This window comes from Lentzea terrae (genome assembly GCF_003265345.1).
Taxonomy (GTDB): domain Bacteria; phylum Actinomycetota; class Actinomycetes; order Mycobacteriales; family Pseudonocardiaceae; genus Lentzea; species Lentzea terrae.
In genome coordinates this window covers 1-56,805 of sequence record NZ_QFWW01000002.1, presented here as the reverse complement: position 1 = coordinate 56,805, position 56,805 = coordinate 1, and the positions used below count along the sequence as shown (strand labels likewise).

Here is a 56,805-nt window from a genome sequence, read left to right as displayed (position 1 = left end):
GGAAGTTGCTGGTGATGCCACCGTCGGAGAACCAGTGCACACGCCCGTCGCGGCACAGCGGCACGGCGGCGATCAGGCCGGGGAACGACAGCGACATCCGTACGGCCAGCACCACCGGCAGGTCGTCGCGGCCAGGCAGGTCCCGCAGCGGCATGTGTTCGTGCTGCGGGCATTTCGCCCCGGTCAGCGGCCCGTTCATCTGCTCGACCACCCGGCGCGGCAGCACGTACCCGAGGCACTCCTCGCAGTACTGCCAGTTCTCCTTGAACGGCAACCGGTACGGCCGTCCCTGGGACAGGTCGGTGGTCATCAGCACGAGGTTGATGTCGCCGAGATCGCCGAACGTCACCGCGTCCTCGGTCCCGGCGAGGTCGTCCAGCTGGTCGGCGATCCAGTCGGCCAGCGGCGGTACCCCGGTCGACTTCGGCACGCCCGCCAACCGGTCGAGCAACGAGGGCGTGAAGTCACCGGTACCCGGCACGAGTCCGAAGTGGATGGACCGCGCGTTGTTCTTCATGTACCGCTGCATGGCGTACCCGTACGTGACGATCAACGCGCTGACCGCCGCGAGCGTCAGGACCAGCCACACCAGCAACACCACCGCCGCGGTCGCGTAATGCCGCGAGAACGCCAGTCCGAGCACGAGCGGCACTGCCACGAACACCCAGGCGGGCCACGGCAAACTGCCCCGCAACGGCCACAGCGCCAGCACCACGCACGCCAGCGCGAGGATCACCACCAACGCGGCGAGCCACCCCGGATACGACTTCGGCGCGAGCCAGGCCGACCACAACACCGGCCCGCCCAGCCACAGCAACGCCATCAGCCCGAGCACGGCCTTCGCGCGCATCCCCACCGCGCCCAGCAACGCGAAGAACAGGCACGAGATCGCACTGCGCCCCGTCGTCTCGCGCTTCTGCATGGTCGCCACGACGATCCGGTACAGCGCCCGCGTCTTCTCGGTGGGCTGGAACAACTGCGCCATCCGCCAGCGGTCCGCACCGGACCCGGACGTGAACCAGTCGATCAGCTTGACCAGCTTCTCGAAACCACCACCAGCACGACCGCGTTCGGCAGCCGCCGTGAAACCCGCGGCGATCGCCCCCGCGGACGCGCCACCGATCTGCTTGAACTCGTAGTGGCGCGCCAGCGATGCGACAGCCAGCGGATAGACGACACCGCTGGTGGTGCCGCCGCGCATCGTCAGGTCGCAGTAGCGGTCGTACTCCATGTGCTCATGGTCGCGCGATCAACACGGTTCGTGGCGAAAGTTCACTCGGACGCCATCGAACCGATCTCCACTGGTCACCAGTCCCACGGTGGTTCTGGTGCGGTGCCGCCCTGTGCGCGGAAGTTCTCGGCGAAAGCGTCCAGCGCCTTGGTGATGTCCCCGTACCGCGCGACGTCATCGCGCCGGATGCTGCCGCAGTTCAGGTCGAAGACGACCGTGTGGTCCGAGCCGTCCGGGTACTCGAACCGCATCCGGTACCCCGGCCGCATCGCCGCGAAGCAGCCATCACCGCGCTTCGTGCTCGACAACGAGTTCAGCTCGCTGACGACCTCGGAAACGTCCTTGTCGATGACGGAGTTGACCGGCCAGTTGCGCCTGAAGGACCCGTCGACGGTCAGCTGCGCCCGCACCGCGCCGTCTGGCACGACAGGTTCGACCAGCTTGTCGCGCAGGATGAACGGCAACGACGCGGCGGCCAGCAAGGCCACCGCGCCCACCGCGAACCAGCGTCGTCTCACGCCACCCCCGCAACCTCCGCCAGCTCGGCCGGCGTCCCCGTCATGATCACCCGGACGTGCTCGGTGACCTTCTCCACCGGCCAGTCCCACCACGCGATCCGTTCCAGCACCTCGATTTCGGCGTCGCTGTACCGCTGCTTGAGCAACCGGGCCGGGTTGCCGCCGACCACGCCGTAGGCCGGCACGTCCGCGACGACGACCGACCCGGACGCGATGATCGCCCCGTTCCCGATCCGCACCCCCGGCATGATCAACGCTTGGTACCCGATCCACACGTCGTTGCCCACCACCGTGTCCCCACGAGACGGTGCCCCCAACGCGATGTCCAGCGTCCGCTCGCCCCAGAGTCCACCGAAGATCGTGAACGGAAACGTGGACACCCCGTCCGTCCGGTGGTTGCCACCGGACATGATGAACCGGACCCCGGAAGCCAGTGCGCAGTACCGCCCGATGACCAGCTTTTCCTGCCCGAAGTTGTAGAGCACGTTGCGTTGCTCGAACTGCAAAGCATGCTCTGGGTCGTCGTAGTAGGTGTACTCGCCGATCTCGATCTGCGGGTTCTTCACCAACGGCTTGAGCAGCACCGTGCGGGCGATGTCCGGCAACGGGTAGAGGTTGTCCGGGGACGGGTAGAGGTTGTCCGGGGACGGGATGACGCTCACGGCGCTCCGATCGGTTCCTCGCTGAACTGCGTGCGGTACAACTTGGCGTAGTGGCCTTCCAGGGCCAGCAACGACTCATGCGTACCACGTTCGACGATCTGCCCGCGGTCCACGACGAGGATCTGGTCCGCCGCCCGGATCGTCGACAGCCGGTGCGCGATCACCAGCGACGTGCGTCCGGCCAGTGCCTCGACCAGCGCTTCCTGCACCGCCGCCTCGGACCGCGAGTCCAGGTGCGCAGTCGCCTCGTCCAGGATCACCACGCGAGGCTTGGCCAGCAGCAGTCGTGCGATCGTCAGCCGTTGCCGCTCGCCGCCGGACAACCGGTAGCCGCGTTCACCCACCACGGTGTCCAGCTGGTCCGGCAACGACTCCACCAGGTCCGCCAGCCGGGCCCGCCGAAGCGCGTCCCACAGCTCCTCATCCGTTGCGGCAGGCGCGGCCAGCCGCAGGTTCGCCCCGATCGACTCGTGGAACAGGTGGCCGTCCTGCGTCACCATGCCCACGGTCTCGCGGATCGAGTCGAACGACAGCTCGCGAACGTCCACACCGGACAGTCGCACCGACCCGGAGTCCGCGTCGTACAACCGGGGCACCAAAGACGCGATCGTCGACTTGCCCGCACCGGACGCGCCGACCAACGCGATCATCGAACCCGGTGCCGCCTCGAAGGACACTCCGCCGAGGATCACCTCGCCGCCACGGGTGTCGAGCGACGCGACCTCCTCCAGCGAGGCCAGCGACACCTTGTCCGCAGACGGGTAGGCGAACTTCACGTCCGAGAACTCCACCGCGACCGGCCCGTCGGGGACAGCGACCGGAGAGTCCTTTTCCTTGATCAGCGGCGGCAGGTCCAGCACCTCGAAGACCCGCTCGAACGACACCAGCGCGGTCATCACGTCCACCCGTGCGCCGGCCAACGCGGTCAACGGCGCGTACAGCCGGGTCAGCAGCAGCGCGAGCGTCACGATCGTGCCCGGCGCCATCTGCCCGGCGAAGGCGAAGTACCCGCCCAGCCCGTAAACCAGCGCCAACGCCAACGACGACACCAGCGTCAGGGCCACCAGAAACAGCCACTGCGCCACCGCGGTCCGCACACCGATGTCGCGCACCCGCCGCGCCCGCGCACCGAACTCCGCGCTCTCCAGTGCGGGCCGGCCGAACAGCTTGATCAGCGTCGCGCCCGGCGCGGAGAACCGCTCGGTCATCTGGGTCGTCATGGCCGAGTCGAGGTTCGCCGCCTCGCGGTGCATGGACGCCAACCGCTTGCCCATCCGCCGCGCCGGGATCAGGAAGATCGGCAGCAGGGCCATCGCGAGCACCGTGACCTGCCACGACAGCGTCAGCATCACGGCCAGGGTCAGCACCAGCGCGATCACGTTCGTGACCACGCCGGAGATCGTCTCGGAGAACGCCCGCTGCGCCGCGATCACGTCGTTGTTGAGGCGCGACACCAGCGCGCCGGTGCGCGTGCGGGTGAAGAACGCGATCGGCATTCGTTGCACGTGGTCGAAGACGGCCTGCCGCAACCGCAGGATCAGGTCCTCGCCCACCCGCGACGACTGCCAGCGCTCGGCGAGCGAGAAGCCGGCCTCCAGCACCGCCACGCCCGCGATCGCGAGCGCCAGCCACACGACCAGCCCCAGGTCGCGCCCGCCAATGATGGTGTCGACCACCCGCCCGGCCAGCACCGGCGAGGCGACGGCCAGCACGGCGGCGACCGAACTGGTGGCCAGCAGCGCGTACACGGCCTTGCGCTGCGGGCGGGCGAACCGGGCGACACGCTTCAACGTCGCCCGGCTGACGCGCCGGCTTTTCTCGTCCTGCATCGCGCTTTCGAGCGCGTACCAGGCGTTGAAGTCGATGTTCATGACGCCCAGTCTCGAACTTCGACCTATGACGAGGTCAAGCTGTTTTCAAGAACTCGTCGACCTCCGCGAGCGCCGCCGCACGGACTGGCTCAGGCGACAGGAACAGGTCGTGCATGCCGGCCTCGATCTCCACGACCTTGACCGATGATCCGATCTTCGGACCCCACTTCCGCATGCCCTCGACGTCGAGCACCGCGTCCGCCTTCGACACGTCCTCGCTCCACGCCTTGGCGTTCAGCATGCTGCGGTTGGAGTGCATGACCAGCACGGGCACCCGCACGTCGAGACCTTTGTGGACCTTCTCCTGCGCGATGAGGATCGCCCGGATCCACCCGGCGAGCACCGGGAAGCCCGCGAGCGGCTTCCACTTCAGGTCGAAGTCCCACTCGCCGTTGCGCGAGCTGTGGATCGCCGCGCCGTACGCGTCACCGAGGTTCGCGCGGATCTTCACCTTCGGCGCGATCTGGCCGATCACCTTCACCAGCTGGCGCACGAACGGCGGTTCGACGACGTCGAGCCACGGGCTGTTCAGCACCAGCGCGCTGATCAACTCGGTGTCCCGCCGCTCGTGCGCCCACAACGACGTGGTCAGCCCGCCGGTCGAGTGGCCCATGAGGACGACGCGTGAATGCTCTTCACGAATGACGGCGATCGCGGCGTCGATCTCCTCGTAATACACCGCCATGTCGGTCGTGTAGTTCGGCACCTCGCCGTCACGCAACGACCGGCCGTATCCGCGCAGGTCAACGGCGTAGAAGTCGTAGCCTTGGGCCGTGTAGTGCTCGGCCACGTGCTCCTGGAAGAAGTAGTCCGCGAACCCGTGGACGTAGAGGATCGCGCCGCGGTCGTTGGCCGCGGCACGGCGGCGGACCAGGGTCGCGGACGCTCCGCCGCGCAGCGGCAGAACGGTGGTGTCGTCGTCGCTCACCGCGCCAGTTTGCAACGGTCCGGCGCCGATTCCGTGCACCCTTGTCCGGATCGTGTCTAACCTGGGTGGTGTGACGGGGGATATTGAGCAGTCATCGAGGGTGCGCTTCCCGGGCATCAGCCCGCGCGCCTATGAGCATCCTGCCGACCGAGGCGCCCTCGCGGTGCTGAGGGCGGTGCCCGCCGTGGCACCGATCCTCAAGGCGGTCGCCGGAGCCTTCTCCGAGCGGGGTGAGCGCCTGCTTCAGGTGGCGTCCTCCGTGCGGGTGGGCCCGAAGCAGTACCCGCAGCTCGACCGCATCCGCAACGAGGTGGCGGCGACGTTCGACCTCGACGAGGTGCCCGAGCTCTTCGTCGAGCGCAGCTCGCAGGCCTACGCTTACACCTACGGCATCGACAAGCCGTTCATCGTGTTCAGCACTGGTGTGGTCGACCTGCTCGACCACGAGTCGCTGCGGTTCCTCATCGGCCACGAGATGGGCCACGCGATGTCGGGCCACGCGCTCTACAACACGCTGCTGCGCCGGCTCATCGACCTGACCACGTCGTTCGCGTGGGTGCCCGCGGGCGCCATCGCCATGCGGGCGGTCATCGCGGCGCTGCGTGAGTGGCAGCGCAAGACCGAGCTGTCCTGTGACCGGGCCGGCCTGCTCGCCTGCCAGGATCCGCAGGCCGTGTTGCGCGCGCACCTCGCGATGGCGGGCGATCTCGGCGGCCAGGTCGACATCGCGTCGTTCCTCGCCCAGGCGAAGGAGTACGAGGAGGTCGAGGACATCCGCGACAGCCTCCTCAAGCTCCTGCACACCGAGCGCCGGTCGCACCCGCTGGTCGTGGTGCGGGCCGCCGAGCTGCAGCGCTGGTCGGCGACCGAGGAGTACCGCGAGATCCTCACCGGCACGTACCCGCGCCGCGACGACGACCGGCCGACGAACAACCTCACGGACGACGTGAAGTCCGCCGCCCGCTCGTACAAGGAGTCCATGAACAACTCCGCCGACCCGCTGATCAAGACGATCAACGACATCGGCGAGTCCGTCATGGGTGCGGCGAGCAGGGTTTGGAGCAAAGTTGCTCCGAACGGCGCAGCGGAGTAGCTACCATCTGGAGTCATGAGACGACTCCTGGTGTTGGTTCTCTCGGCAATGCTGGTCACGAGTGGCGTCGCCGTCGCCGGTGAGCAGGTCATCGGCGGCGAGCGCGCCTCGATCGAGGCCAACCCGTGGGTCGTCTACCTGACCGACGACCACGGCGTGCAGTTCTGCGGTGGCACCGTCGTCGCACCGACGAAGGTGCTCACCGCGGCGCACTGCGCGCTCGGCCGCGCGCCCGGTGACCTGCGCGTTGTCGCGGGTCGCGAGGACAAGCTGGATCGGGACTCGGGGATGTCGGTGGCGCTCGCGGACATCTGGATCCACAAGCAGTACGTCGCTGCCGACGAGGGCGAGGACCTGGCCGTCCTGACGCTGCGCAAGCCGCTGCCGTACACCCCGCTGCCCATCGCCGAACCGGCCGACCGGGCGCTCTACCAGCCCGGCACTCAGCTGCGGGCCCTCGGCTGGGGTCGCACCAGCGAGAACGGCAAGACCTCGCGCTACCTCATGCAGGCCGTGCTGCCGGTGCTGCCGGACACCTACTGCGCCGAGTCCTACCCGCAGTTCGTGAAGACGGACATGTTCTGCGCGGGCTACGAGACCGGCAAGATCGACACCTGCCAGGGCGACTCCGGCGGCCCGATCGTCGCGGACGGCAAGCTGGTCGGCGTCACGTCCTGGGGCGAGGGCTGTGCGCGCAGGGGCAAGCCCGGCGTGTACGTCCGGATCTCCCGGTACGCGAAGGATCTTCACCCGGTCGTGGATGCTTTGCCGACTGGAGTTGTCGAGCCCTAGACCCCTGGGTTCAGTGGGGTGCATGCGTCTGCCGGCAGCGGTTCTGGCCCTGATCGTGATCACGGTGACCCCTGCGCACGCGACGCCCAGGATTGTTGGCGGAGTCGTCGTCGACAACGCCGACGAGGCGCCGTGGATGGTCGCCCTGACGACGTCGTCCGGCTACCAGTTCTGCGGAGGAGCACTCGTCGGACCTGGTCTGGTGGCCACGGCGGCGCACTGCGTCTACGGCCGCACGCCCAGTTCGATCACCGTGGCGGGCGGCAAGCTCGATCTGCGCACCGACGGCGGCAGCACGTCGGTCGTCTCGAAGTACCAGATCGCGGAGGGCTACTCGACTCCCTCGCGCGGCAAGGACATCGCGTTGCTGACGCTCGCCCAGCCGATGCCGTACCGCGTGCTGCCGGTTGCCGACTCGACCGCGGTGTACGCGGCGCGCAACGTCGGTGTGGTGTACGGGTGGGGGCGCCAGGCGGAGCTCGACACGAACAAGAGCCCGTTGCTGCACAAGGCTTCCATCCCGATCATGGCGGACGCGCAGTGCGCCGGTGCCTATGCGCGGTACGACCCGGCGGCGATGTTCTGCGCGGGCTACCCGGAGGGCGGGGTCGACTCGTGCATCGACGACTCCGGCGGTCCGTTCGTGGTCGACGGACGGCTCGCGGGCATCGTGTCGTGGGGCATCGGGTGCGCACGCCCGAACACGCCCGGCGTCTACACGCGCGTCAAGACCTATCTCTCCTGATCAGGTCTGCCCGGTAGCGCAGCCCGGCGCTCTCGGCCCGTTCGATTGCCTTGTCGTACAACGCCTTGTCCTGCAGAAGTGCGGCTTTTCCGGCGAGTGCACGGACTTCGATGATGCGGAACTCGGCTTCGGTGGCACGGCGCAGAACCTCGTCGTACTCGGCGACCGAACGGTTCACCTCCGCGAGCACGAGGCAGGCGTCGACCTCGATGAACAGGTCGTCGTCGCCGGCGAGTTCGAGCGCGCGTTCGGCGTGTTCGCGGGCCTCTTCCCGGCGGTCCGTCGCGATGAGCAGTTCCGCGTACTCGACCCGCGCGGACATCTCGATCGGCCGCATTCCATGCCGTTGCGACATTTCCAGCGCTTCCCGGAAGACCGCATCGGCCTCGGTGTGCTTGTGCTGCGCGGCCAGCACGACAGCGAGGTTGTTGAGCCCGTTGGACGTGTGCTGCACGTCGTCGAGCTCTCGCGCGAGCCGCACGGATCGCCGGAGCACCTCTTCTGCGGAGTCGAGCCGCCCGAGCTCCAGCTCGACCAGGCCGAGGTTGCCGAGACCGCCGGTGAGCTGTGCGTGCATGCCGTTCGGCCCGTACAGCTCCAGTGCCGCGCTGAGGTGTTCGCTCGCGCGGTCCAGTTCGCCGATGTCGTGGTAGATCCCGGCGAGGATGTTGAGCGCGGTCGCCTCTTCCGCCTGCCGGCCGGCGGCGCGGAACTCGGCGATCGCCAGCTCGCAGTGGCGGATCGCGGCCCGGTGCGCGCCGAACCGCCAGTCGAGGTACGCGAGACACACGCGCATCGCCGCGGCCCGTTGTCCGGTCTCGCCGCTCTGCAGCGCGGCGTTCGCGATGGTGCGCAGCTCGCCGTAGTAGCCGGCCAGCAGCAGGTACCCGCGCATCGCCGCGACCAGCCCGGCGTCGGGGCGGTCCTGCGCGAGTGCGACGAGGTTGAGCCGTTCCGTCTCGAACCACGCCGTCGCGGTCTCCCGGTCCGCGAACGGGATCGGGTCGCTGGTGACCGGCAACAGGCGGGTGAAGCCGGCGTTCAGCTCGGCTTCGGCGCCGTCCGCGTGCCTGAGGTACCAGTCGAAGACGGTGCGCCGATCTGCCGGCGTCGCTCGTTCGTGGGCGTACAGGCGCAGGAGGTCGTGCAGCTGGTAGCGATCACCGTTGCGCTGCACCAGGTTCGCCGTGACCAGTTCGTCGACCGGTGCTCCGGCCAGGCCGCGCGGGATGTCCGGGCCGGGCACCGCGCCGAGGAAGTCGAACGTCCGCCGCGCCTGCGGGGAGAGCTTGCGGTAGGAGAGGTCGAACGTCGCCTGCACGGCCGTGTCGTCCTCCTCGATCTCCAACGCCCTGAGCCGGTGCTCGCGCAGCTCCTCGACGTAGTCCGGCAGGTGGCGTCCGGCGAGGTTCGCCCCGGCGATCCGCAGGGCCAGCGGCAACCGCCCGCAGAGCCTGATCAACTCGCTCGTGTCGCCCTCGACGCGCATGCCCTTGAGCAGCTCGTGCGCCTCCTGCTCGGCCAGCACACCGAGCTTGACCTGGGCGAACTGCGGCAGGTCCGAGCGGCTCGTGACCAGCGCGGCACAGCCGGGCGTGTCCGGCAGCAGCGGCGCGATCACCTCGGCGGTCGCGTTGTCGAGCACCACGAGCACCCGCCGGTTCCTGAGCAGCTCGCGGTAGTCGTCGTTCGGCCCGCCGCCCAGCGCCTTCACGAACCGGGCCAGCGCCTGCTCGACCGTCATCGACGGCCCGGTGGAGAAGCCGCGCAGGTTGACGTACAGCTGCCCGTCGGGGAACCGCTCGCGCAGCCGGTGGGCTTCCCGGATCGCGAGGACCGTCTTGCCGACGCCCGGCAGTCCGGTGATCGCAAGCACCGGCGCGTCGATGAGCTCCAGCCGGGCGATTTCCTCTTTCCTGCCAACGAAGTCGGGCAGGTCGGCCGGCAGCTGGCACGGTGCGGGCGGGCGTGGGACGAGCCGGTACCCGGCGGGTTCGGTGATCACCTGGTCGGTCGCGCGCAGTCTGCTGACCAGCGTGCGCAACGCCGCGCGCGGGTGTTTCGGCGGCTCGTCCGGCCACACCAGGCCCACCAGCGCGTCGAACGGCACCGGCTCGCCGGGACGTGCGGTCAGCGCAGCGCGCAGGGCCTGCAGTCGATCCGCCACCGTGGTTACGACCTGCCTTCACCCAGTCCGGCGAGCACGCGTTCCAGTCCGTACTCGAAAGTCTTGTCTCGCAACGCTTTCGACGTTACGCCACGAACGACGAGCTCGTCCTCGGACTGGCCACTGCGCGCCAGCAGCTGCACGTACGCCGCCTCGCTCACGGTCATGCCGACCACGTAGCCGAGCATCGTCTTCATCGCCAGATCGGCCTCGTCGTCGGGAAACCCGGCGCCGACGAACAACGCCAGCAGCCGCGCGGAGCGGTCCGACAGGTTCGGCCCCAGTTCCGCCAAGCCGACCTGGCCGAGCACCGAAGCCACCCACGGGTGCCGCAGCACCACGGCGCGCAGGCTGCGGGCCGCATCGGCGACAGACGTGCGCCACGGTCCCTCCGCAGGCACCTCCATCTCGCCGTACGCCTCGTCCACGACGAGCTCGATCAGCTCGTCCTTGTTCGCCACGTGCCGGTAGAGCGACGTGGCCTTCGTGTCCATCCGGGCGGCGAGCGTGCGCATCGACAACGCCTCCAGGCCGTCCGCGTCCAGCAGTTCCACGGCCGCCGCCACGATCCGGTCCTGGCTCAGGCCCGCGCGGGGCCGCTGCTCCCGCGTCCACACCGACGAGATCATGCGTTCACCGTACGCACTTGCGTACAGCTTCGCGATCTGCGTACAGTGTTCGCATGACGCGAACACTGTACGCACAGGACCTGCTCGACACCCTCCGCGCGGAGCACGACGTTCCCGGCGCGACGCTCGCCGTGCTGGTCGACGGTGAGATCCACGAGTTCGCCAGCGGTGTGCTGAACACCGCGACCGGCGTTGAAGCGACCACCGACTCGGTCTTCCAGCTCGGCTCGATCGCGAAGATCTACACCGCGACGCTGGTGATGTCGCTGGTCGAGGAGGGTCTGCTCGACCTCGACGCCCGAGTGGTGGACGTGCTGCCGGACTTCCGGGTCGCCGACCCCGAGGCGACGAGCAAGATCACCGTTCGGCAGCTGCTCAGCCACACCAGCGGACTGAGTGGCGACTTCCAGCCCGACACCGGCCGTGGCGACGACTGCATCGAGAGGTACGTGGCGGCGTGCGTGCGGCTCGGTCAGGACGTGCCGCCGGGCTCGACCGTCTCCTACAGCGGGGCCGGCTACGTCGTGCTCGGCCGGATCGTCGAGGTGCTCACCGGCACGACCTGGAACCAGGCGCTCGCCGACCGCGTGCTCACGCCCCTCGGACTGGCGCACACCATGACGCTGCCGGAGGACGTGCTGCGGTTCCGCGCTGCCGTCGGGCACTTCAACGGTGCGCCCACTCCGGTGTGGGACCTGATGCCCCGTGCCGCCGGTCCCGCGGCTGCCGTCTGCGCGAGTGCCGGTGACCTCGTCCGGCTGGTCCAGGCGCACCTCGACAGCACCGTGCTGAAGCCGGAAACCGTTGCCCTCATGCAGGAACGCCAGGTCGACGTGCCGGACAAGTGGACCGTCAGCGCGGACGGCTGGGGCCTCGGGTGGACGCTCTACGACTTCACCGGCACGCCCGGCATCGGCCACGACGGCGCCGCCACCGGTCAGTACGCCTACCTGCGCGTGATTCCGGAGACTGGTGTGGCCATTGCGTTGCTGACCAACGGCGGCGGTGCGCGGCCGTTGTCGTCGGCGATCCTTCGCTCGTTGCTCGGCCAGTTCGGCGTCGAGATGCCGCCGCCGTTCGCGCCGCCCGCCGAGCCCTTTGAGGTGGACATGGCTCCGTACGACGGGGTCTACAAGCGCGAGGGTGTGGTCATCACGATCGACGGTCGCAAGGCGCGGTACGAGTTCGTGGACGACATGGCGATCTACCCGTCCATGGACATGGAGCTGATCCCCGTGGCGCACAACGTCTTCGCGGCCACCGGCGCCGGGTCGTCGTTCCAGGACGACTTCATGCCGGTCGTCTTTTCCGGTGGCTACTGCTACATCGGAATGCGTGCGGCGCCGAAGGTCGGCTAGAGCACGAGGCCCACGGACATGGTGAGGAAGACGGCCGCGCACACCGCGTCGAGCGCGGTCGTCACGCCGGGCCGCTTGAGCCGGCCTGCCACGCGCGAGGCCGCCAGCACGATCATCAGCTCCCAGACCGCCGCGAGCCCGAGGAACAGCACGGCCAGCATCGCGAGCTGCGGTGCCGGTTCACCCGATCCGATGAACTGCGGCAGGAAAGCCAGCGAGAACAGCAGCATCTTCGGGTTCGTGATGTTGGTCAGGAAGCCCTGCCGGAACGGCCGGTCGCTCATGACCTCCTCCGGCTCGCCACCGGAGCGCTTGATGAGCCCGCGTGCGATGGAAACCGCCAGGTAGAGCAGGTAGCCGGCGCCGATCCAGCGCAGCGCCGTGAGCAACATCGGGTACTGCGCGAGCACCACGCCGAGGCCCGAGATCACCAGCGCCACCTGGACCGCCGCCGCCGAGTGGATGCCGGCCAGTGCGAGCAGTCCCGAGCGGGTGCCGGACCGCAGTGACGTGCGCAGCAGCAGGAACGCGTCAACGCCGGGGGTCACGATGACGACCGCGCACGCGATGAGAAAGGCCGGAACCTGGCCGAAGTCGAACAACACCGTACATACCCCCGTGAGCTACACCACTGACCGTAAAATCTTCGGTCCAACGGGACACTAACACGAGAATCTCCGGTTTTGACGCCGTCCTAGCGCGATCGCTACGGTTGGTGACCAATCGTCCACCTGGCGCAACGAGGAGTGGTCCGTGAGGGGTAAGCGGTTTGCCGTGCTCGCGGCGGTGATCGCGCTGGTCAGCGGTGCGTCGACGGCTGATGCGATCGTCGGGGGGACACCCGCGCGGGTGGCGGACACCCCGTGGGTTGTGGCGATCACCACCCCCGACGGCCAGCTGATCTGCGGTGGCGCGCTGGTCGCCCCGGACAAGGTCATGACGGCCGCGCACTGCGCGACGCTCAAGGGCGTGCTCGGCAAGAACCAGCGCCCGGCCGAGCAGCTGCGCGTGGTCGCCGGCCGCACCGACCTGCGGGGTCAGGAAGGCGTGGTCGCGCAGGTCGCGAACGTGTGGCGGCACCCGGACTACCGCGAGGTCACCAAGGGCGACGACGTGGCGGTGCTGACCCTGGCCCACGGGCTGCCGCACCGGACGATCGCACTCGGCGAGGCCGGCGACGAGGGCGTGGTGCTCGGCTGGGGCCGCACGGCGGAGGACACCCCGCCCGCGATGTCGCTGCGCAAGGTGACGGTGCCGATCCTGTCGGACCAGGAGTGCCTGCTGAAGGAACCGGATTTCCGGCCGGGCGCGATGTTGTGCGCCGGTCGTGGCGGCCGGGACGCGTGCACGGGCGACTCCGGCGGGCCGCTGGTGGTGCGGGGCAGGCTCGCGGGCGTCGTGTCGTTCGGGCGCGGCTGTGCGCGGGCAGATGAACCGGGCGTCTACACCCGGCTGGTTCACTACCGGTCGGTGCTGGGCTTCTGATATCCAAGGTGCGGTGCGAACCACACCGTTTCCCGCCACTTTGCGGCGGCAGTGGGGGCTCGACCTGAGCCCCGCCCAGCTCTACGCGATCCTGCGGCTGCGCCAGGACGTGTTCGTCGTCGAGCAGAACAGCATCTACTGCGACGTGGACGGCCGTGACCTCGAACAGGGCACGCGCCACTTCTGGCTGGAAGCTGACGGTTCCCCCGATCCGCTCGCGTACCTGCGCCTGCTCGAGGAGCCCGACGGCACGTTCCGCATCGGCCGCGTCGTCACCGCGCGCATGGCCCGCGGTCGTGGCTTCAGCCGCCGGCTGATGCAGGCGGCGTTGGTTGACGTGGGCAACGCGCCGTGCGTGCTCGACTCGCAGACCTACGTCGCGGACTTCTACGCGTCGTTCGGCTTCGTGGCCGAAGGGGCGGAGTTCATCGAGGACGGGATTCCACACCTGCGGATGCGGCGCACTCCCTGATCACGCGCACCGCGCGCTCGATGTCGGCCTCGGTCAGATCGGCGCGCGCGGTGAGCCGCAGCCTGCTGATCTGGTCCGGCACCGACGGCGGCCGGAAGCAGCCGACGACCACGCCGCTCGTGCGGCACGCCTCGGCCCACTTGAAGGCCTGTTCCGGCGACGGCGCCCGCACGCTCACGACGGCGGCCGTGGGCGTGCTGACCTGGAAACCGGCTTCCTTCAGGCGGTTGCTCAGGTCGTGCGCCACGGTCAGCGCGCGTTCGGGGCGGTCCGGCTCCTCGCGCAGGATCTTGATGGCGGCCAGTGCCGCCGCCGCGCTGCTCGGCGCGAGGCCCGTGTCGAAGATGAACGTGCGCGCGGTGTCGATCAGGTGCTTGATCACCCGGCTCGGGCCGAGCACCGCACCGCCCTGCGCGCCGAGCGACTTGCTCAGCGTCAGCGTGGTGATCACGTCCGGCGCCTTGATGATGCCCGCCTCGGCGACCGCGCCCCGTCCGCCGGGTCCGACGACGCCGAGCCCGTGCGCGTCGTCGACCACCAGTGCGGCACCGGTCGCGCGGCAGGCCTCGTGCAGTTCGTTGAGCGGCGCGATGTCGCCGTCGACGGAGAAGACCGAGTCGGTGACCACGATCGCGCGCCGCTTGCCGCGGGTCTGCAATGCGTGCCGGACCTTGCCGACGTCGCAGTGGTCCGCGACGACGACATCCGCCTTGGACAGCCGCGTGCCGTCGATCAGCGACGCGTGGATGTGCTGGTCGGCCACGATCGCCGTGCCGGGACCGGACAAGGCGGTGACCGCGCCGAGATTCGCCAGGTAGCCGCTGCTGAACACCAGCGCCGACTGGGCGCCGCAGAAGTTCGCGAGCTCGTACTCCAGCTCGGCGTGCAGCTCCGTGGAGCCCGTGACCAGGCGCGACCCCGTCGAACCCGCGCCCCACTTCAAAGTGGCGGCGGCCGCGGCACCCGCGACGCGCTTGTCCTTCGCGAGCCCGAGGTAGTCGTTGCTGGCGAGGTCGAGGTCCGTCGAGTCCGCCGTGCGCGGCCGGACGCGGCGGGTCAAGCCCGCCTTGGCACGCGCTTCAGAGCGGACGTCGATCCAGTCGAACGTCGACTCACCACCACTGAAAATCGCCTCAGTTGTGCTCACGGTCACCGCCTGAGTCTCCCATCCGCCGACTAGCGTGCCGCTCGTGGACCTGTTCACCTTCACGCGTGCCGAACTCACCTCGCCGGTGCAGTTCGTCGACGGCCGCTGGGTGGTGTCGGACTACGACGACGTGCGCGCCGTGCTGGCCGACCCGGTCACCTTCCTGCCCGACAACGCCCTGACCGCCGTCACGCCGGTCGCGCCGGCCGCGTTGCGCGCCCTGGTCAGGGCTCGCTTCTCGTTGCCGCCGACGCTCGCGAACAACGGGTCAGCGTCGCACGCGAGTTTGCGGCGCCTCGTCGCGTCGTTCTTCACGCCGGTCCGCGTTGCCGCTGCGGAGCCTCGCATCCGGTCGCTCGTTTTGGAACGGCTGGGTGGTGCGGGTCTCAGCCAAAATGATCTTGTCAGTTCGCTCGCGTGGGACCTGCCGGCGATCGTGCTGATGGAGCTGCTCGGCCTGGAGAACGTCGACATCCCGACGTTGAAGCGCTGGAGCTCGGGGTCGTTGGAGTTCTTCTGGGGCGACATCTCGCGTGAACGGCAGCTGGAGCTGGTCGACGACGTCGGCGACTTCCACCAGTGGCTGATCAAGCGCTACGACGCGCGGGATGGCGAGTTGTTCTGCGCTCTCGCCGACGCCGGTGTGTCCGCAGAGGACTCCGCCGGGCTTTGCTACTTCCTGCTGATCGCCGGTCAGGAGACGACCACTCAGTTGTTGTCCACGGCTTTGCGCCGTGCGTTGCAGGACCGCTCGTTGTGGGCGCGGTTGGTTGAGCGGAAGGTCGCCGAGTCGTTCGTGGAGGACGTGCTGCGGACGGACACGCCCGTGGTGACCTGGCGACGGCTGACTGCTCGTGAGGTCGTCTTGTCCGGTGTGCGCGTGCCTGCCGGTGCTGAGCTCGTGTTGTTGTTGAGCGGCAAGGAGAACGACCCTCGGCACCTGGCATTCGGTTATGGCCGCCACTTCTGTCTCGGTGCGGGGCTGGCTCGGCTGGAGGCTGCCGTGGTGCTGCAGACCGTTGCCGAGCACGAGCCGTCGTTGCACCTGACCGGGCCGTCGCCGGAGTGGCTCAACCTGCTGTCGTTCCGCGCGCCTCGGTCCGTCACGGTCGCGCGATGAGCTTGCCTCGCGTGGTGCGGGCTTCGAGTGCTTTGTGCGCTGAGGCGATCTCGTCGAGCCGGTAGACGTCGCCGAGCACGGGTTCGAGGTTCAGGCCGAGCACCTCCTCGGGCGTGGTGTTCTGGGGGAGACCCATGACCGCGACGCCCTTGCGGAAGATGTCGCTCGCCGTGACGTCCAACGGCTCGCCGCTCGCGTAACCGAACACGACCATCCGGCCCACGCCGTCCTTGAGCAGCTCGAACGCGTTCCTGCCGACCTGGCCGCCGATCGACTCGAACACGACGTCGACCGGTTCGAGGCCGTCCCAGTCGTAGCCGATGCCGCCCTTGCTCGACGCCTTCAGCACGGTCGCGCCCTGTCGTTCCGCGAGCTGCACGAGCAGGGTGCCGACGCCTCCGTTCGCCGCTTCGACCAGCACTCGGTCACCGGGCTGGATGCGCGCAGCCTTCGTGGCCGCCACTGCCGTGGTGCCTTGGAGCAGGAGTGCGAGCGCTTCGTGGTCGCTCACGTCGTCGGGTAGCTCGATCGGGTGCTCGATGACGGCCTTCGTGGCGTACGCGCCGTCGCGTGGCACACCCATGACGCGGCGGCCATCTCTTGTGGTGCCAACGACTTCCGAGCCGAGGATCGCCGGGAGACTCGGTCCCGGGTACCACGGGAACAGCTCTTTGCCCTTGCCGCGCCGGATGACCGTCTCGCCGTAGTTGAGGCCGATCGCGGTGACGTCGACGAGCGTGTCGCCCACGGGGTCCTCGACCTCCTCGACCTTCAGCACCTCGGGCCCACCGAATTCGTGAAACCGCACTGCCTTCATCGCTGTCCTCCCCAGTAAGCGGACCGTCGGTCCGGTTGTTACTATACGGACTGTCGGTCCGCTTATGTCAAGGGAGAGTCGTGGTTCGAGCAGACGCCGCCCGCAACCAGGCCGCGATCCTGGCCGCCGCCACCGACCTGATCTGCGAGCGAGGCATCGAGGCCGTGTCGATCGACGACGTCGCGGCCGCGGCAGGTGTGGGCAAGGGCACCGTGTTCCGCCGGTTCGGTGACAAGGCGGGCCTGATCCAGGCCGTGGTCGACTCGACGGCCGCCTCGTGGATCCAGGTCGCGTCGCTGGAGTGCCGCAGCGCAGGCGAGTTCGCCGGCACGCTGTTCGACCACGTGCTGGCGTCGTTGCCGCTGGTCATCGCCGTCGAGCGAACCACGGTCCGCAGCTGCGAGGGCAACTTCCAGCTCACCGTGGACCGGCTCGCGAAGCTGGTCGGCTCCACCTTCAAGGCACACACCGTGCTGGCGGTGCTGCGGGGCGAGCACATTGCGTTCCTGCTCGACCAGGGCATGACCGCGGCCGAGATCCGGGCAGGCGTTATCTCGCTCGCCGACGCGCTCGCGGCTGAGGTTTGATGCCGTGGTGATGAACCGACAGCTCTCCGGAGTCAGGAAGCGGACCCTGCTGGAGGAGCTCGGCCCCGTGCCGGACGTCGAGCCCGACCGCTACGGCGACGGTGGGCCGGTGGGCGCGCTGGAGGAGCGGGTCGCGCAGCTGCTGGGCACCGAGGCCGCGCTGTTCGTGCCGACCGGGACGATGGCTCAGCAGATCGCGCTGAAGTGCTGGGCGGACCGCACGCACAACCCGATCGTGGCGATGCACCCGCAGGCCCACCCGCTGCACCACGAGGACGACGCGCTGACCGTGCTGTCCGGCTTACGCCCGATCAAGGTCGCGAACTCGGAGGTCGCCTCGTGCCCCGAGCCGTTCGGGACGTTGTTGCTGGAGGTACCGGACCGCGAGGCCGGCTTCATCCTGCCGACCTGGGACGAGCTGACCATGCTGGTGGATCAGGCGCGCGAACGGGACGCGGTCGTGCACCTCGACGGCGCCCGGCTGTGGGAGAGCACGTTCGGCCTCGGCAAGCCGCTCCCGGAGATCGTCGGCCTGTTCGACTCGGTCTACGTGTCGTTCTACAAGTCGCTGGAGGGCATGTCCGGCGCGGCGCTCGCCGGCACCCAGGACTTCGTCGACCAGGCACGGGTCTGGCGGCACCGGTACGGCGGCATGCTGTTCCAGCAGTGGCCTGCGGCTTTGTCGGCGATGCACGGCCTCGACACCGTGCTGCCGAGACTCGGCGCGCAGGTCGCGCACGCCAAGGTGGTCGCAGAGGCGATGGGGCAGCCGGAGCCGCACACCCACCAGTTCGCGCTGCACCTGCCGGGTGATCCGGCGCGGCTGACCGAGGTGAGCGGCAAGTTCCTCGGCTCGTTCTGGCGGGCAGGGACGCTCGCGAAGACCGAGGTCACCGTGGCCGAGCCCGCGCTGGAGTGGACCGCTGACGAGGTGCGGGAGGCTTGGGCTGCGTTCCAGAGCCTGCTCTGAAGCGAGATCGCTCACCTGGCTGTTGGACCGGCTGGTGCGAAATGCGACGATGCCGGGGCTGTGAGGGGAGTGCGAGGAAGCCGGTGTGAATCCGGCGCCGTCCCGCGACTGTGACCGGTCCTTGGAGAGACCGGGAGTCAGGAACTCGCCCCTCTCTTGATCACCGACCACGGGCGTGGACACCCGAGGAAGGACTTTGCCGAGCATGTTCCCGTTTTCGGCTGTCGTCGGACATGACGACCTCCGGCTGGCCCTGCTGCTGAACGCCGTGCACCCCGGCATCGGCGGTGTTCTCGTCCGCGGCGAGAAGGGGACCGCGAAGTCGACGATCGTGCGTGCCCTGGCCGCGTTGCTGCCCGAGCTGGACGTCTCGCAGAACTGCCGCTTCGGGTGCGTTCCCGGCAGCACCGACTGCCCGGACGCGCCGCACGAGGCCGCCGAACGCCGGCCCGCGAAGCTCGTCGAGCTGCCCGTCGGTGCCACCGAGGACCGGCTCGTCGGGTCGCTCGACCTGGAGAAGGCGCTGACCGAGGGTGTGCGGGCGTTCCAGCCAGGACTGCTCGCGTCGGCGCACCGGGGCGTGCTCTACGTCGACGAGGTCAACCTGCTGCACGACCACCTGGTCGATTTGCTGCTCGACGCCGCCGCGATGGGCCGCGCGCACGTGGAACGCGAGGGTGTGTCGATCTCCCACCCGTCGCAGTTCCTGCTGGTCGGCACCATGAACCCCGAGGAGGGCGAGCTCAGGCCGCAGTTGCTCGACCGGTTCGGGCTCACGGTCGCGGTGAAGGCCGCGCGGGACGTCGGCATCCGCACCGAGGTGATCCGGCGCCGGCTCGCGTACGAGGCCGACCCCGTGACGTTCGCGGCGCAGTGGGCCCAGGAAGACGCCAAGCTCAAGCAGCAGATCGCAGAAGCTCGCGAGAACCTCAAGGCAGTGTCCCTTCCGGACAGTGAGCTGCGCAGGATCGCCGCTGTGTGCGCGGCTTTCGAGGTCGACGGCATGCGTGCGGACCTCGTCGTCGCCCGTGCCGCCACCGCCCACGCGGCCTGGCGGGGCGCAACCGAGGTCGAGGTAGCCGACGTCGAGGCGGCGGTCCGGCTCGCCCTGCCGCACCGGCGCCGCCGCGACCCGTTCGACGAGCCCGGCATCGAGGAGCAGCAGCTCGAGGACGCGATGCGCGAGGCGGCCGAGCACGCGGACGAGCCAGAAGGCCCGGACGACGACGGCCCCGGCGGCGGCGAGCTGCCCGAACCGCAGGAAGGCCCGGCGGGCAACGGAAACGCGCCCAACGACCGTCCGGCACCGGAACCCGCGCCCGCGTTCAAGGCGCGGCTGCTCGAGGTGCCCGGCGTGGGCGAAGGCGCGCCCGGCAAGCGCTCCAGGGCCCGCGCCCGCACCGGCCGGATCGTCCGTTCGTCCAAAGTAGACGGATCTGGCCTGCATCTCGTCGACACGCTGATGAACGCCGCGCCGCACCAGCACGCGCGCGGCCGGACCAGCCCCGGACTCGTCCTCACGGCGGCGGACCTGCGCAAGGCCGTCAAGGAGGGCAAGGAGTCCAACCTCGTCCTGTTCGTCGTCGACGCGTCCGGCTCGATGGCCGCACGGCAGCGGATGTCGGCGGTCAGCGGCGCGGTCGTCTCCCTGCTGCGTGATGCTTACCAGCGCCGGGACAAGGTCGGCGTGGTCACCTTCCGCGGCAACCAGGCCGAAGTCGCTTTGCCGCCAACGACTTCCGTGGACGCGGCCGCGACCCGGCTCAAGAAGATGCGCACCGGCGGCCGGACCCCGCTGGCGGACGGACTGCTGAAGGCCCACAAGGTCCTGGAGATCGAACGCCTCAGGGACCCGCAGAAGCGCCCGCTCGTCGTGCTGCTGACCGACGGCCGCGCCACGTCGTCCGGCCTCGGCGGCGACCCGACCAAGGACGCGCTGAAGGCGGCCGGCCTGCTCGAACAGACCGCCGTGGTCGTCGTCGACTGCGAACAGGGCCACATCCGGCTCGGCCTCGCGCAGAAGATCGCCGAGGCGTTGCAGGGCACCTGTGTCCGCCTCGACCAGCTCAACGCCGACCACCTCGCCGGCGTCGTTCGCGCCGCATAAGGAGAAACCCAAGTGCCACAGGGACAGCCCACCGCGGTGCCGAAGGACGGCCTGACGACGCGGCAGCGGCGCAACCGGCCGTTGCTCATGCTGCACACCGGTGAGATGAAGGGGAAGTCGACGTCGGCCTTCGGCATGGCGTTGCGCGGCTGGAACCAGGGCTGGGACATCGGCGTGTTCCAGTTCGTGAAGTCCGCCAAGTGGAAGGTCGGCGAGGAGACCGCGTTCAAGGCGCTCGGCCGGTTGCACGACGAGACCGGCGAGGGCGGCGCGGTCGAGTGGCACAAGATGGGCGAGGGCTGGTCGTGGTCCCGCAAGCAGGGCTCCGAGGAGGACCACGCCGCCGCAGCGCTTGAAGGCTGGCAGGAGATCGCACGGCGCTTGCAGGCCGAACGCCACGGGTTCTACGTGCTCGACGAGTTCACCTACCCGCTGCACTGGGGCTGGATCGACGTCGACGAGGTCGTGGACACGCTGGTCAACCGGCCCGGCCACCAGCACGTGGTGATCACGGGCCGGTACGCGCCGGAGAAGTTGATCGAGGCCGCCGACCTCGTGGTGGAGATGACCAAGGTCAAGCACCCGATGGACGCCGGGCAGAAGGGCCAGCGGGGGATCGAGTGGTGAGCGGGCTGATGGGCGACGCCGCCGGCCGGGGTGAGCGGGGAGGCCGGGTGGCGAACAGGCTGAGGGACGCCGCCCGCCGGGCTCAGCGGGGGACCAGATGGTGAACCGGCTGGTCGTTGCCGCCCCAGCGTCGGGCAGCGGCAAGACCACCGTCGCCACGGGCCTCATGGCCGCGCTCCGCAGAGCCGGATCCCGGGTCGCACCGTTCAAGGTCGGCCCGGACTACATCGACCCCGGCTACCACTCGCTGGCCACCAACCGGCCGGGCCGCAACCTCGACCCGGTGCTCGTCGGCGAGCACCGGATCCCGGGCCTGTTCGCGCACGGAGCCAAGAACTCCGACATCGCCGTGGTCGAAGGCGTGATGGGGCTGTTCGACGGCCGAGTCGACACGGCCGGCGTCGGCTCAACTGCCCACGTCGCCAAGCTGATCAACGCGCCCGTGCTGTTCGTCGTGGACGCGAGAGGTCAAAGCCGATCGCTCGCCGCGCTACTGCACGGCTTCCGCGGCTACGACCCCACGGTCCGGCTGGGCGGCGTGATCCTCAACCAGGTCGGTTCGGAACGCCACGAGCAGGTGCTCAGGTCGGCGTGTGACGAGGTCGGCCTCGACGTGCTCGGCGTGCTGCCGCGCGACCCGCAGTTCTCGTTGCCCTCCAGGCATTTGGGCCTGGTGACGGCGGCGGAGCACGGCACAGAAGCAGTGCAGGCCGTAGACGCGATCGCCGCCGCAGTCGCCAAACACGTCGACCTCGACGCCGTGCGCAGGCTCGCCAGTTCGGTGCCCGCGATGGCCGTTGCCGCGTGGGAACCGCAGGTCGAGAGAGTCGCCGGCGAGCCGTTGATCGCGGTCGCAGGTGGAGCGGCTTTCACGTTCGGCTACGCGGAACACGTCGAGGTCCTCAAAGCGGCAGGCGCGGCCGTCGCCGTCGTCGATCCGCTCAACGACGAAGATCTTCCACACGGAACCGCCGGCCTCGTGCTGCCCGGCGGGTTCCCGGAACAACACGCGGAAGCTTTGTCAGCCAACGCGAAGTTGCGCGAGGCCGTCGCGAGGTTCGCTCGATCGGGTGCGCCGGTGCACGCCGAGTGCGGCGGGCTGCTCTACCTCGCGAGATCACTCGACGGGCACCCGATGTGCGGGGTGCTCGACGCCGACGGGTTCATGACGCCGAAGCTGACCCTGGGCTACCGGGACGCCGTCGCGGCCACCGGCTCGCCGCTGCACCCGCCGGGCAGCCGCGTGACCGGCCACGAGTTCCACCGGACCCAGTTGTCCGCACCGCACTCGACGCCGCCCGCGTGGCACTGGCGCGGCGTCGACTCCCGACCGGTCGCGGAAGGTTTCGTGGCCGGTGGGGTGCACGCGTCGTACCTCCACACGCACCCCGCCGGTGATCCGGAAGCGGTAGCCAGGTTCGTGCGGGCCTGCCACCCGTTCGTGGCCGGAGCGGCAAGCGGTACGGTCTTCGCTTAAGCCAAAGTCCGAACCCCTGTGGAGCTGTCGTGACGACGACCGGTCGGGTTTCTTTCGTCGGCGCTGGTCCGGGCGCCGCCGACCTCATCACTCTCCGAGGCGCGCGCCGCATCGCGGAAGCCGACGTCGTCATCTGGGCCCCCAGCGCGGTGGACGCCGAGTGCGTCCGCGAGCACGCCCGCGCCGACGCCGAGCTGGTCGACTTCTCGCGCGTCACGCAGGAGGAGATCACCGACCTGTACCGCAGGGCCGCCGCGTCCCGGCAGGCCGTCGTCCGGCTGCACGCCGGTGACGCCGCGACCGGTGGTGGTGTGCAGGAGCAGCACGACCTGTGCGTGCGGCTCGGTCTCGAGGTCGAGGTCGTGCCCGGCGTGTCCGTGGTCGCCGCCGCTGCCGCCAAGATCGGCCGCGAGCTCACGCTGACCGAGGCGTCGTCGACCGTGCTGATCTCGCCGGAGAGCAGCGAGCTGGTCAGTGAGTTCGCCGCCCTGCAGACCACGATGGCCGCCACGGTGTCGGGTGCGCGCACCGGCCAGTTCGTGGAGAAGCTGCTGGCGGGCGGCTACTCGGCCGACACCCCGGTCGTCGTCGCGTACAAGGTGAGCCAGGCCGACGAGCTGGTCGTGCACACCACGGTCGGTCAGCTGGAGTCGGTGGTGAAGCAGCACAAGCTGTACCGCCCGACGCTGTTCCTCGTCGGCGCCGCCGTGAAGGCGCCCACCCGGCGGGTCTCGACCTCGGCCACCACGTCGGTGGACGAGCCGATCCGCGCCGCCCGGCCGACCCGCTGGTCGCGTCGTGCCGCCACGCGCATCGCGACGACGCGCCCCGACGAGCCGGTGCCCGCTGCTTCCCCCGCCGCCGAGGCGAACCCGGCGTGGACCGCGGTCCAGGGAATACAGCAGTCGGTGCGCAAGCCGGCCGAGGAACCGGCCCCGAAGCCGAAGCTGACCGTCGTCGCGGCGGAGAAGCCGAAGCCGCCGACGGTCCGGGCGTCCACGGCCACCCCGAAGAAGAAACCGGCCACCCGTAAGCCCAAGCGGCCCAGCAACTCATGACGGTGGAGAAGCTGCTGGAGGCAGCCGGTCGCCCCGTCGAGATCGTCGACGCGGCGGACGGCCTGCGTCCCGCGCTGAACGTGTGCCGCGCCCGCTCCGCCGTGCTGGTCAAGCTGGCCGAGGGCATCGGTCCCGCCGAGGTCGGCGCTGGCCTCGCGGGCTGGCGCCGCACGTTGACGGTGTCGGACTCCGGCGAGCTGACCACTGTGGACCCGCGCGACGCGGTGACCCGTCGCTGGACCGCACCCGACGCGCTGTTGTGCCTGGCGGACAACGAGTTCCTCACCTCGAACGACGGCTGGGCGTTGCCGGACGACTCCTTCGCGAGCCGCTCGCACGTCCTCGGCGCCGAGGTGCGCGCGTTCGTGCTGGCGCGGCTCGCCCCGCGGCCCGGTGTGCTGGTGTGGGACGTGCTGGCCGGTTCCGGTGCGGTGGCCGTGGAGTGCGCCCGCCTGGGTGCCGCGGTGGTCGCGGTCGAACCGGATCCCGTGCAGTGCGTGCGCATCATCGCGAACGCTTCCGCGCACGGCGTCGACGTGCGGGTGGAGGAAGCCGAGCTGGACACGGCGGCGTTGCCCCGTCCGGACGCGGTGTTCGTCGGCCGCGGTCAGCTGGCCGAGGTGAAGGCGTGCGCGGCCGTGAACGCCCGCCGCGTGGTCGTCGCGACGGAGCGGGTGGACGAGATCGTGCCCGCGCGAGATGCGCTGGTGGCCGCCGGGTACGAGGTGGAAGGCGTGCACTGGACGGCTGCCCGGCTGCTGGACACGGGGTTCGCTCCTGCGGTTCCGGTGACGTTGTTGTGGGGAACCAAGAAGTGATCGGTGTGTTCGCCGGCCCTGCCCAGCGCGGCGACGCAGCTGACCTGGCGGGCCTGCTCGGCGCGGACGCGGTCGTCCCGGACGGTCCCGTGAAGCCTGCCGTGCAACGGTTGTGGCCGCGCTTGGATGCCGCCGTCCTGTTCCTGGACGCGGGTGCCGCAGTCCGCCTGATCGCACCTCTGTTGCGAGACAAGCGATCCGATCCCGCCGTGGTGTGCGTGGACGCGCACTTCGTGGTGGCGTTGGCGGGTGACGCCGACGTGCTGGCCCGCGACGTCGCCGACTCGCTCAACCGCACGGCCGTCGTCACCGGTGGCCCGTCGATCGACTCGATGCTGGACGAGCTCGTGGAACTGCTCGACGCGACCGCGGAGGGCGACGTCGAGGCCTGCACCGCCGCCATCGACGCGGGCGAGCTGGTCGTGCTGCGCAACCCGTTGGGCTTCCCGCTGCCCGCGCTGCCGCCCAACGTCGTCGCGGGCGGCGAGGACGCGACCTGGATGATCGTCATCGACGACCGGGCCGCCAGCTCGAAGGAGAACGTGCTGCGGATCGTGCCGCGCACGCTCGTCGTCGGTGTGGGCTCCACACGCGGTGCGTCGGCCACGAGCGTTGGCGCAGCGTTGGCGGAACTGGACGCGCAGGGCGGCCTGGATCTGCGTGCCATCAAGGCATTTGCCACGGCGGACGCCAAAGCGGACGAGCCCGGCATCGTGGACGCCGTGGAGGACTGGGGTTTCTGGCACGGAGACACGGCCGAGCTGCTGACGTTCCCGACCGAGGAGCTGGCCGAGATCGGCGTGCCGAACCCGAGCTCGGTGGTGCGCAACTCGATGGGCACGGCGAGCGTGGCGGAAGCGGCGGCGTTGCGCGGCGCGCAGGCCTTGGGCCACGGCGCGCCGATCGAGCTGGCGGCCGAGAAGTTCAAGCGGGACAACGTGACCGTGGCCGCGGCACGGGTGCTGCCGCGCGGCCGGCTGGCTCTCGTCGGACTCGGGCCGGGCGCCGCCGAGGAACGCACGCCGCGGGCGGAGGCGGAGATCAGGCGCGCCGCGTTCGTGGTCGGCACGCCGGAAGCGATCGACGCGGTCTCCCCGCTGCTGCGGTCTGGCACCGAGATCCGCCACGAGGGTGCGGGCGAGCTGGCGGCGCGCGGTGCGGCGGTCGCGTTCGTCGCTTTCGGGACCGGGCCAACGCTGGACGTTGCGGTCGAAGCCGACGTGGTTGTTGTTCCCGGAGTCTGGAACCGCTGACGTCAACTGTCAAACCAGCCGTAACGACTAGTGGCGGTTGTGCGTTTGAATCCAAGCCCGTGACGCTGTGTGTGCCGCCGCTCGACTCCCTGCACACACACCGTCATCGGGAAGGACTGGCAACATGGCGAAAACCCTGCATCGCCTGATCGTGTCCGTCATCGTTTCCGCACTCGCGAGCATCTTCTTCGTCGCTCCCGCGGCCAATGCTGACGACGTCTCACCGATGATCGTCGGTGGTACGCGCGCAAGCACTTCCACGTACCCGTGGGTTGTCTACCTGGCCTCCAGCACCGGTTCGCAGTTCTGCGGCGGAACGCTGGTGAAGGCCAACAAGGTCGTCACCGCCGCACACTGCGTCAAGGGCCGCACGCCCGCCAGCACGCGCGTCGTCCACGGCCGTGACGACAAGCAGAGCAGCGTTGGCACCGTCGCCAGCGTGACCAAGATCTGGGTCCACCCGAGCTACACCACCGCGACCGCCGGTTACGACGTCGCCGTGCTGACGCTGGACCGCAGCATCAGCTCGGCCACCCTGCCGCTCGCGACCCCGGCCGACACCGCGCTCTACACGGCGGGCAACTCCGCGCTGATCCTCGGCTGGGGCACCACGTCCTCCGGCGGCTCGGCGTCCCGGTACCTGCTCAAGGCCAACGTGCCGTTGACCTCGGACGCGACCTGCAAGACCGCGTACTCGCAGTACAGCAACACCTCCATGGTGTGCGCGGGCTATCCGCAGGGCGGTACCGACACCTGCCAGGGCGACTCCGGTGGCCCGCTGGTGTACGGCGGCAAGCTCATCGGTGACACGTCGTGGGGTCGCGGTTGTGCGGCCGCCGGTTACCCCGGTGTGTACGGCCGGATCGCGCCGTACTACTCGGTCATCAACGCCCAGCTCTAGTTCAGGAGCCGCCGCGCCCCGAGTCCACAGTGGACTCGGGGCGCGGTCGTATGCTGCCTTCATGGCTGATCTGGAAGCGGTGCCGGAGGACTGGTCGAGCGCGCTGGTCGTCGTCGCTCATCCCGACGACATGGAGTACGGCGGTGCGGGCGCTATCGCGCGTTGGACCGCCCAGGGCAAGAACATCGCGTACCTGCTGGCGTGCCGTGGCGAGGCGGGCATCGACACGATGGAGCCGTCGGTGTGCGGGCCGTTGCGGGTCGAGGAGCAGATCGCGTCGTGCGCGGCGGTGGGGGTTTCGGATGTCGAGTTCCTGGACCACCCGGACGGGCTCATCGAGTACGGCGTGCCGTTGCGGCGCGACATCGCGGCGGCGATCCGGCGGCACCGGCCCGAGTTCGTGATCGTCAGCAACTTCCGCGACACCTGGCCCGGTGGCGGGTGGAACCAGGCGGACCACATCGCGGTCGGGCGTGCTGCCGTGGACGCCGTGCGTGACGCGGGCAACCGGTGGGTGTTCCAGGACCTGGGACTTGAGCCGTGGAATGGCGTTCGGTACGTGGCGGCGGCGTCCTCACCGTTGGCAACGCACGCCGTGGACATCACCGACTCGTTCGACGCTTCGGTGGCGTCTCTACGCGCGCACAAGGCGTATCTGGCTGCGCTGAGCGGCAACATGGCGGATCCCGAGGGGTTCCTGCGTGGCGCCGCGGAGGCCGTTGGCCAGCGGTTCGGCGGCGTGCTGGCGACCTCTTTCGAGTTGCTGAGCCTGTGACCATGTTCCCTTCGGCTGGACACGGCGGGTCCGGTGTGGATGCTTCTACGCATGCCCTTTGAACAGCACTACCTGGCCGGCCTCGACCTGCGGGGCCGGCGCGTCCTCGTGGTCGGCGGAGGCACGGTCGCCCAGCGCCGCCTGCCTCGCCTGATCGCGTCCGGCGCCGCCGTCGAGCTCGTGTCGCCGTCCGTCACGCCCGCCGTCCAGGGCATGGTCGACGCGGGGGAGCTGACGTGGCACCAGCGGCGGTTCGAGCCGGGTGACGTCGAGGGCGCGTGGTACGTGGTGGCCTGCACGTCCAACGTCGAGGTCAACACGCAGATCGGCGACGAGGCGCTGTCGCAGCGTGTGTTCTGCGTGCGCGCGGACATCGCGGTCGAGGGCACGGCCGTCACACCGGCCGTAGGCGCGCACGACGGCCTCGTGCTCGGTGTGCTGGCGGGCGGCGAGCACCGTCGTTCCGCTTCGGTCCGCGACGGCCTCGTGGCGGCTCTGCGGGACGGCCGGATCGCGGACCAGGCCACTCCGCCGGTCGGTGTCGCCCTGGTGGGCGGCGGTCCCGGCGATCCCGAGCTGATCACCGTCAAGGGCAAGCGTTTGCTGGCCCACGCGGACGTGGTCGTCGCCGACCGGCTGGCCCCGCGCGAGCTGCTGGAGGAACTGCCCGCGCACGTCGAGGTCGTCGACGCCGCGAAGATCCCCTACGGCCGTGCGGCCACGCAGGAGTTCATCAACCAGACGCTGATCGACCGCGCCAAGGAGGGCAAGTTCGTCGTCCGGCTGAAGGGCGGCGACCCGTACGTCTTCGGGCGCGGCTTCGAGGAGCTGCTGGCGTGCGCGGAGGCCGGCATCCCCGTGACCGTCGTGCCAGGCGTGACGTCGGCGTTCGGTGTGCCCGCATTGGCCGGTGTGCCGGTGACGCACCGAGGCGTGGCGCACGAAGTCGTGGTGGTGTCCGGCCACGTGGCCCCCGATGACCCGCGCTCTCTCGTGGACTGGCCCGCGATCGCACGCCTGCAGGGCACCGTCGTGCTGATGATGGCCGTCGAACGAGCCGGCGCCTTCGCTGCTGCTTTGATGGAAGGCCGTCCCGGTTCCACCCCGGTCGCCGTGATCCAGGAGGGCAGCACGGCTGCTCAGCGCGTCTTCCGGTCCACTTTGGACGCTCTTGCGGTGGACGTGAAGCGCTGGGACGTTCGTCCGCCGGCGATCATCGTGGTGGGCCCGGTCGCCGACATTGCTTCCGCAAATAGTTAGATAACTTTCTTTACAAAATCCGCTCGACCGGTGGACTCTGCAAGCACGCCGCCTCAGTCCACCGGTTCCTGCGGAGGCACGCATGAAACGCGCCCTGTCTTTGGCGGCAGGCATCTTGCTAGTGATGTCCGGTTTGTTCGCTTCCTCCCCGGCGAGCGCCGCACCCCAACAGGTCTTCTGGACCTTCTACGGCTGGTACGACAACACCCCGCCGGGCGGCAACATCGCCTACCCGCAGATCCACAAGACGGCCGGCGGCAAGGGCACCTGGGCGGACCCGATCACGTTCGCGACGTCGGCCAAGGAAGCCAAGCCGGGCACCCGCATCTACTTCCCGCGCGTCAAGAAGTACTTCATCATGGAGGACTCCTGCTCCTCCTGCGAGCAGGACTGGGACGGCAACGGCCCCAACGGCGGCCCGCGACTGTGGCACTTCGACGCCTGGGTCGGTGGCAAGGGCGGCAACGCGATGAACGTCATCGACTGCGAAGACGCCCTCACGAACTACCACCCCGACGGCAAGCCGGTGATGGAGGAGACCATCATCAACCCGCCGTCGAACCTGACCGTGGATCCGACGCCGATCTTCAACACGTCCACCGGCGAGTGCTACGGCGGCGCGAAGCCCAAGACCACCAACGGCGAGTACAAGAACGTTTCCACCGGCAAGTGCCTGCAGGGCGGTGCGTCCGGCACCCAGCTGACCACGGCCGTCTGCAACGGCTCTGCGTTGCAGCAGTTCAAGTTCCACGGCGCCTTCATGGAGCAGGGCTCGCCCCAGCAGTGCACCACGCTCTCGTCGGGCAAGGTCGTGCTGCGGAAGTGCGACGGCGGCCCGAGTCAGCAGTGGTCGATCAACCCGAACAAGACCATCTCGGACATGCAGCACAACACCAAGTGCTACCGGGACGCGTCGGGGAAGGTGACGGCGGCGTCCTGCTCCGGCGACGCGGCCAAGTGGACGTTCAAGGCGGCGCCCGCGAAGTGAGCGCGCAACGGCTTCAGGCTCAGCAATCCGACCGCGGTGCGCAGCACCACGGCTGCGTACCAAGGCGCCAACAGTCCGACGCGGCCGAGCAACTCCGTGGGCACCGCCCGCTGCCGCAGCGCCGCCGTGGCCACACCCCACACCGCCGTGCAGAACGAACTGACCACCGCGAACGCCGCCACCGTCGGCAGATCGCGGGCGAGCGTCGCAATCCCCAGCCACATCAACGGAATCAGCACCACGGTCACCGTGATGGTGTGGCGACATCGCGCGAGCAACCGCTCGGCGAGCAGCCCGCCCGCGACCGTGACCGTGCGCAAGGCCTTGTGCTTCATCAACCACCGCAGGCCCTCTGCGACCTTGGGGCGTTCTTCGGAGGGGTGCGGGGTGCAGTGCGCATCTTGGTGCTCCACAGCAGGTACCAGTTCCGCCCCATGCCGCACCCTGAACGCGACGAACGCCCGGCCAGGAATTCCCGGCCGGGCGTTCGTGACGTTCGGACTCAGCTGTTGACGACGCTGACCAGGTGGTCGACGGCCTCGGCGACCGGCACCTCGACCCGGTCACCCGAGCGGCGGTCCTTGACCTCGACGGTGCCGTCCTTCAGACCGCGGCCGATCACCAGGATCGTCGGGATGCCGACGAGCTCGGCGTCCGCGAACTTCACGCCGGGGCTCGCCTTGCGGTCGTCCAGCAGCACCTTCACGCCGCGCGCGCTCAGCTGCTTCGCGAAGTCCTCGCCGGCCGCCATCAGCGTCTCGTCCTTGCCGGCAACGACCACGTGGACGTCGGCGGGCGCGACGTTGCGGGGCCAGATCAGGCCGCGCTCGTCGTGGGACTGCTCGGCGATGGCCGCGACGAGGCGCGAGACGCCGACGCCGTACGAGCCCATGGTGATGCGCACGGGCTTGGAGTCCGGGCCGAGGGCGTCGAGCGAGAACGCGTCGGCGTACTTGCGGCCGAGCTGGAAGATGTGGCCGATCTCGATGCCGCGCGCGGCGACCAGCACGCCCTTGCCGTCGGGGGACGGGTCGCCCTCGCGGACGTCGGCCACGTCGATGACGCCGTCGGGCGTGAAGTCGCGGCCCGCCACCAGGTCCACCACGTGGTGGTCGGCCTTGTCTGCGCCGGTGACCCACGCGGTGCCGGTGACGACGCGGGGGTCGGCGAGGTAGCGGATGCCGTTCGCCTGGATCGCGCCAGGGCCGATGTAACCCTTGACCAGGAACGAGTTCTTGGCGAAGTCGGCCTCGTCGACCATCGCGACCTCCGCGGGGGAGAGCGCCGCTTCGAGCCGCTTGAAGTCGACCTCGCGGTCACCGGGGACGGCGACGGCGAGCAGCGTCCAGTCCTTCTGGCCCGGCTGCTGCACCTTGACCAGGACGTTCTTCAACGTGTCCGCCGCGGTGAACTTGCGGTCGGTGTTCGCGTTGAGGAAGTCCACCAGGGTCTCGATGGTGGGCGTGTTCGGCGTGTGGTGCACGACCGCTGCGGGCTTGTCGTCGATCGACTGAGCCGGGGGCACGGGCGTCGCGACGGCCTCGACGTTCGCCGCGTAACCGGACTCGGTGCTGCGGACGAACGTGTCCTCACCCGTCTCCGCGACGGCCAGGAACTCCTCGGACGCGGAGCCGCCCATCGCGCCGGACGTGGCGGAGACGATCACGTACTGCAGCCCGAGCCGGTCGAAGATGCGGATGTAGGCGTCGCGGTGGTTCAGGTACGACTGGCTCAGGCCCTCGTCGGTGAGGTCGAACGAGTACGAGTCCTTCATCAGGAACTCGCGGCCGCGCAGGATGCCCGCACGGGGACGCGCCTCGTCGCGGTACTTGGTCTGGATCTGGTACAGCGTGACCGGGTAGTCCTTGTACGAGCTGTACTCGCCCTTCACGGTGAGGGTGAACATCTCCTCGTGCGTGGGGCCGAGCAGGTAGTCCGCGCCCTTGCGGTCCTTGAGGCGGAACAGGTTGGGCCCGTACTCCTCCCACCGGTTCGTAGCCTCGTAGGGCTCCTTGGGCAGCAGGGCGGGGAACTGGATCTCCTGCGCGCCGAACGAGTCCATCTCTTCGCGGACGACGGCCTCGATGTTGCGCAGCACCTTGAGCCCGAGCGGCAGCCAGGTGTACCCGCCCGGCGCGACGCGGCGGACGTAGCCGGCGCGCACCAGCAGCTTGTGGCTGGGCACTTCGGCGTCGGCCGGGTCCTCGCGAAGAGTGCGCAGGAACAGAGACGACATCCTGGTGATCACGGTGGGTACTCCTCGTTCACGGGCTGTTGGGGCAGCGTACTGGTTGCGCCTCTCGCGACTTCGCGACGGCGGGTTTCATTGCTTCTGACCTGCGCGAACCAAAATTGTCAGACCCCCTGAGTAGCGTCCGTCGCATGTCCCTGACCATTGCCATGATCACCATCGACACCGGCGACGCGCGCAAGCTCGCGGAGTTCTGGACGGCCGCTTTGGGCACCACCGTCCAGAGCGACTGGGGCGAGTTCATCGTCCTCGCGCCGAGCACCGAGCACGGCGTCGCTTTAGGCATCCAGCAGGTGCCGGACGCCACGCCGGGCAAGAACCGCGTCCACATCGACTCGCACGTGCCGGACCGCAAGGCGGAGGTCGCCCGGTTGGTCGCGCTCGGCGCCACCGAGGTGGCCGAGCACAGCGTTCCCGGGATCGACTGGACCGTGCTGGCCGACCCGGACGGCAACCAGTTCTGCGTCGGCCAGGCGACCGAATAGCTCTGGTCAGTCAGGTGCCTCGCGGGTTGCGGACCCGTGAGGTGCCCGGCTGCCGGTGGTCCGTTGCCGTGCGGTCTGTTCTGCCCGTGCTGGTCGAGTTCGACGGTCAGGTCGTAGTCGATCTGGGTCTGTGCCGGCTCGGAGTCGGTGTGCTCGTTCCTGCCGAGTGCGCCGGTTGTTCGGTCAGGTGCCTCGTGGGTTGTGGACCCGTGAGGTGCCCTGTCCGTTCGGACCCGACGTGCTCGTTCCTGCCGAGCGTGCCGGTAGCGCAGCCAGGTGCCTCGTGGGGTGGCGGACCCGTGAGGTGCCCTGGCCGTCCTAGTCCAGTTCGACGGGCAACCCGTAGTCGATCCACGTCCGCGCCAGCTTGAACCCGGCCCGCTCGTACACGCCGAGCGCACCGGTCGAGTTGGCGGTGTCCACGGACAGCCCGGCCCGGTCGTAGCCCGCTGCCCTGCCCTGAGCCAGCGTCCAGCTCAGCAAGGCCGAGGCCACGCCGCGCCCGCGGTGCTCGGCGAGTGTGCCGACGTCCCCGATCCACAGCTCGCGGACGCCGGTCAACTCCTCGACGACCGGGTAGTGCCGGGCCAGCACGAAGCCGACGACGGCGCCGTCCGCGAGCGCCAGGAAGGAGTGCTCCGGAACGAACCGCTTGCTGTTCGTGAAGGACGCGGCCCATTCCTCCGGGCTGCGCTCGACCGAACCCCAGTGCGTGGCGAACGCCGCGTTGCAGACCTGGCGGACCTCTTCGTCGCGGGCCGGCGAGAACGGCACGATCTCGTAGCCGGACGGGATCGGGACCTGGGCGAGTGACTCGCCCAGTGCCACCTCCATCTCGTGGAAGTGGCGGTCCGCGCTGAAGCCGAACGACTCGACCAGCGTCAGGAGGCCCGCCAAGCGGCTCTCGACCATGGTGCACACCACCAGCGGCATGGCCGGGTGGCGCTCGGCGTGCAACAGACGCGCCGACGCGATCATGCGCGTCAGCAGCTCACGTCCGATGCCGTTGCGGCGGAACTTCGGGTGCACGAACCCGTCGAGGCGGACGCGGTGCGTGCCGACGGGGTTGTCGCGCAACACGACGAGGCCGTAGGCGGCGAGCGTGCCGTCCGCGAACACGCCCAGAGAACCGCGGGGCAGGTCCGTCTCGGCGAACGTCTCGGCGAAGTCCTCTTCGGACAGCAGTTCGCCGGTGTCGTCCACCGCCTCGACCGCGTTGTAAAGCGCGGTCACCGCAGGGATGTCCGCTGTCGTGAGCGGGCGCCGCACGAGTTCCACGAAATCGAAGCTACGGGGAGGTGATGGGCCCAACAACCGAATAACGCGTTGCCCGGAACAGGCCGCACAGACATCCTGCGTGCGATGACGACACCAGAGATCGCGCCGCTGCACGACGACCTGACGTTCCACGGACCGCTGTCCGAGGAACGGGCCGCACGACTGATCCGTGGCCTCCAGCCGCTCGACGAGAAGCACGTGCTCGACGTCGGCTGCGGCTGGGCGGAGCTTCTCCTGCGCACGCTCGAAGCCGCGCCCACCGCCACCGGCACGGGCGTCGACCGCGACGCGACGGCGATCGCCCAGGCTCAGGCCAACGCCGACGCACGAGGCCTCACCGCGCGGGTCAGCCTGCACGCCGTAGATGTCCAGCAGTGGCGACCCGAGCAGCCGGCCGACGTCGTGATCGTCAACGGCGCCAGCCAGGTGTGGGGCGGAGACCCGTTGCAGCACACCGCGAACGCGCTCGCAGCCGCCCGGAAACTGCTGAACCCGCAGGGCAAGCTGTTGCTGGGCGAGGGTTTCTGGGAGCGCCCGCCCACCGAGGAGCAGCTGGCCGCCATGCCGATCCCGCGCGACCAGTACGGCACGGTCGCCGACCTGGTCGACCTGGCGCACGAACACGGGTACCGGTTGCTCGCCGTGGAGCAGGCGAGCCTGGACGAGTGGGACGTGTTCGAGAACGGGCACGCGCTGGCGTGGGAACGCTGGCTGCGCGACAACCCGGACTCCGAGCACGCCGACGCGGTCAGGGCGAAGGCCGACACGCAGCGCACCTACCGGCTGCGCGGGTGGCGCGGCACGCTCGGCCTCGCGTACCTGACGCTGCAGGCGCCGTAGCGAACACCTACGCTTGCCAACCGTGCTGGTGCTGCTTCCCCCGTCGGAGACCAAGGCGATCGGCGGCGAGGGCGGGCCGCTCGACCTCGACGCGCTGTCGTTCCCGGAGCTCAACCCCGTGCGCGACAAGCTGGTGTCCGCGCTGGCCGACCTCGCCAAGGACATAGAGGCGAGCCTCAAGGCGCTCGACATCTCCGAGCGCCAGATAGATGAGGTCCACCGCAACGCCGCACTGCGCACGTCCGAGACGACGCCTGCGCTGCTGCGCTACACCGGCGTCCTCTACGACAACCTGGACTTCGGAACGCTCAAGAAGGCCGAGCGGGACCGCGCCTACCAGCGGCTCGCGGTCGCGTCGGCGCTGTTCGGTGCGATCCGCGGCGGTGACCCGGTGCCCGCGTACCGGCTGTCCGGCGGCAGCACGCTCCCGTCCCACGGCAGCCTGCGCACGCTGTGGAAGCCGGCACTCGAACCGGTGCTCGTGGAGGCCGACGAGTTCGTGGTCGACCTGCGCTCCGGCGCCTACTCGAGCCTCGCGAAGATCCCGCACGCCGTCGTCGTCCGGGTGATCACCAGCGAGGGCAAGGTCGTCAGCCACTTCAACAAGGCGCACAAGGGCCTGCTCGCCCGCGCCATCGCGCGCAGCAGCGCCGAACCGAGCGACCTGAAAGGCCTGGTCAAGCTCGCGCAGAAGGCCGGCCTCAAGGTCGTCCCGACGAGCGAGAAGACCGCCGATCTGATCACGGATTAATTCGGTTGCGCACCCAGAGCGCGACCGGGCAAGCTTCACCGCAGCCGAAGTGCGGCGTGAGGAACGAGGAGGTGCGAGATGTCAGAGCCTGTCTTCGGACGTGGCACCGCGACCCGTCCCTCCGCCCTTCGCGCCTGATCAGCACCGTTTGATCGCAGAGCGCCAGTGGGGCGGTCACCTTCATCTTCTGGGAGACCCCACCGTGCGCGAGCACGATCTTTACGAACGCTACGAGTCTGCTTTCGATGGCGCCGACGACAGCATGCGGCGCAAGGGAAAGCGCACCAACCGAACCGCCGACGACGCGGAGCCGACGCGTCGCGGCCGCATGACCGAAGAAGAGAAGCTGCGAGTCTCGCGACTGCGCGAGGACCAGCTCAGCACCGCGGACACGCCGGAGGACGGCGACCGCTGGTCCACCTGGGGCGACGCCGATCAGGGCCCCAAGCCCTACCCGGCGTGGCTCATCACCGAGCTGGCCGCGGTGGACCGCGAGCTGGGCATCGTGAAGACCGGCAAGGAGGCGGACGTCTTCCTGCTGGAACGCGCGATGGGCGAGCGGGCGTGCCTGCTCGCAGCCAAGCGCTACCGCAGCAACGACCACCGGATGTTCCACCGCGACGCGGGGTATCTGGAAGGTCGCCGGATGAAGAAGTCCCGCGAGATGCGGGCCATCCAGAACCGCACCGCGTTCGGGCGCAACCTGATCGCGGAGCAGTGGGCGGTCGCGGAGTTCGCCGCGCTCGCCAGGCTGTGGCAGATCGGCGCACCAGTGCCGTATCCGGTGCAGCGCAGCGGCACGGAGCTGCTGCTGGAGTTCATCGGTGACGACGAGGGCAACGCGGCACCGCGGCTCGCGCAGACCCGTCCGGACGAGGACGAGCTGCTCGACCTGTGGCGTCAGCTGGTCGCGACGCTGATGACGCTCGCGGAGGCGGGCCTCACCCACGGCGACCTGTCCGCGTACAACCTGATGGTCCACGAGGGCAGGCTGATCATGATCGACCTGCCGCAGGTGGTCGACCTCGTCGCGAACCCGCGCGGCGTGGAGTTCCTCGACCGCGACGTCCGCAACATCAGCGGCTGGTTCGCCGCGCGCGGCCTGCCGCCGGAGATCGCCGACCCGTCCGCGCTGGTGGCAACGCTGCTGGACGTGGCCGGTATGGCGTGACCCACGTTGCGCGCCCGGCCGTGTCCAACGACACTGCCGGGCGCGCAAGGTCTGGCCGATGATCGGCTAGACTGTGCTGTACACCGATGAAGGCCTGACAGCCGTTGACCGGTGTTTCCACCCACTCATCACGGCGTGACCATCACGCCGGGCCCGTCCTTGTGATCGGCACCGCGGTAGCGCGCGGGGCAGCCTCGAGACGTGCCATGTCCCGGAGGTTTGTTTTGCCATCAATGTCCGAAGGTCGTTCCGAGCGCTCTAACAGCCGCAGGGCACCGCGGCGCCGCTCGGGTCGCCAGGGCAACTCCTCGCGTCCGCAGCAGCGGGTCGAGGAGCCGATCGTCGCCGAGCACTTCGAGAGCACGCTGCCGGAAGGCCCGCTGCCCTCGTTCGCCGAGCTCGGCCTGGCCGACGCGCTGATCCGCTCGCTCGTCGCCAACGAAATCACCGAGCCGTTCCCGATCCAGGCGGCCACCCTTCCCGACTCCATGTCCGGCCGCGACATCCTCGGCCGCGGCCAGACCGGCTCCGGCAAGACGCTGGCGTTCGGCCTCGCGATGCTGTCCCGTCTCGCGGGCGGCCGCTCGATGCCGAACAAGCCGCGCGGCCTGATCCTCGTCCCGACCCGCGAGCTCGCGATGCAGGTGGAGACGGCGCTCATGCCGCACGCCCGCTCGCTGGGCCTGTGGTGCCGCGTCGTCGTCGGAGGCACGTCGTTCCCGCGCCAGATCGAACACCTGCGCCGCGGCGTCGACCTGCTGATCGCCACGCCGGGCCGGCTGTCCGACCACGTCCGCCAGGGCACCTGTGACCTCGGCTCGGTCGAGATCACCGCGCTGGACGAGGCCGACCAGATGGCGGACATGGGCTTCATGCCCCAGGTCCGCGCCATCCTCGACCTGACCCCGCAGGACGGCCAGCGCCTGCTGTTCTCCGCGACGCTCGACGGCGACGTGGACAAGCTGGTCCGCCAGTACCTGCACAACCCGGTGACGCACTCGGTGGCTCCGGCCACGGCGAGCGTCACGACGATGGATCACCACCTGCTGTTCGTGTCCGCCGAGGACAAGCAGAACGTGGTGACCGAGGTGGCCGCGCGCGAGGGCCGCACGATCATGTTCGTGCGCACCAAGCACCACGTCGACCGCCTCGCGAAGAAGCTCCGCTCCGTCGGCGTCCACGCGGGCGCCCTGCACGGCGGCAAGGCGCAGAGCGCCCGCACCCGCGTGCTCGGCGAGTTCCGCGAGGGCACCACGCCGGTCCTGATCGCGACCGACGTGGCAGCCCGCGGCATCCACGTGGACGACGTCTCGCTCGTCGTGCACGTCGACCCGCCGGCCGACCCGAAGGACTACCTGCACCGCGCCGGCCGCACGGCGCGCGCGGGCCAGTCCGGCACGGTCGTCACGCTGGTCACGCACGACCAGCGCCGCGCAGTCCAGGGCATGGCCGCACGTGCGGGCATCCGGCCGGAGAGCACGAAGGTGCGCCCCGGCGACGACGATCTGATCCGCATCACGGGTGCGCGCATCCCGAGCGGTGAGCCGATCATCGAGCGCGAGAAGCCGGCCCGTCGCGGTGGCGGCGGTGGTCGTCGCTTTGGCGCCCCGTCCGCCGGCGGTCGTGGCGAGTACCGCGGTGGCTCCGGCCGTCGTTCGGAAGGCGGCGAGTTCCGCGGTGGACCGCGCCGTTCGTCCGGTGAGGGTGGCGGTGAGTTCCGCAGCGGCCCGCGTCGTTCGGAGCGTTCCGAGGGCGGTCGTGGTTTCGGCCGGACCGCAGGAACCGGCCGTCCGCGCCGGGCACCGCAGCACTGATATTCGCCGTAAGGCACGCTGACGCAGGGGTCCCCTCGAACTGGGAACCCCTGCGTTTCAACGTACTCAGCAGCACCGACAAGATCGATCAGCCTGCCCGGCGGTCCAGCATCAGGTCCAGCGCGGGTTCGGCGAGCCACGCGGCGGCGCGTTCCTGTTTCGACGTGCGCACCGCCCGCGGCAGTTGGTCGGCCACGACGTCGCGCACCAGCGCGTGCCGGAACCCGTACTCGATCTCGCCGGTCTCGCTGTTGCGCCCCTGCCGGCGCAGGAAGTCCCGTTGCTCCAGCAGTTCCAGCGCCAGCGCGACGTCGCCGGGGTCGCGCTGACCCGTCGCGGCCACCGCACCGGGAGACACGAGATCGCCCACGACGGCGGCGTCTTGCAGGACCGCCTTCACCTCGAACGGCAGCGAGTCGAGTTGTGCGGTCAGCACGCCGCGCACGGATGGCGGAACTGGCAGGCCGGATTCGTTGTGCAGGCACTGGATGCGCGGATCGGACACCATCCGGGCGTACTCGGTGGCGAAGAACGGGTTGCCGCCGACGCACGAGACCAAGGTCTGCCACAGCTCGGCGGAGAGCTCGCCGGCCGACAGCAGTGAGTTGAGCAGACTTCGGCTTCCGTTGTGGGACAAAGGTTCCAGGCTGATCGTGGTCGCGTTGCGCTTGCCGCCGAACCACGACGGACGGCGCTGCAGCAGTTCGGGACGAGCGGTGACGACCACCAGCAGCGGTACGGAACCCGCGTGCTCGCTCAGCTCCTCCACGAAGTCGAGCACCACGTCGTTCGCCCAGTGCAGGTCCTCCAAGAAGACGACCAGCGGCTCGAAGTCCGCGATCTCCTCCAGGAAACGGCGCCACGCCGGGAAGTCGGCCGGCACGTCGGGAGAGCCCGCGACCAGACCGGCCAGGCTGGCGTGCAGGCGGTCCGCGAGCTCGCCGACGCCGACCAACGACGAGACGGCGGCGCGCAAAGTCTCCGGTGAGGCGAACCCGCGCACGACGTCCAGCAACGGGCCGTAGCCGTGGTCGTCGCCGAAAGCCGTTGCGGTGCCGCTCAAAGCGGTGGTGCACGAAGAAGTGAGCTCGTTGACGAGACGTGTCTTGCCCACGCCCGCTTCGCCGAGCACGGTCACGAAGTGCGGGCGGCGGCGGGTGCGGACCTCGTCGAGAAGGCCTTGTAGGACGAGCAACTCACGTTCGCGCTCGACGAACGGCACAGCGGCCTGCGTACGGCGGGTCTCGCCGCGCGGGGAGACGCAGGAGACCGCCTGCCAGCCGCCGGTCGGGGCCGGGTCAGCTGCCCACGTCACGGAAGCAGCGGCGTCACGGGTGGATGTACACGCACGAACCGCACCCAGCGGCGCCAGCGCCATCAGCTGACGGCACTGATCGAGCAGCACGCCGGTCGCGGTCGGCGCACCCGAAGCGGGCAGGCGAACGAGAGAGTCGCCCGTCGCCACGCCTATCTGCACGTCGGCGACGGCAGCGAGACGGTCTCGGATGGCCAACGAAGCGCGCACGGCGCGGTCGGCGTCGTCCTCAGCGGTCTTGGGCACACCGAACAAAGCCAGGAAGACGGAGCCGACATTGCCTCCGACGACACCGCCGAGGCGTTCCACCTCGGCGCGCACAACAGCGGAAACTTCCTGGTGCACCTCGTCGACGTCCTCGGGGTCACCGTCACCGGCCGCGAGACCGAGCTGGGCGGACACCATCACGACGCTGACGAGCTTGCGCTCCACGGTCGTCACGTCCACTGCAGCAGGCTCCACCACGGGCGCAGGCGTGATCACCACAGGCGCAGGAGTCTGGCCGACGGCGAGCAGGTGCCTGCGTTGCACCGACGGTGGGAGGTCCAGCGCGGGGGCGTGGTCGAGGATCGCGCGTTCCAGCTCCTGGAGCTCGCGGCCCGGTTCGAGACCGAGCTCTTCCACCAGCGCCGCCCTCGTGCGGCGGTAGACACTCAGTGCGTCCACCTGCCGGCCACACCGGTAGAGCGCGAGCATCAGCTGGCCGTTGAGCCGTTCGCGATACGGCTCGACCTCGATCAACGACTCCAGCTCGCCGATGATCTCGTAGTGCCTTCCGCAGGCCAGCTCCGCCTCGAAGCAGTCCTCCTGCGTCGCCAGCCGCCAGTCCTTGATGGCGGTCAGCTCCGGCCAGTTGATACCGGTCTCCGCAAGATCCGCGAGCACCGGTCCGCGCCACAGGCTCAGCGCCTTGCGGAGCACCTTGGCGGCCGTGGGCCAGTTGCCGGCGGAGAGTTCGCCCCGGCCCTGTTCGGTGAGCTGCTGGAACCGCGACAGGTCGAGGGAGTCGGGGTCCACACGGAGCAGGTAGCCCGGCGCGTGGGTCAGCAGCAGCGCAGAGCCTTCAGAGCTGCTGCCGTGGGGAGTGAGAACGCCGCGCAGTCCGGAGACCGCGTTTTGCAGCATCTTTCGTGCGGTGGGCGGGACGTCCCGCGACCACAGCGCCTGGAGCAGCTTGCTCGTCGCCACCACGCGGTTGGCGTGCAGCAGGAGGAAACCCAGAGCCGCGCGCTGCTTGACGCCGCCCAGTGGCACGGGCAGGTCGTCGTCGAGGACTTCCAGAGCGCCCAGCAGGTGGAATCGCATGGTCCTGGCCTCCCACAGGTTGTTATCCGGACGGACGGGGAGTGATCAGCTCCAGGGGGTGTCGTCGTCCCACGGGGTGTCGTCGTCGGACGGGAGGGAGGGGAGCGTGACGGTCTTGCTCCACGGCGTGTCGTCGTCGGAGGCGCTGAGGCCGCGGCTCCACGGGGTGTCGTCGTCGGCGATGACCTTGCCCCACGGCGTGTCCCCGTCGAGGCCCTTGCTCCACGGGGTGTCGTCGGCCTGCGCGGTTCCGGAGAAGAGGGAAAGCGCCAGGGCCGCGGGGACGGCGGAGAGAACCAGAGCGGCTGCGGTCGTCTTGCGGATCATGTCGGCCTCCTCGTGCTTGGTCGGACCTTGGCTTCGAGTTCTGCTTCAGACACCTTCGAGCGGCGTCTGAGAACGAAGTTAGGAGTGCCGCCCATCGCCGCTCTATCGCGCACCCACCGCGTATCAATCGGCCGTGATGGCGGGACTGAAGTGGCCAGTTGAGACGCCTCGGCGGCTGATCCGCCGGTCAGCAAACAGCTGTTACTACGCAGGGTGGTGGCTTATCCGAGGAATTAGGTGCGGTGTACCGCAATGGTTGGGTGCGGTTAGCGATCCGAACGAACGGCTTGTGCCGCTCGGAGTAACCTCGATGAGTCGTTCAGGATGTCTGGCGCCATGACGTACGATCGTGCTGAAGCCGCCGCCGACACCTGTGAATTCTCGGGCACACGTACTGCTTGATCTGCCCCGATGTCGCTGATCCGATCATCTCCAAATGAGATGCCTATTGAGATCGCGTGCATTATGGTGGATCGTGTGCTGATACACAAGAAGGATCTTGACAGTTTTCCCTGCCAGGGCTAACTTTGGAGATCATCACCCATCCAAGTGGCCAACTTTCGGTGCAGTTAACGGGAGGTCAACGACGGGAAGTGAAACATTTTCATATTGTTGACCGATCTTGAGGTGACGCCCTGGGTGTGCCTTTTTCCGCGTTTTTCGGACCGGATGGCAATGAACTGAGTGACGCCGCATCCGTAAAGTGTAATTCCGTCACGGAGAAACCGTAACGGGAAACGTCCGGAGCGTGAGGTGTTGGGGCTTTGCGAGAGATAAAGGCGCGAGGGGTCGTCCGTCATGAGCTCCGCCCCCGATGAAAAACTGATCTTCAAGCTGCTCGGTCCGATCGAGGTCATCGGCGCCGAGGAGCAGGTTCAGGTGCCCCCGGGACGTCAGCAGACGATCCTGGGCGCTCTGCTGCTCGAGGCCAACCGCGTGGTCAGCATGGACCAGCTGATCGACCTCGTCTGGGAGCACACCCCGCCGTCGACCGCGCGGGCGCAGATCCAGATCTGCGTGTCCGCGCTCCGGCGGGAGTTCGCACGGGTCGACGTCGACGCCCAGATCGAGACCCGGCAGCCCGGCTACCTGCTGCGCGTGGCCGGCGACAAGATCGACACCTTCCTCTTCGAACGCCGCGTGGCCGACTCGGACGCCGCCGTCCGCCAGGGTCGCATGGAGGAGGCGTCGGCGGTCCTGCGGCAGGCACTGGCGCTGTGGCGCGGACCAGCGCTCGGCGGCGCCGCGGCCACGTTGCAGAACAAAGCTTTACGTCTGGACGAGAAACGCTTGTCGGTGCTGGAGAACTGCGTCGACATCGAGTTGTTGCTCGGCAGGCATCACGCGCTCATCGGTGAATTGCAGAGCATGGTGACCGAACACCCGCTGCGGGAACGCCCGCGCGGTCAGCTGATGCTCGCGCTCTACCGGTCCGGCCGGCAGTCGGAGGCGCTCGACGTCTACCGCACCGGCCGCGACCTCTTCATCGAGAACCTCGGTCTCGAACCGAGCGACCAGCTGCGCAAGCTCGAGACGGCGATTCTGACCGACGACGAGGTGCTGCGCCTCGAGCAGGAGAAGCCGGTCCCGGTCACCGTGCAGAACGTCGTGTCACCGCACCAGCTTCCGGCCACCATCTCGGATTTCATCGGCCGCCAGGACGTCGTGGCGCGTGCCGAGACGGTGCTGTCCGGCGACCACCTGACCATGCCCGTGGTGAACATCTCGGGAAAGGCAGGTATCGGTAAGAGCGCTCTCGCGGTTCACGTCGCGCACCGCGTGGCCGCCGAGACCTACCCGGACGGCCAGCTCTACTGCGACCTGCGCGGTACGCAGGCCCAACCGGCCACACCGGCCGAGGTGCTCGGCCGGTTCCTGTCCGCGTTGGGCGCCGTGGGCTCGACGTTGCCCGATGGTGTGGACGAGCGCGCGGACATGTACCGCAGCATGCTCGCCAACCGCCGGGTGCTGGTCGTGCTCGACGACGCGGGCAGCGAGTCGCAGGTCCACCAGCTGCTGCCGGGTTCGCCGACGTGCGGTGTCGTCGTCACGAGCCGGACCCGGTTGACCGGTCTCGCCGGATCTCATTTGGTCGACGTCGACTTCATGGACTCCGACGACGCACTCGAGCTGCTGGGCCGGATCATCGGCACGCAGCGCCTGGAGAGCGAACCCGTTGCGGCATCGGCATTGGTGGATGTCGTCGGAGGTCTGCCCCTGGCGTTGCGCATCATCGGCGCACGACTGGCCGCGCGCCCGCACTGGACGTTGGCGTCGATGGTCGGACGTCTCGCCGACGAACGCCATCGCCTCGACGAACTGGTGCACGGCGACATGGTCGTGCGCGCCAGCCTCTCGCTCACCTACGACGGCCTGGAACTCGACACGTGCCGGGTGATGCGAATGATGTCGTTGCTGGAGGCGGAAAGCCTGCCGGTCTGGACGGCCTCCGCGCTCACCGACGACGACCGCCACCGCGGCTTCGACCTCCTGGAGCGCTTGGTCGACGCGCAGCTGCTGGACGTGGTCGGCAGCGACATCACGGGTTTGCCCCGCTACCGCTTCCACGACCTGATCCGGTTGTTCGCCAAGGAACAACTGGCCGTGCACGAGTCCCCGGCCACCCAACTGGCCGCCGTGGAACGCGTGGCCGGCGGCTGGCTCGCCATGGCCGAGCAGGCACACCAACGGCTGTACGGCGGCGACTTCACCGTGCTGCACGGCCACGGCCAGCGCTGGCAGCCGCACGCCCCGTATCTGGACCAGGTGCTGCAGGACCCGTTGGGGTGGCTGGAAAGCGAGCGCCCGAACATCTGCGCGGCCGTGCTGCAGGCCGCCGACGCGGGCTTGGACGAGCTGTGCTGGGACCTCGCGATGACGCTGGTGACGTTGTTCGAGACCCGCAGCTACCTCGACGACTGGCAGCAAACCCACGAACGCGCGTTGGAGGCCGTGCGCAGGGCGGGCAACAAGCGCGGCACCGCGGCCCTGCTCTGCTCGCTCGGATCGCTGCACCACAGCCAGCGGCGCATGGAGACGGCGCGGGCCGCGTTGGAACCCGCACTGGAGCTCTTCACCGAGCTCGACGACTGCCACGGCCTGGCGTTGGTGCGCCGCAACCTGGGGCTGCTGGAGTACAACGAGGGCCGGCCGGAGGTCGCGACCCGGATCTTCGAGCAGTCGCTGGCCGGCTTCAAACGCGTCGGCGACGTCGTGGGTCAGGCCTACGTGGTGTCTCAGCTCGCCCAGCTGTCGTTGGACCGCGGCGAACACGAGCTCGCGGTGGGGCAGTTGCGCGGCGCTTTGGGGATGTGCCGGGAGATCTCGAGCCCGCGGGTCGAGGCCCAGGTCCTGTACCGGCTCGGTGGCGCCATGCTGGTGCAGGGCCGGTACGAGCAGGCACAGCAGCTGATCACGTCGGTGCTGGGCATGGTGCAGCGCTCCGGCGACACCGTGGGCGAGAGCTACGCGCTGCACTCGCTCGGGCTGATCCACGGGCGGATGCGGATGTTCGCGGAGGCCGGGCGGTTGCTGCGGCGCGCGATCCGGTTGTGCGAGGAGAACCTCGACCGCGTCGGGGCGGCGCGGATCCGGCTGGACCTGGCGCAGCTGGTGTCGCAGCGGGGGGAGACGTTCCACGCGATCGCGATCGTGGAGCAGGCGATGATGACGTTCCAGGAGCTGCGGCTGGCGCTGTGGGAGAGCAAGGCGCTGGCGGTGCTGGAGAAGATCACCGTGGAGAACCCGCTGCCCGCCGCCGTCCCGTTGAACGGCGGCGCGCGTCAGGGCTGAGGTCGGCGACGCATCGCGGTGGACGTGGCGCGGGATGGTGTGGTTCGTGGCTATGGCTGCGGTCGGCGACGGCCGTGGTGGACGTCGCGTGTGAGGCGGTGGGGGCGTCGGCAGTGCGGCATCCGGCTCTTCGGTGTTGGTGAGCTGAGCGCGGTTGTGTCGCTGGCCTGGGGCGGCAGGCACGCGCAAGTTCTCGCCGCGTCCCCCTCGAACGGCGGCGCGCTAGAGCTGAGGTACGCAACACGCCGCGCTGGATGTGGCCGGCAGAAGCAGCCCGAACCTTCGGTGTTGGTGAGCTGAAGCGCGCGGTACTGCCGTCGGGCTGGTGGTGGGCGTGCGCAAGCCTGCTGCCGTCCCCCGGACGGCGTGCGGAGCGGTGTTCGGGCTTGGCCGACGAGCGGGTTGGGCCGTTGGCCTCGGCTGGCGGGCGCACGTCTCGCCGCCGTCCCCTCGAACGGCGGCGCGCCAGCCGACCGGCCTGCTACGTGGTCGGCACCAGCGAGTCGACCATCTTCTGCAGCTCGGCCTCCTTGGGCAGCGGCGGGTTCGCGCCGCCCCCGCCGCCCTCCAGGTCGCCGTTCACGACGAGCGCGTGCAGCTTGTTGCTGCCGTTGAGCACGATGACCTTGACGATGCCCTTGCTCGCCAGGCACTTGTTGCCCGTCTGGGTGACCGTGGCGTCCACCTGCACGCCGTCGACGACGACCTTCTTGCCGTCCTTCTGGGTGTGCTGGATCTTCACCGGCTTGGGCTGGGCCGCCGTGACCTGGGGGTCGCCGCCCGACGCGTAGAACTGCGTCGCCACGGCCTTGGCCAAGTCGGTCGTGGTCTGGTTGATGTCGCCCTTGGGCAGCAGCGCGCCGCCGTTGGTGCCCTTGGTGAACGACTTGCCCTCGCACGAGTAGTCGCCGTAGGTGGTGACGCCGGTGAGCGAGATGCCGGGGAACTTGTCGAGCGGGATCTTCGCTTCGGACACGACGTCCCAGTTCTTCGGGACCTCGTAGTTGTAGCCGAGCGAGGTCTCGACGCACTGCATGTCGTCGTTCTTGCACTTGCCGGTGGTCGGCTGCGAGGAGGCGCTCGTGGGCGTGGACGGGTTGTTCTGCGCGTTCGGGTCGCCGGAGTCGCGCGAGAGCACGAACCAGGTCACGCCGCCGCCGACCAGCAGCACCAGCACCACGGCGCCGATGACCAGCCAGAGCTTCTTCTTGCTCTTCGGCGGTTCGCTGTCGAACCCGCCGTAGACGCCGAGACCGCCGTACTGCCCGTAGCCCTGCTGCGGAAAGCCGCCCTGATCGGGGAAGCCGCCCTGCTGCGGGAAACCACCCGTCTGCGGGTAGCCGCCGGTCTGGTAGCCGCCGCTCGGGTGGTCACCCTGCTGCTGGCCCCAGCCCTGCTGGTCGTTCCAGCCGCCCTGTCCGCCGCCACCTGGGTAAGTCACGCGGCAAACGGTACCTGGTGGGTCTGACAGGACTTAATTCATCAACCGTTGACTTCATGAGCGTGTCGGGCGTACCGTGCCAACTAAATTCAACGCTTGATGAACAAATGGAGGCTCGTGATGCGCACCGCGCTGGTCACCGCCGTCGCAGGCGCAGTGGTGGCGTTTCTCCTGGGACTGCTCACTTTCGGCGTGCAGGCCACCGTGCACCCGCACGACATCCCGCTCGCCGTCGTGGCGCCTCCGCCGATCGCGGAACGCGTCAGAGCAGCCGACTCGGCCGAGGTCGACATCAGAACAGCGACCGCCGACGAAGCCCGGACCCTGTTGGCGGACAAGGAGGTCTACGGCGTTCTGGAGATCTCGCCAGGCCAGGCGACGATCCGGCTCAACCCCGCGGTCAACCCGTCCGGCACGCAGGTCGCGCAGCAGGTGCTGACCGGTGTCGCGCAGGGCGCCGGACTGCCGGTGAAGACCGAGACCCAGGCCGTCTCCGCTGCCGAACGCACGGCGCCACTCGCGGCGAGTGCGCTGCTGTGGGTCGGCGGCATGGTCGCCGGACTGCTGTTCGTGGTGCTGAAGGGACGCCGCCACCGGCTGCTCGCGGCGTTGACCACCGCAGTGCTCGTGGAAGGCGTCGTGGTCGGGCTGCTGGCCTGGTGGGGCGTCACGTTCACGACAGAAGCAATGACCTTCATGCTCGCAGTCGCCGTGTCGTTCGCACTGCTGCAGGCCGGGCTGTTCAAGCACCTGGGCATCCGCGCGATGGGCGTGCTCGGCCTGCTCTACCTGATGGCGCCCGCGGTGGCGGGCCAGGTGCCGGAGCTGCTCAACCCGGCCTACAAAGCGGTCCTGTGGTCGTGGACGCCGTTCCGGTTCTCCACGGAAGGCCTGCGCAGCCTGATGTACGACAGCTCGATCAGCACCGAGTGGTGGGTGTTCGGCGGGATCGCGCTCGTCGGGCTCGTGCTGCTTGCCATGAAGAAAGCTGAGCTAGCCGGCAAGGAAGCTCAGCCGGACCGTGCGGACGGGGTTGTCGACGTTGGTGTCGACCAGGCAGATGGACTGCCACGTGCCGAGCGCCAGCACACCGCCTAGCACCGGGATCGTCGCGTAGGGCGGCACCAGCGCGGGCATCACGTGGTCACGGCCGTGGCCAGGGGTGCCGTGCCGGTGCCGCCACTTCACGTCGCGGGGCAGGATCCGTTCCAACGCGGTCAGCAGGTCGTCGTCACTGCCCGCGCCCGTCTCGATGATGGCGACACCGGCGGTCGCGTGCGGCACCCACACGTGCAGCAGGCCGTCGCCGTTCTCACTGCTGAGGAACCGCTCGCACTCTCGCGTCAGGTCATGCACGACTTCTTCGGCACCGGTGCGGACCTGGATCTCCTCGCTGCGCATAGCACTAGATCTTACGAACGACCCGCGCCGGGTTGCCGACCGCAAGCACGTGATCAGGCAAGTCACGCGTCACGACACTGCCCGCGCCGACCACGGTGTTGTCGCCGATCGTCACGCCGGGACACACGATGACGCCGCCGCCGAACCAGACGCGATCCCCGATGACGATCGGCGCGGTGGTCTCCCAGCCCGCGATGCGCGCGTCGTGGTCCTCGACCGGGTGCAACGCCGTCAGCAGCTGCACGCGCGGGCCCATCATCACGTTGTCGCCGATGGTGACGGGGCCGCAGTCCAGGATGATCCCGTCGTAGTTCATGAAGCTGTTCGCGCCGATGCGCGTGTTGTAGCCGTACTCGATCTGCAGGCGCGGCAGCAGAACCGTGTTCTCGCCGATCTCCGCGACGAAGTCCTTCAGGATCGCGTGCATGCCCTCGTAGTCGCCCGGCTCCGCGGCGTTGTAGCGGATCATCAGGCGCTGCGCCCGTTGCCGGTCCTCCTCCAGCTCAGGATCCATTGCCAGGTAGGGCTCGCCGTTGATCATCTTCTCGCGGTTGGTTCCCATGGCGACATTCAACCCGCGTAGGCGCGGCGGTAGTCGGTGGGCGCGACGCCGACGTGGGTGGTGAAGTGCCGGCGCAGGTTCGCGCCCGTGCCCAGGCCACAGCGCTCGGCGACCTGTTCCACCGACAGCGACGTGGTTTCCAGCAACGCCTGGGCGTGCGCGACCCGTTGGGCGAGCAGCCACTGCAACGGCGTGCTGCCCGTGGCGTCGTGCAGCCGGCGGAAGAACGTGCGCTGGCTCATCCCGGCGCGGCGGGCGAGCTCGGCGACGGTCAGCGGCCGGTCCAGGTGCCGCACCGCCCACTCCAGCACCGGCGCGATGCTGTCGTCGTCGGTCTCGGGTACGTGCCGGGTGACGAACTGCGCCTGCCCTCCGGTGCGATGAGCGGGCACGCACAGCTTGCGCGCCAACTGGTTGGCGATGTGCGCGCCGAAGTCCTGCCGCACCAAGTGAAGGCACAGGTCGAGCCCGGCCGCCGCGCCCGCGCTGGTGAGGACGTCGCCGTCGTCGATGTAGAGCACCGAGTCGTCGACCTCGACCTGCGGATACCGGCGGGCCAGCCGTTCGGTGTACGACCAGTGCGCGGTGGCGCGTCGCCCGTTCAGCAGCCCGGCTTCGGCCAGCACGAACGCACCGTTGCACAACGCGGCGATGCGCACGCCGTTGTCCGCGGCGTCCTGGAGTTCCTTGACCAGCAACGGGTCCAGCGGTTCGGTTCCGTCCAGCACCGCCTGCGGGACGGACGGCACGATGATCGTGTCCGCGCCGTGGAGGCCCTCCAAACCGTGCTCGGGCCTCAGCACCCAGCCGGACTGCGCTCGTGGCGCCGCGGGGTTCAAGCCGCACAACCGCATCGTGTACCAGGGGTCGAAGTGGTCGACGCCGAACACCACGCAAGCCAGCCCGGCCTCGTAAACGTCCCACAGGGCCGGCGCGTCGTCGTCGGTCACCAAGATCGCCACCACGCTCATGCGCCCACGGTAGCTGGCAGCAATCGTTCGACAGTCGGCATTTCTGCCACTGTTCGTACCCGGCACGGCTTGCGAGGGTTGTGGTGATCAACCAACAATCCTTGGGGGACAACGCAATGCACTCCGATGTTGCCGTGCTCGGACTCGGTCAGATGGGCTCCGCGCTCGCCGCTGCCTTCCTGCGCGCCGGCCACCGCGTCACGGTCTGGAACCGCTCGGCAGCCAAGGTCGCGCCGCTGGTGGCTCTGGGCGCGCACGCCGCCGGTTCGGCACTCGAGGCGCAACGGTCCGCACCCGTGGTGGTGGCCTGCGTGCTCGACTACCCGGCGCTCACCGAGATCCTCGACCCCGAACTGCCCGGCATCCTCGTCAACCTCACCTCCGGCTCACCGGAACAGGCCCGCGAGATGGCCGGACAGGGTCTGCGTTACGTCGACGGCGGCATCATGACCACGCCACCCGGCATCGGCGACGAGCGCTCGATGATCCTCTACAGCGGTGACCAGGACGCCTTCGCCGAGACCAGGAACCTGTTGTCCGCGCTGGCCGAACCGGTCAACCTCGGCGCGGACCCCGGCCTCGCCGCCCTGTACGACACGGCGTTGCTGGGCATCATGTGGGCGACGCTCACCGGATGGCTGCACGCCAGCGCGCTCGTGACCGCCGACGGTGCCACGGCGGCGCACTTCACCCCGCTGGCCACCCGCTGGCTCGGCCCGGTCGCCGGGTTCATCGGCACTTACGCCGAGCAGGTCGACGCCGGCAGCTACCCCGGTTCGGACGCCACGCTGGACGTCCACCTCGCCACGCTGAACCACCTGGTGCACGCGAGCGAGGTGCGCAAGATCGACCCGACGCTGCCGCGGCTGTTCCACGACTACGCGCTGAAGGCCGTCGAAGCCGGCCACGGCACGGACGGCTGGGCCCGGATCGTCGAACTGTTGCGGGCGGCCTGAGATGAACTGGCCCGACCTGCTCGATGCCGCCGCCGACGACTGCGTGCGGATCCTGAGCACCCTGCCGGAGGACGGTTTCTCCCGGCGCGCCAACGGACTGGAGTGGTCCTGCCGCGCCACGCTGGACCACGTCGTCGAGGGCCTGCTCGGCTACACCGCCCTGCTGACCACCCGTGCCGAGCACCGCTGGACCAGCCTGCTCGGCACGCTGCGGCCCGGCCTGCCGCTGGAGCACTGCCTCGAAGGCGTCAAGACCACGGCCACGTTGCTGTCCCGCGCCGTCGCGGCGAGTCCGGACGCGCGAGCGTGGCACCCGTGGGGCACCTCGGACGCGGCGGGGTTCGCGGCGATGGGCATCACCGAGCTGACGATGCACACCCACGACATCACCCAGGCGTTCGGCGTCGAGTGGCGGCCGGAGCGCTGCGCACCGGTGGTCGAGCGGCTGTTCCCAGATGCTCCGCAGCATCCCGACCCGGTCGCGCTGCTGCTGTGGTGCACCGGACGCGGTGAGCTCCCGGGGGTGCGGCGACGAGTGCAATGGCAGTGGTCACACGCGTTGCTGGAGGAAGTTGTGTAACACTGTTTTTTATGAAGGCAAGCCGCCTGCGCTTCGGGATGAACCTGTGGCCGCCGTTCCTGTTCGCCGGGATCCGCGTGGAAGAGATCTCGCCGGACTACCGGTACGCGCGGGTGCGGATGCGTCTGCGCCCGTGGAACCGCAACTTCTTCGGCACCCACTTCGGGGGGTCGCTGTTCTCGATGACCGACCCGTTCTGGGTGCTCCTGCTGTTCAACCAGCTCGACAACCAGCACGTCGTGTGGGACCAATCGGGCGAGATCGAGTTCAGGGCGCCCGGCCGCGGCACGGTCTACGCGGAGTTCCGGCTGACCGACGAGCACGTGGACGAGGTGCTCGAGCAGACGGCGACCGGAGAGAAGGCCTTGATCTGGTTCGAGACCGACGTCGTCGGGCAGGATGGAACCGTGATCGCCAAGGTGAAGAAGCAGGTCTACGCGCGACGCAAGCGCGACAAGCAGCTCGCGCATGCGTGAGGCGTTCGGAGCGGTTTTCGACGTTCAGCCGGGATATCTGAACACGGCGTCCATCGGGGTGCCGCCGCGGCACGTCGCCGACGCGGTGGCCGCGGCGCACGAACGGTGGCGGCGCGGCCAGGACACGTCGTCGTCGTTCAACGAGGTCGTCGAGACGTCCCGCGCGGCGTTCGGGCAGTTGATCGGGGTGCCTGCGACGTCGGTGGCGTGCGGCGCCACGGTCTCGCAGTTCGTGTCGCTCGTCGCCCAGGCGTTGCCGAACGGGTCGAAGGTCTTCGTCGAACCGGGCGAGTTCACCAGCGTCACGCTGCCGTTCGTCGCGGCCGGGCACCAGATCGTGTCCACAGTGGACGAGGCGGACCTGGTCGCGGTGAGCGTGGTGCAGTCGGCGGACGGTGCCATCGCGGACCTGGAAAGCCTGAAAGCCAGCGGCAAACCGGTGCTGCTGGACGTCTCCCAGGCCGCCGGGTGGATGTCGTTGTCGTTGGCGTGGGCCGATTTCGTCGTCGGTGTCGCCTACAAGTGGCTGATGTCACCGCGCGGTGCGGCTTGGCTGGCGGTGCGGCCGGACCGGATGGACTTCCTCAGGCCGGTGGCCGCGAACTGGTACAGCACCGAGGAGAACTACGGCACCGAGCTGGTGCTCCGTTCGGACGCACGGCGGTTCGACCTCTCGCCGACGTGGCACGCGCACGTCGGTGCGGCGGTCGCGCTCCCGTGGGTGGCGTCGCTGGACCTGGAGGCCGTGCGCGCGCATTGCGTGAATCTGACGGATCACCTGCTGACCGGGCTCGGGCTCACCCCCAACGGCTCGGCGATCGTCTCAGTAGACGTACCGCACATTTCGGACGTCGTCTCATCGGTTCGTGCAGGTCGCACGCGGTTTGCGTGTCACCTGTACAACACGATCGAGGACGTCGATCGGGTGCTCAAAGCGCTTGGCTGACCGCCGTCCGTTACCGTGGGTCCTTGTGTCGGAACCACGCCAGTCGCCTGAAGAGGTGACCCAGAACCTGCCTCGCTTCCCACCGAGGCCCACCGACACCGCGCCGCTCTACCCGGCCGACGAGCTGATGAAGCTCCAGTCGATCATGGACAACCGCCAGGGGCAGCTGCCCCCGCAGCCTCCGCCGCAGAGGAAGTCGACGTGGGTGGGCAAGGCTCTGGCGCTCGTCGGCGTCGCGGTGGTGTCGGGGTTCGTGTGGTGGGTGTTGCAGCCGTCGGACCCGGTCGACCAGCCGGTCGCCCAGCCGCAGAAGACCGCGGGCGAGTTCGAGTTCACCACCGTGCCGGAGCTCCCGGAGCCGGTGAAGGACAGCGACTGCGCGGCCCACGCGACGAGCCAGACGCAGGCGTTCTTCAAGACCACGCCGTGCATCCAGCTGACGCGGGCGTTCTACACGGCCAAGCTGCCGGACGGGCGCACCGTCTACTCGTCGGTGTCCGTGGTGAAGATGAAGACCGCGGCCGAGGCGAAGGCGTTGCGCGAGCTGACCCAGAAGGACGGCACCGGCAACGTCAAGGACCTGGTGCTGGACAAGGCGATCAGCGTGCCGCCGCTGACCACGCTGGCCAACGGCGGGTATGCCTCCGAGCAACGTGACCAGCTGGTCGTGATCGTCGAGTCGGACTCGCCGACCAAGGGCACCGACGCGCTCGCGCACAACAAGGAGATGAAGAAGGTCTCCGCCGACGCGATCCGGCTCGCGTCCTCGTTCGGCGACTGACCGCACGCGGGGCCCCCGCGTACTCCAGGAGAGTGCGAAAGCTCCCCGCGTGCCTACCTGGGTTATGCGGGGTCCGCGCGTGACTTCCGGGATGCGGAAACTGGTCGTCAGCCCGAGGCGACGCCCGGCATCGTGATCGATGCCGGGGTGGTCCCCGCGGCCTTGCGCCACCGGGTCGCCCGCACCGCCGCCGTCGTCAACGCGTCCAGCGCCGACGTCCGCAGCGCCGCCTCGTCGGTGCGCTCCAGCACCCCGCGCCACGCCGCACAGGTGTCCTGCTCGACCGCAACCAGCGCGGCCAGCGCGGAAGGCCCGTCCGAAACCGGCGACGGCGGCAGGTAGGCGGCAGCGGGCGGGTTCGGGGTCGCGCCCTTGTCCCGCAGCCACCGCTCCGTCGTGTCACGGCGCGCGCGGTGTGCGTTGGCGCCCTCCGCTACGGCAGCGGCCTGGTTGCCCAGGAACGCCGACACCATGCCGTAGGTCCACAACGCCGCGTGCTCGGTCCCGAGCGCGGTCTGCACTGCGTCCACGTTGTTCACGCGAGCACCTCCCGCAACGAAGCGCAGCCCGCGGCCACCGAGCCGACGAGACCCGCGCGGTAGGTGGGCAGCTGGGCGACGACGGCCGACGCGTCGCGCACGGCGTCGTCGAGCGCGGTCCGCAGTGCTGCCAACGGGTCCGGCGGCGTGGGCGGGGTGGTGGGTGCGGGCGGCGCCGTCGAGGACAGCGGCGGCCGTTCGCGGTCGACCTCGGCCTGCAGCAGGCCGGCGTGCGTCTCGCGGGCCTTGGCGATCTCCGCGGCCGCCGGCACGGTGGTGAGCGTCTTCGCCAGCGCCGCGTCCGCCCTGGCCTGCGCGGCCAGTGCCGACAACGGGTCCGGCGGCGGTGGCGTCGGAGGTTCTGCGGTGCACGCAACAGCGAGCGGTGCGGCGGCCACCGCGAACAGCACGCGGCGGCGGCTGACCGATTCGGAGATCACGCGAACCCATCTTGCCAGCAGGCGTGCGGCGCGGTGGGAGGCGGGCAAACGAGATAGTCTGAGCGTCCACGGCCGCCGAAACACCGTCGGCCGGGGTTTTCATGCGTTCGAACTGAAGGAGACACCACGTGTCCAGCCCGCCGCGCGGAGAGCTTGCCGCGCAGCTAGCACCCGTTGTGCGGGAAGCGCTCGAGGCCGTCGGCTTCGACCTCGACGCACTCGACGTGAATCAGGCTGGGCGCCGCCGTCTGGTCAAGGTCGTCGTGGACGGCGAGGACGGCATTGGGCTCGACGAGGTCGCCGAGGCGAGCCGGGTGGTCTCCGCCGCGCTCGACGAGCACGACCACATCATCAACGGGCCGTACACCCTCGAGGTCACCTCGCCGGGTGTCGACCGCCCGCTCACCCGTCCGCGCCACTGGAAGCGCGCGCACCTGCGTCTCGTGAAGATCAAGCAGCCCGACCAGGTCGAGTGGTTCGGCCGGGTCGGCGAGTGCGACGAGAGCGGTGTCGAGCTGCTGCACCAGGGCGAGCTGAAGCGCGTGGAGTACCGCCACATCGAACGCGCGGTCATGGAGATCGAGTTCAAGCAGCCGCCGGTCGAGGAACTGGCTCGGCTCACTCGGAAAGCACCGAAGGAGGAGCCGAGGTGAACGTCGACATCGCCGCCCTGAGGGCGATCGAACGTGAAAAGGACATCCCCTTCGAGACGGTTCTGGAGGCGATCGAGTCAGCACTGCTGACCGCCTACAAGCACACCGAAGGACACGCGACGCACTCGCGCGTGGAGATCGACCGCAAGACCGGCGTCGTGCGCGTGCTCGCGCAGGACCTCGGTCCGGACGGCACGGTCCAGGAGGAGTGGGACGACACTCCGGAAGGCTTCGGCCGCATCGCCGCCACCACCGCGCGGCAGGTCATCCTGCAGCGCCTGCGCGACGCCGAGCACGAGCGCACCTTCGGCGAGTTCGCCGCCAAGGAGGGCGAGATCATCGCCGGTGTCGTGCAGCGCGACGCCCGCGCGAACGCCCGCGGCATGGTCGTCGTGCAGGTCGGTGACACCGAAGGCGTGCTGCCGCCGGCCGAGCAGGTGCCGGGCGAGCAGTACAACCACGGCGAGCGCATCAAGTGCTACGTCGTGAGCGTGTCCCGCGGCGCGCGCGGACCGCAGATCGCTCTCTCGCGCACCCACCCGAACCTCGTGCGGCGGTTGTTCGCCCTCGAGGTTCCGGAGATCGCGGACGGCACCGTGGAGATCCCTGCGGTGGCACGTGAGGCAGGTCACCGTTCGAAGATCGCGGTGAAATCAACGGTTGCCGGAGTGAACGCCAAGGGCGCCTGCATCGGCCCGATGGGTGCCCGCGTGCGCAACGTGATGCACGAGCTCGGCGGCGAGAAGATCGACATCATCGACTTCTCCGACGACCCCGCTACTTTCGTCGGGAATGCTTTGTCACCAGCGAAGGTTGTGTCCGTGCGGGTGCTCGACGAGCGTGCCAAGACGGCACGCGTCGTGGTGCCGGACTTCCAGCTGTCGCTGGCGATCGGCAAGGAGGGCCAGAACGCCCGCCTGGCCGCGCGCCTGACCGGCTGGCGCATCGACATCCGCAGCGATGCGGAGTCCCCGGCTGCCGGAGCAGTCACATCCAGTTCGGCCGAATGAGCTCCAGGGGATAGACTCATCAACGGTTCAACGTCGGGTTCGGCAACCCATCACATCGGCCCTGTTCGCACGTGCATTGGATGCCGTACTCGGACGTTGCCCTCTGAGCTGCTGCGTGTGGTCGCGGTGGACGGTTCGGTGGTTCCGGACGTCTGCAGGCGACTTCCTGGTCGGGGTGCTTGGTTGCATTTCGATCTCGAATGTCTGCGCAACGCCGAGCGGCGACGGGCGTTCTCGCGGGCCCTCCGGGTCCAGGGAGCACTCGACGTCGCTTTGTTGCGCGAGCACCTGGAGCAGCACGGGAACTTGGCCTCGGGACAGCCCCGTGGCCAGCAAGCAACAAGGAAGCAGGTCGACCCGTCATGAGTCAGCCGTGAAGCTGAAGACATGAACGCGCGACGTTAAGACGAGGTCGATGGGACTTGCCCGCCGGCCTCACGACCAAGGAGAGCAGTGGCAGGCAAGGCCCGAGTACATGAGCTCGCGAAAGAGCTCGGTGTTACGAGCAAGGAAGTTCTGAACAAGCTCGCCGAACAGGGCGAGTACGTGAAGTCCGCGTCTTCGACCGTCGAGGCCCCCGTGGCCCGGCGGCTTCGTGACGCCTACGAAGCCAAGTCCTCGAAGCCGTCGGCTCCCAAGCCGTCCGCTCCGAAGCCCAAGGCACCCGCACCCGCTGCTGCCGCAGCGCCCGCCGCACCGGCGGAGTCCAAGCCGGCAGCCACGTCGGACAGCAAGCCCGCAGCGCCCAAGGCCATGCCCGGCCCGAAGCCCGCGGCTCCGCGTCCCCCGGCCCCCAAGCCCGCGCCCGCCGCTCCGGCCGCGCAGGCTCCGGCCGCGCCCGTCCAGCAGCCCGAGGCTCCGGCC

Annotated in this window: 56 protein-coding genes and 1 riboswitch (1 of these 57 only partly in view); of the genes, 35 read left to right on the top strand and 21 right to left on the bottom strand. The window is 69.4% G+C overall.

What is annotated here, in order from left to right:
- The 5 genes from DI276_RS52920 to DI276_RS03425 form a co-directional block, all read right to left on the bottom strand.
- Nucleotides 1-1,231 carry the 5' portion of a patatin-like phospholipase family protein gene (locus DI276_RS52920; RefSeq protein WP_112261818.1) on the bottom strand. Its footprint begins 650 nt before the window's first position, so only the first 1,231 of its 1,881 coding nucleotides appear in the window; its start codon is at nt 1,229-1,231; the stop codon falls past the left edge of the window.
- A 74-nt stretch (nt 1,232-1,305) separates the two neighbouring features.
- The gene (locus DI276_RS03440) at nt 1,306-1,749 is read right to left on the bottom strand and encodes a hypothetical protein (RefSeq protein WP_112261817.1); all 444 of its coding nucleotides are present in this window, start codon (nt 1,747-1,749) and stop codon (nt 1,306-1,308) included.
- A complete protein-coding gene (locus tag DI276_RS51825; protein ID WP_112262181.1) occupies nt 1,746-2,402 on the bottom strand; it encodes a CatB-related O-acetyltransferase in 657 nt (218 codons plus the stop codon). The genes DI276_RS03440 and DI276_RS51825 overlap by 4 nt, the downstream gene beginning before the upstream one ends.
- A 5-nt stretch (nt 2,403-2,407) precedes the next feature.
- Nucleotides 2,408-4,282 (bottom strand): ABC transporter ATP-binding protein, encoded by a 1,875-nt coding sequence (locus tag DI276_RS03430; RefSeq protein WP_112261816.1) that lies wholly within the window; start codon nt 4,280-4,282, stop codon nt 2,408-2,410.
- A gap of 34 nt (nt 4,283-4,316) precedes the next feature.
- Entirely contained in the window at nt 4,317-5,210 is an 894-nt protein-coding gene (locus DI276_RS03425; protein ID WP_232836424.1) for an alpha/beta hydrolase, read from the bottom strand.
- A 70-nt stretch (nt 5,211-5,280) separates the two neighbouring features.
- On the opposite strand from DI276_RS03425, the gene DI276_RS03420 reads away from it, so the two are divergent.
- From DI276_RS03420 to DI276_RS03410, 3 genes are read left to right on the top strand one after another with little or no spacing between them, the layout of a single operon-like run.
- Nucleotides 5,281-6,303 (top strand): M48 family metallopeptidase, encoded by a 1,023-nt coding sequence (locus DI276_RS03420; protein ID WP_112261815.1) that lies wholly within the window; start codon nt 5,281-5,283, stop codon nt 6,301-6,303.
- Between the two features lie 15 nt (nt 6,304-6,318).
- A complete protein-coding gene (locus DI276_RS03415) occupies nt 6,319-7,095 on the top strand; it encodes a S1 family peptidase (RefSeq protein WP_112261814.1) in 777 nt (258 codons plus the stop codon).
- A gap of 22 nt (nt 7,096-7,117) precedes the next feature.
- The gene (locus DI276_RS03410) at nt 7,118-7,840 is read left to right on the top strand and encodes a S1 family peptidase (RefSeq protein WP_112261813.1); all 723 of its coding nucleotides are present in this window, start codon (nt 7,118-7,120) and stop codon (nt 7,838-7,840) included.
- Here DI276_RS03410 and DI276_RS03405 read toward each other — a convergent pair.
- Together DI276_RS03405 and DI276_RS03400 are read right to left on the bottom strand one after the other, a co-directional pair.
- A complete protein-coding gene (locus tag DI276_RS03405; RefSeq protein WP_112261812.1) occupies nt 7,821-10,007 on the bottom strand; it encodes a tetratricopeptide repeat protein in 2,187 nt (728 codons plus the stop codon). The genes DI276_RS03410 and DI276_RS03405 overlap by 20 nt on opposite strands.
- Nucleotides 10,008-10,012: 5 nt before the next feature.
- On the bottom strand, nt 10,013-10,636 hold the full coding sequence (locus tag DI276_RS03400; protein WP_112261811.1) for a TetR/AcrR family transcriptional regulator: 624 nt from the start codon (nt 10,634-10,636) through the stop codon (nt 10,013-10,015).
- Between the two features lie 53 nt (nt 10,637-10,689).
- Here DI276_RS03400 and DI276_RS03395 point away from each other — a divergent pair, with 53 nt between their 5' ends.
- A complete protein-coding gene (locus DI276_RS03395; RefSeq protein ID WP_112261810.1) occupies nt 10,690-11,994 on the top strand; it encodes a serine hydrolase domain-containing protein in 1,305 nt (434 codons plus the stop codon).
- Here the strand turns inward: DI276_RS03395 and DI276_RS03390 are convergent.
- A complete protein-coding gene (locus tag DI276_RS03390; protein WP_112261809.1) occupies nt 11,991-12,599 on the bottom strand; it encodes a LysE family translocator in 609 nt (202 codons plus the stop codon). The genes DI276_RS03395 and DI276_RS03390 overlap by 4 nt on opposite strands.
- 148 nt (nt 12,600-12,747) lie before the next feature.
- On the opposite strand from DI276_RS03390, the gene DI276_RS03385 reads away from it, so the two are divergent.
- Complete coding sequence (locus tag DI276_RS03385; protein ID WP_112261808.1) at nt 12,748-13,479, top strand: S1 family peptidase; 732 nt, start codon at nt 12,748-12,750, stop codon at nt 13,477-13,479.
- 13 nt (nt 13,480-13,492) lie between these two features.
- Entirely contained in the window at nt 13,493-13,951 is a 459-nt protein-coding gene (locus DI276_RS03380; RefSeq protein WP_232836423.1) for a GNAT family N-acetyltransferase, read from the top strand.
- On the opposite strand, the gene DI276_RS03375 is transcribed toward DI276_RS03380, so the two are convergent.
- Nucleotides 13,905-15,098, bottom strand: coding sequence for an 8-amino-7-oxononanoate synthase (locus DI276_RS03375; RefSeq protein WP_232836422.1), 1,194 nt, complete (start codon nt 15,096-15,098; stop codon nt 13,905-13,907). The genes DI276_RS03380 and DI276_RS03375 overlap by 47 nt on opposite strands.
- A 43-nt stretch (nt 15,099-15,141) precedes the next feature.
- Between DI276_RS03375 and DI276_RS03370 the strand changes: the two genes are divergently transcribed.
- Nucleotides 15,142-16,218, top strand: a complete 1,077-nt coding sequence (locus DI276_RS03370; RefSeq protein ID WP_198680440.1) for a cytochrome P450 — start codon at nt 15,142-15,144, stop codon at nt 16,216-16,218.
- Here DI276_RS03370 and DI276_RS03365 read toward each other — a convergent pair.
- A complete protein-coding gene (locus tag DI276_RS03365; RefSeq protein ID WP_112261806.1) occupies nt 16,202-17,035 on the bottom strand; it encodes a quinone oxidoreductase family protein in 834 nt (277 codons plus the stop codon). The genes DI276_RS03370 and DI276_RS03365 overlap by 17 nt on opposite strands.
- Before the next feature lie 80 nt (nt 17,036-17,115).
- Here DI276_RS03365 and DI276_RS03360 point away from each other — a divergent pair, with 80 nt between their 5' ends.
- From DI276_RS03360 to DI276_RS03305, 12 genes are all read left to right on the top strand, one after another.
- Nucleotides 17,116-17,622 (top strand): TetR/AcrR family transcriptional regulator, encoded by a 507-nt coding sequence (locus tag DI276_RS03360; protein WP_232836421.1) that lies wholly within the window; start codon nt 17,116-17,118, stop codon nt 17,620-17,622.
- A 10-nt stretch (nt 17,623-17,632) separates the two neighbouring features.
- Nucleotides 17,633-18,592, top strand: coding sequence for a threonine aldolase family protein (locus DI276_RS03355; protein ID WP_112262177.1), 960 nt, complete (start codon nt 17,633-17,635; stop codon nt 18,590-18,592).
- 38 nt (nt 18,593-18,630) lie between these two features.
- Nucleotides 18,631-18,759, top strand: a riboswitch (cobalamin riboswitch).
- 38 nt (nt 18,760-18,797) lie between these two features.
- Entirely contained in the window at nt 18,798-20,699 is a 1,902-nt protein-coding gene (locus tag DI276_RS03350; protein ID WP_112261804.1) for a putative cobaltochelatase, read from the top strand.
- 12 nt (nt 20,700-20,711) lie between these two features.
- Entirely contained in the window at nt 20,712-21,326 is a 615-nt protein-coding gene (gene cobO, locus DI276_RS03345; protein ID WP_112261803.1) for a cob(I)yrinic acid a,c-diamide adenosyltransferase, read from the top strand.
- Nucleotides 21,327-21,423: 97 nt separating this feature from the next.
- The gene (locus DI276_RS03340) at nt 21,424-22,803 is read left to right on the top strand and encodes a cobyrinate a,c-diamide synthase (protein WP_112261802.1); all 1,380 of its coding nucleotides are present in this window, start codon (nt 21,424-21,426) and stop codon (nt 22,801-22,803) included.
- Nucleotides 22,804-22,832: 29 nt separating this feature from the next.
- Entirely contained in the window at nt 22,833-23,861 is a 1,029-nt protein-coding gene (locus DI276_RS03335; protein ID WP_112261801.1) for a cobalt-precorrin-4/precorrin-4 C(11)-methyltransferase, read from the top strand.
- Nucleotides 23,858-24,679 carry a hypothetical protein gene (locus DI276_RS03330; RefSeq protein ID WP_157984493.1) on the top strand — a complete coding sequence of 274 codons (822 nt, stop codon included), beginning with the start codon at nt 23,858-23,860 and terminating at the stop codon, nt 24,677-24,679. Before DI276_RS03335 ends, DI276_RS03330 begins: the two co-directional genes overlap by 4 nt.
- A complete protein-coding gene (locus tag DI276_RS03325; protein ID WP_112261799.1) occupies nt 24,676-25,932 on the top strand; it encodes a cobalamin biosynthesis protein in 1,257 nt (418 codons plus the stop codon). The genes DI276_RS03330 and DI276_RS03325 overlap by 4 nt, the downstream gene beginning before the upstream one ends.
- Nucleotides 25,933-26,056: 124 nt before the next feature.
- Nucleotides 26,057-26,833 carry a S1 family peptidase gene (locus tag DI276_RS03320; protein WP_112261798.1) on the top strand — a complete coding sequence of 259 codons (777 nt, stop codon included), beginning with the start codon at nt 26,057-26,059 and terminating at the stop codon, nt 26,831-26,833.
- A 61-nt stretch (nt 26,834-26,894) separates the two neighbouring features.
- Entirely contained in the window at nt 26,895-27,608 is a 714-nt protein-coding gene (locus DI276_RS03315) for a PIG-L deacetylase family protein (protein ID WP_112261797.1), read from the top strand.
- Nucleotides 27,609-27,659: 51 nt separating this feature from the next.
- Entirely contained in the window at nt 27,660-28,868 is a 1,209-nt protein-coding gene (gene cobA / locus DI276_RS03310) for a uroporphyrinogen-III C-methyltransferase (protein ID WP_112261796.1), read from the top strand.
- Nucleotides 28,869-28,992: 124 nt separating this feature from the next.
- The gene (locus DI276_RS03305; protein ID WP_232836420.1) at nt 28,993-29,856 is read left to right on the top strand and encodes an RICIN domain-containing protein; all 864 of its coding nucleotides are present in this window, start codon (nt 28,993-28,995) and stop codon (nt 29,854-29,856) included.
- Here DI276_RS03305 and DI276_RS03300 read toward each other — a convergent pair.
- Both DI276_RS03300 and DI276_RS03295 read right to left on the bottom strand, forming a co-directional pair.
- Nucleotides 29,769-30,269 (bottom strand): hypothetical protein, encoded by a 501-nt coding sequence (locus DI276_RS03300; protein ID WP_112261794.1) that lies wholly within the window; start codon nt 30,267-30,269, stop codon nt 29,769-29,771. The two genes, DI276_RS03305 and DI276_RS03300, sit on opposite strands and share 88 nt — an antisense overlap.
- A gap of 89 nt (nt 30,270-30,358) precedes the next feature.
- Nucleotides 30,359-32,104: a proline--tRNA ligase gene (locus DI276_RS03295; protein WP_112261793.1), complete on the bottom strand. Its 1,746-nt coding sequence runs from the start codon at nt 32,102-32,104 to the stop codon at nt 30,359-30,361.
- Between the two features lie 134 nt (nt 32,105-32,238).
- Between DI276_RS03295 and DI276_RS03290 the strand changes: the two genes are divergently transcribed.
- Nucleotides 32,239-32,592, top strand: a complete 354-nt coding sequence (locus tag DI276_RS03290) for a VOC family protein (RefSeq protein ID WP_112261792.1) — start codon at nt 32,239-32,241, stop codon at nt 32,590-32,592.
- Nucleotides 32,593-32,910: 318 nt separating this feature from the next.
- Here DI276_RS03290 and DI276_RS03285 read toward each other — a convergent pair whose 3' ends face one another.
- Entirely contained in the window at nt 32,911-33,870 is a 960-nt protein-coding gene (locus DI276_RS03285; protein ID WP_198680438.1) for a GNAT family N-acetyltransferase, read from the bottom strand.
- An 84-nt stretch (nt 33,871-33,954) separates the two neighbouring features.
- Here DI276_RS03285 and DI276_RS49715 point away from each other — a divergent pair, with 84 nt between their 5' ends.
- The 4 genes from DI276_RS49715 (at nt 33,955) to DI276_RS03265 (ending at nt 38,446) form a co-directional block, all read left to right on the top strand.
- Nucleotides 33,955-34,710: an SAM-dependent methyltransferase gene (locus tag DI276_RS49715; protein ID WP_112261790.1), complete on the top strand. Its 756-nt coding sequence runs from the start codon at nt 33,955-33,957 to the stop codon at nt 34,708-34,710.
- Nucleotides 34,711-34,732: 22 nt separating this feature from the next.
- Nucleotides 34,733-35,461: a peroxide stress protein YaaA gene (gene yaaA, locus DI276_RS03275; RefSeq protein WP_112261789.1), complete on the top strand. Its 729-nt coding sequence runs from the start codon at nt 34,733-34,735 to the stop codon at nt 35,459-35,461.
- Nucleotides 35,462-35,663: 202 nt separating this feature from the next.
- Nucleotides 35,664-36,632, top strand: coding sequence for a serine protein kinase RIO (locus DI276_RS03270; protein ID WP_408610491.1), 969 nt, complete (start codon nt 35,664-35,666; stop codon nt 36,630-36,632).
- A gap of 233 nt (nt 36,633-36,865) precedes the next feature.
- Nucleotides 36,866-38,446, top strand: coding sequence for a DEAD/DEAH box helicase (locus tag DI276_RS03265; RefSeq protein WP_112261788.1), 1,581 nt, complete (start codon nt 36,866-36,868; stop codon nt 38,444-38,446).
- 88 nt (nt 38,447-38,534) lie between these two features.
- On the opposite strand, the gene DI276_RS03260 is transcribed toward DI276_RS03265, so the two are convergent.
- Together DI276_RS03260 and DI276_RS03255 are read right to left on the bottom strand one after the other, a co-directional pair.
- Nucleotides 38,535-41,066: a BTAD domain-containing putative transcriptional regulator gene (locus DI276_RS03260; RefSeq protein WP_112261787.1), complete on the bottom strand. Its 2,532-nt coding sequence runs from the start codon at nt 41,064-41,066 to the stop codon at nt 38,535-38,537.
- A gap of 45 nt (nt 41,067-41,111) precedes the next feature.
- Entirely contained in the window at nt 41,112-41,393 is a 282-nt protein-coding gene (locus DI276_RS03255; RefSeq protein WP_112261786.1) for a hypothetical protein, read from the bottom strand.
- A gap of 798 nt (nt 41,394-42,191) precedes the next feature.
- Here DI276_RS03255 and DI276_RS03250 point away from each other — a divergent pair.
- The gene (locus tag DI276_RS03250) at nt 42,192-45,185 is read left to right on the top strand and encodes an AfsR/SARP family transcriptional regulator (RefSeq protein ID WP_112261785.1); all 2,994 of its coding nucleotides are present in this window, start codon (nt 42,192-42,194) and stop codon (nt 45,183-45,185) included.
- 481 nt (nt 45,186-45,666) lie between these two features.
- Here DI276_RS03250 and DI276_RS03245 read toward each other — a convergent pair whose 3' ends face one another.
- On the bottom strand, nt 45,667-46,626 hold the full coding sequence (locus DI276_RS03245) for a hypothetical protein (RefSeq protein WP_112261784.1): 960 nt from the start codon (nt 46,624-46,626) through the stop codon (nt 45,667-45,669).
- 120 nt (nt 46,627-46,746) lie between these two features.
- On the opposite strand from DI276_RS03245, the gene DI276_RS03240 reads away from it, so the two are divergent.
- Nucleotides 46,747-47,724, top strand: coding sequence for an ABC transporter permease (locus DI276_RS03240; RefSeq protein WP_232836419.1), 978 nt, complete (start codon nt 46,747-46,749; stop codon nt 47,722-47,724).
- Here DI276_RS03240 and DI276_RS03235 read toward each other — a convergent pair.
- From DI276_RS03235 to DI276_RS03225, 3 genes are read right to left on the bottom strand one after another with little or no spacing between them, the layout of a single operon-like run.
- Nucleotides 47,620-48,027: a YjbQ family protein gene (locus DI276_RS03235; RefSeq protein ID WP_112261782.1), complete on the bottom strand. Its 408-nt coding sequence runs from the start codon at nt 48,025-48,027 to the stop codon at nt 47,620-47,622. The two genes, DI276_RS03240 and DI276_RS03235, sit on opposite strands and share 105 nt — an antisense overlap.
- Before the next feature lie 4 nt (nt 48,028-48,031).
- On the bottom strand, nt 48,032-48,589 hold the full coding sequence (locus tag DI276_RS03230; RefSeq protein ID WP_112261781.1) for a sugar O-acetyltransferase: 558 nt from the start codon (nt 48,587-48,589) through the stop codon (nt 48,032-48,034).
- An 8-nt stretch (nt 48,590-48,597) separates the two neighbouring features.
- Entirely contained in the window at nt 48,598-49,560 is a 963-nt protein-coding gene (locus DI276_RS03225; RefSeq protein WP_112261780.1) for a GlxA family transcriptional regulator, read from the bottom strand.
- Between the two features lie 116 nt (nt 49,561-49,676).
- Between DI276_RS03225 and DI276_RS03220 the strand changes: the two genes are divergently transcribed.
- Genes DI276_RS03220 through DI276_RS03200 form a run of 5 tightly spaced genes read left to right on the top strand, consistent with a single transcriptional unit; the run spans nt 49,677 to nt 53,299 of the window.
- Nucleotides 49,677-50,516: an NAD(P)-dependent oxidoreductase gene (locus tag DI276_RS03220; protein WP_112261779.1), complete on the top strand. Its 840-nt coding sequence runs from the start codon at nt 49,677-49,679 to the stop codon at nt 50,514-50,516.
- A gap of 1 nt (nt 50,517) precedes the next feature.
- A complete protein-coding gene (locus tag DI276_RS03215; RefSeq protein WP_112261778.1) occupies nt 50,518-51,096 on the top strand; it encodes a maleylpyruvate isomerase N-terminal domain-containing protein in 579 nt (192 codons plus the stop codon).
- An 11-nt stretch (nt 51,097-51,107) separates the two neighbouring features.
- Complete coding sequence (locus DI276_RS03210; protein ID WP_112261777.1) at nt 51,108-51,572, top strand: DUF4442 domain-containing protein; 465 nt, start codon at nt 51,108-51,110, stop codon at nt 51,570-51,572.
- On the top strand, nt 51,565-52,518 hold the full coding sequence (locus DI276_RS03205) for an aminotransferase class V-fold PLP-dependent enzyme (RefSeq protein WP_112261776.1): 954 nt from the start codon (nt 51,565-51,567) through the stop codon (nt 52,516-52,518). Before DI276_RS03210 ends, DI276_RS03205 begins: the two co-directional genes overlap by 8 nt.
- 25 nt (nt 52,519-52,543) lie before the next feature.
- Nucleotides 52,544-53,299, top strand: a complete 756-nt coding sequence (locus tag DI276_RS03200; protein WP_157984491.1) for a hypothetical protein — start codon at nt 52,544-52,546, stop codon at nt 53,297-53,299.
- Between the two features lie 107 nt (nt 53,300-53,406).
- Here the strand turns inward: DI276_RS03200 and DI276_RS03195 are convergent, their stop codons facing one another.
- Nucleotides 53,407-53,838, bottom strand: coding sequence for a ferritin-like domain-containing protein (locus DI276_RS03195; RefSeq protein WP_112261774.1), 432 nt, complete (start codon nt 53,836-53,838; stop codon nt 53,407-53,409).
- Entirely contained in the window at nt 53,835-54,278 is a 444-nt protein-coding gene (locus DI276_RS03190) for a hypothetical protein (protein ID WP_112261773.1), read from the bottom strand. Before DI276_RS03190 ends, DI276_RS03195 begins: the two co-directional genes overlap by 4 nt.
- 128 nt (nt 54,279-54,406) lie before the next feature.
- Here DI276_RS03190 and rimP point away from each other — a divergent pair, with 128 nt between their 5' ends.
- From rimP to DI276_RS03170, 4 genes are all read left to right on the top strand, one after another.
- Nucleotides 54,407-54,931, top strand: a complete 525-nt coding sequence (rimP, locus tag DI276_RS03185) for a ribosome maturation factor RimP (RefSeq protein ID WP_112261772.1) — start codon at nt 54,407-54,409, stop codon at nt 54,929-54,931.
- Nucleotides 54,928-55,941 (top strand): transcription termination factor NusA, encoded by a 1,014-nt coding sequence (nusA, locus tag DI276_RS03180; RefSeq protein ID WP_112261771.1) that lies wholly within the window; start codon nt 54,928-54,930, stop codon nt 55,939-55,941. The genes rimP and nusA overlap by 4 nt, the downstream gene beginning before the upstream one ends.
- A 117-nt stretch (nt 55,942-56,058) precedes the next feature.
- Nucleotides 56,059-56,307 carry a YlxR family protein gene (locus tag DI276_RS03175; protein WP_408610490.1) on the top strand — a complete coding sequence of 83 codons (249 nt, stop codon included), beginning with the start codon at nt 56,059-56,061 and terminating at the stop codon, nt 56,305-56,307.
- A gap of 87 nt (nt 56,308-56,394) precedes the next feature.
- Nucleotides 56,395-56,805: translation initiation factor IF-2 N-terminal domain-containing protein (locus DI276_RS03170; protein WP_198680437.1), on the top strand; the 411-nt coding region annotated here is incomplete at its 3' end.

Coding starts and splice junctions, on each gene's coding strand:
- DI276_RS03430 (WP_112261816.1), bottom strand. CDS start 4,282: ATGAACATCGACTTCAACGCCTGGTACGCGCTCGAAAGCGCGATGCAG.
- DI276_RS03415 (WP_112261814.1), top strand. CDS start 6,319: ATGAGACGACTCCTGGTGTTGGTTCTCTCGGCAATGCTGGTCACGAGT.
- DI276_RS03410 (WP_112261813.1), top strand. CDS start 7,118: ATGCGTCTGCCGGCAGCGGTTCTGGCCCTGATCGTGATCACGGTGACC.
- DI276_RS03400 (WP_112261811.1), bottom strand. CDS start 10,636: ATGATCTCGTCGGTGTGGACGCGGGAGCAGCGGCCCCGCGCGGGCCTG.
- DI276_RS03395 (WP_112261810.1), top strand. CDS start 10,690: ATGACGCGAACACTGTACGCACAGGACCTGCTCGACACCCTCCGCGCG.
- DI276_RS03365 (WP_112261806.1), bottom strand. CDS start 17,035: ATGAAGGCAGTGCGGTTTCACGAATTCGGTGGGCCCGAGGTGCTGAAG.
- DI276_RS03355 (WP_112262177.1), top strand. CDS start 17,633: ATGAACCGACAGCTCTCCGGAGTCAGGAAGCGGACCCTGCTGGAGGAG.
- DI276_RS03350 (WP_112261804.1), top strand. CDS start 18,798: ATGTTCCCGTTTTCGGCTGTCGTCGGACATGACGACCTCCGGCTGGCC.
- DI276_RS03340 (WP_112261802.1), top strand. CDS start 21,424: ATGGTGAACCGGCTGGTCGTTGCCGCCCCAGCGTCGGGCAGCGGCAAG.
- DI276_RS03330 (WP_157984493.1), top strand. CDS start 23,858: ATGACGGTGGAGAAGCTGCTGGAGGCAGCCGGTCGCCCCGTCGAGATC.
- DI276_RS03320 (WP_112261798.1), top strand. CDS start 26,057: ATGGCGAAAACCCTGCATCGCCTGATCGTGTCCGTCATCGTTTCCGCA.
- DI276_RS03315 (WP_112261797.1), top strand. CDS start 26,895: ATGGCTGATCTGGAAGCGGTGCCGGAGGACTGGTCGAGCGCGCTGGTC.
- cobA (WP_112261796.1), top strand. CDS start 27,660: ATGCCCTTTGAACAGCACTACCTGGCCGGCCTCGACCTGCGGGGCCGG.
- DI276_RS03305 (WP_232836420.1), top strand. CDS start 28,993: ATGTCCGGTTTGTTCGCTTCCTCCCCGGCGAGCGCCGCACCCCAACAG.
- DI276_RS03290 (WP_112261792.1), top strand. CDS start 32,239: ATGTCCCTGACCATTGCCATGATCACCATCGACACCGGCGACGCGCGC.
- DI276_RS49715 (WP_112261790.1), top strand. CDS start 33,955: ATGACGACACCAGAGATCGCGCCGCTGCACGACGACCTGACGTTCCAC.
- DI276_RS03265 (WP_112261788.1), top strand. CDS start 36,866: ATGTCCGAAGGTCGTTCCGAGCGCTCTAACAGCCGCAGGGCACCGCGG.
- DI276_RS03260 (WP_112261787.1), bottom strand. CDS start 41,066: ATGCGATTCCACCTGCTGGGCGCTCTGGAAGTCCTCGACGACGACCTG.
- DI276_RS03255 (WP_112261786.1), bottom strand. CDS start 41,393: ATGATCCGCAAGACGACCGCAGCCGCTCTGGTTCTCTCCGCCGTCCCC.
- DI276_RS03250 (WP_112261785.1), top strand. CDS start 42,192: ATGAGCTCCGCCCCCGATGAAAAACTGATCTTCAAGCTGCTCGGTCCG.
- DI276_RS03240 (WP_232836419.1), top strand. CDS start 46,747: ATGCGCACCGCGCTGGTCACCGCCGTCGCAGGCGCAGTGGTGGCGTTT.
- DI276_RS03235 (WP_112261782.1), bottom strand. CDS start 48,027: ATGCGCAGCGAGGAGATCCAGGTCCGCACCGGTGCCGAAGAAGTCGTG.
- DI276_RS03230 (WP_112261781.1), bottom strand. CDS start 48,589: ATGGGAACCAACCGCGAGAAGATGATCAACGGCGAGCCCTACCTGGCA.
- DI276_RS03225 (WP_112261780.1), bottom strand. CDS start 49,560: ATGAGCGTGGTGGCGATCTTGGTGACCGACGACGACGCGCCGGCCCTG.
- DI276_RS03220 (WP_112261779.1), top strand. CDS start 49,677: ATGCACTCCGATGTTGCCGTGCTCGGACTCGGTCAGATGGGCTCCGCG.
- DI276_RS03215 (WP_112261778.1), top strand. CDS start 50,518: ATGAACTGGCCCGACCTGCTCGATGCCGCCGCCGACGACTGCGTGCGG.
- DI276_RS03210 (WP_112261777.1), top strand. CDS start 51,108: ATGAAGGCAAGCCGCCTGCGCTTCGGGATGAACCTGTGGCCGCCGTTC.
- DI276_RS03205 (WP_112261776.1), top strand. CDS start 51,565: ATGCGTGAGGCGTTCGGAGCGGTTTTCGACGTTCAGCCGGGATATCTG.